This window comes from Klebsiella sp. K-3 (genome assembly GCF_051207495.1).
Lineage (GTDB): Bacteria > Pseudomonadota > Gammaproteobacteria > Enterobacterales > Enterobacteriaceae > Klebsiella > Klebsiella aerogenes.
On the sequence record NZ_JBPNXF010000008.1, the window covers coordinates 281,075 to 338,431 of the forward strand.

At 55.4% G+C, this 57,357-nt stretch carries 55 protein-coding genes and 1 tRNA gene (2 of these 56 only partly in view); 25 read left to right on the plus strand and 31 right to left on the minus strand.

Annotation, left to right across the window (positions count from 1 at the left end):
* Positions 1-888 carry the 3' portion of an acetylornithine deacetylase gene (argE, locus tag ACSEMK_RS15430; protein WP_430915079.1) on the plus strand. Its footprint begins 261 nt before the window's first position, so 888 of the gene's 1,149 nt are visible here — the last part of the coding sequence; the start codon falls outside the window, past its left edge; its stop codon occupies positions 886-888.
* 41 nt (positions 889-929) lie between these two features.
* Here argE and ACSEMK_RS15435 read toward each other — a convergent pair whose 3' ends face one another.
* Positions 930-2,333 (minus strand): purine-cytosine permease family protein, encoded by a 1,404-nt coding sequence (locus ACSEMK_RS15435; RefSeq protein WP_308957733.1) that lies wholly within the window; start codon positions 2,331-2,333, stop codon positions 930-932.
* 549 nt (positions 2,334-2,882) lie between these two features.
* Positions 2,883-3,485 (minus strand): short chain dehydrogenase, encoded by a 603-nt coding sequence (locus ACSEMK_RS15440; RefSeq protein ID WP_316424716.1) that lies wholly within the window; start codon positions 3,483-3,485, stop codon positions 2,883-2,885.
* 98 nt (positions 3,486-3,583) lie between these two features.
* Between ACSEMK_RS15440 and ACSEMK_RS15445 the strand changes: the two genes are divergently transcribed.
* The 4 genes from ACSEMK_RS15445 to ACSEMK_RS15460 all read left to right on the plus strand — a co-directional run bounded on the left by ACSEMK_RS15445 (position 3,584) and on the right by ACSEMK_RS15460 (position 7,178).
* Positions 3,584-4,480 (plus strand): LysR family transcriptional regulator, encoded by an 897-nt coding sequence (locus ACSEMK_RS15445; protein WP_316424717.1) that lies wholly within the window; start codon positions 3,584-3,586, stop codon positions 4,478-4,480.
* Positions 4,481-4,534: 54 nt separating this feature from the next.
* Positions 4,535-4,984: a peptidoglycan-binding protein LysM gene (gene lysM, locus ACSEMK_RS15450; RefSeq protein ID WP_015369692.1), complete on the plus strand. Its 450-nt coding sequence runs from the start codon at positions 4,535-4,537 to the stop codon at positions 4,982-4,984.
* A 14-nt stretch (positions 4,985-4,998) separates the two neighbouring features.
* Positions 4,999-5,424 (plus strand): YidB family protein, encoded by a 426-nt coding sequence (locus ACSEMK_RS15455; protein WP_071647658.1) that lies wholly within the window; start codon positions 4,999-5,001, stop codon positions 5,422-5,424.
* Positions 5,425-5,768: 344 nt separating this feature from the next.
* On the plus strand, positions 5,769-7,178 hold the full coding sequence (locus ACSEMK_RS15460) for a purine-cytosine permease family protein (protein WP_047055790.1): 1,410 nt from the start codon (positions 5,769-5,771) through the stop codon (positions 7,176-7,178).
* A gap of 1 nt (position 7,179) precedes the next feature.
* Here the strand turns inward: ACSEMK_RS15460 and ACSEMK_RS15465 are convergent, their stop codons facing one another.
* Entirely contained in the window at positions 7,180-8,034 is an 855-nt protein-coding gene (locus tag ACSEMK_RS15465; protein WP_015369696.1) for an AraC family transcriptional regulator, read from the minus strand.
* A gap of 229 nt (positions 8,035-8,263) precedes the next feature.
* On the opposite strand from ACSEMK_RS15465, the gene ACSEMK_RS15470 reads away from it, so the two are divergent.
* Genes ACSEMK_RS15470 through ACSEMK_RS15485 form a run of 4 tightly spaced genes read left to right on the plus strand, consistent with a single transcriptional unit; the run spans position 8,264 to position 13,163 of the window.
* Entirely contained in the window at positions 8,264-10,102 is a 1,839-nt protein-coding gene (locus ACSEMK_RS15470) for a DUF2264 domain-containing protein (RefSeq protein WP_435336604.1), read from the plus strand.
* Positions 10,099-11,379: an oligosaccharide MFS transporter gene (locus ACSEMK_RS15475; RefSeq protein WP_015369698.1), complete on the plus strand. Its 1,281-nt coding sequence runs from the start codon at positions 10,099-10,101 to the stop codon at positions 11,377-11,379. The genes ACSEMK_RS15470 and ACSEMK_RS15475 overlap by 4 nt, the downstream gene beginning before the upstream one ends.
* 13 nt (positions 11,380-11,392) lie before the next feature.
* A complete protein-coding gene (locus tag ACSEMK_RS15480; RefSeq protein ID WP_047058886.1) occupies positions 11,393-12,583 on the plus strand; it encodes a glycoside hydrolase family 88 protein in 1,191 nt (396 codons plus the stop codon).
* A 22-nt stretch (positions 12,584-12,605) separates the two neighbouring features.
* Entirely contained in the window at positions 12,606-13,163 is a 558-nt protein-coding gene (locus tag ACSEMK_RS15485; protein ID WP_015369700.1) for a DJ-1/PfpI family protein, read from the plus strand.
* 107 nt (positions 13,164-13,270) lie between these two features.
* On the opposite strand, the gene ACSEMK_RS15490 is transcribed toward ACSEMK_RS15485, so the two are convergent.
* The gene (locus ACSEMK_RS15490; RefSeq protein WP_213793586.1) at positions 13,271-14,053 is read right to left on the minus strand and encodes a hypothetical protein; all 783 of its coding nucleotides are present in this window, start codon (positions 14,051-14,053) and stop codon (positions 13,271-13,273) included.
* 30 nt (positions 14,054-14,083) lie between these two features.
* Entirely contained in the window at positions 14,084-14,395 is a 312-nt protein-coding gene (locus tag ACSEMK_RS15495) for a M15 family metallopeptidase (RefSeq protein WP_430915081.1), read from the minus strand.
* 715 nt (positions 14,396-15,110) lie between these two features.
* On the opposite strand from ACSEMK_RS15495, the gene iroN reads away from it, so the two are divergent.
* Complete coding sequence (iroN, locus tag ACSEMK_RS15500) at positions 15,111-17,285, plus strand: siderophore salmochelin receptor IroN (RefSeq protein WP_430915082.1); 2,175 nt, start codon at positions 15,111-15,113, stop codon at positions 17,283-17,285.
* Between the two features lie 54 nt (positions 17,286-17,339).
* On the opposite strand, the gene ACSEMK_RS15505 is transcribed toward iroN, so the two are convergent.
* The 4 genes from ACSEMK_RS15505 to iroB all read right to left on the minus strand — a co-directional run bounded on the left by ACSEMK_RS15505 (position 17,340) and on the right by iroB (position 24,528).
* Complete coding sequence (locus ACSEMK_RS15505) at positions 17,340-18,272, minus strand: alpha/beta hydrolase (protein ID WP_430915083.1); 933 nt, start codon at positions 18,270-18,272, stop codon at positions 17,340-17,342.
* An 83-nt stretch (positions 18,273-18,355) separates the two neighbouring features.
* Entirely contained in the window at positions 18,356-19,594 is a 1,239-nt protein-coding gene (locus tag ACSEMK_RS15510; protein WP_316424719.1) for an alpha/beta hydrolase-fold protein, read from the minus strand.
* Positions 19,595-19,697: 103 nt separating this feature from the next.
* Positions 19,698-23,366, minus strand: coding sequence for a salmochelin/enterobactin export ABC transporter IroC (gene iroC, locus ACSEMK_RS15515; RefSeq protein ID WP_430915084.1), 3,669 nt, complete (start codon positions 23,364-23,366; stop codon positions 19,698-19,700).
* Positions 23,367-23,412: 46 nt separating this feature from the next.
* Positions 23,413-24,528, minus strand: a complete 1,116-nt coding sequence (iroB, locus tag ACSEMK_RS15520) for a salmochelin biosynthesis C-glycosyltransferase IroB (RefSeq protein WP_325079903.1) — start codon at positions 24,526-24,528, stop codon at positions 23,413-23,415.
* Between the two features lie 53 nt (positions 24,529-24,581).
* Between iroB and ACSEMK_RS15525 the strand changes: the two genes are divergently transcribed.
* From ACSEMK_RS15525 to ACSEMK_RS15565, 9 genes are all read left to right on the plus strand, one after another.
* Complete coding sequence (locus ACSEMK_RS15525; protein ID WP_113373050.1) at positions 24,582-24,749, plus strand: hypothetical protein; 168 nt, start codon at positions 24,582-24,584, stop codon at positions 24,747-24,749.
* Positions 24,750-25,277: 528 nt separating this feature from the next.
* The gene (gene nanR, locus ACSEMK_RS15530; protein WP_042897796.1) at positions 25,278-26,060 is read left to right on the plus strand and encodes a transcriptional regulator NanR; all 783 of its coding nucleotides are present in this window, start codon (positions 25,278-25,280) and stop codon (positions 26,058-26,060) included.
* Positions 26,061-26,194: 134 nt separating this feature from the next.
* Positions 26,195-27,088, plus strand: a complete 894-nt coding sequence (gene nanA, locus ACSEMK_RS15535; protein WP_430915085.1) for an N-acetylneuraminate lyase — start codon at positions 26,195-26,197, stop codon at positions 27,086-27,088.
* 137 nt (positions 27,089-27,225) lie between these two features.
* A complete protein-coding gene (locus ACSEMK_RS15540) occupies positions 27,226-28,716 on the plus strand; it encodes an MFS transporter (RefSeq protein ID WP_435336605.1) in 1,491 nt (496 codons plus the stop codon).
* Positions 28,717-28,760: 44 nt separating this feature from the next.
* On the plus strand, positions 28,761-29,450 hold the full coding sequence (locus ACSEMK_RS15545; protein WP_430915087.1) for an N-acetylmannosamine-6-phosphate 2-epimerase: 690 nt from the start codon (positions 28,761-28,763) through the stop codon (positions 29,448-29,450).
* Entirely contained in the window at positions 29,447-30,322 is an 876-nt protein-coding gene (nanK, locus tag ACSEMK_RS15550; RefSeq protein ID WP_262854163.1) for an N-acetylmannosamine kinase, read from the plus strand. The genes ACSEMK_RS15545 and nanK overlap by 4 nt, the downstream gene beginning before the upstream one ends.
* Complete coding sequence (gene nanQ / locus ACSEMK_RS15555) at positions 30,319-30,792, plus strand: N-acetylneuraminate anomerase (RefSeq protein ID WP_015703464.1); 474 nt, start codon at positions 30,319-30,321, stop codon at positions 30,790-30,792. Before nanK ends, nanQ begins: the two co-directional genes overlap by 4 nt.
* Positions 30,793-30,907: 115 nt before the next feature.
* On the plus strand, positions 30,908-31,390 hold the full coding sequence (locus tag ACSEMK_RS15560) for an Hcp family type VI secretion system effector (RefSeq protein ID WP_015369713.1): 483 nt from the start codon (positions 30,908-30,910) through the stop codon (positions 31,388-31,390).
* Between the two features lie 20 nt (positions 31,391-31,410).
* On the plus strand, positions 31,411-32,355 hold the full coding sequence (locus ACSEMK_RS15565; RefSeq protein WP_113373046.1) for a transcriptional regulator: 945 nt from the start codon (positions 31,411-31,413) through the stop codon (positions 32,353-32,355).
* Positions 32,356-32,449: 94 nt separating this feature from the next.
* Here the strand turns inward: ACSEMK_RS15565 and ACSEMK_RS15570 are convergent.
* Positions 32,450-32,525: transfer RNA gene (locus tag ACSEMK_RS15570), tRNA-Phe, on the minus strand.
* Positions 32,526-32,630: 105 nt separating this feature from the next.
* A complete protein-coding gene (locus tag ACSEMK_RS15575; RefSeq protein WP_045379610.1) occupies positions 32,631-33,344 on the minus strand; it encodes a DUF554 domain-containing protein in 714 nt (237 codons plus the stop codon).
* Between the two features lie 419 nt (positions 33,345-33,763).
* Between ACSEMK_RS15575 and ACSEMK_RS15580 the strand changes: the two genes are divergently transcribed.
* Entirely contained in the window at positions 33,764-35,902 is a 2,139-nt protein-coding gene (locus tag ACSEMK_RS15580; RefSeq protein ID WP_087859786.1) for an ornithine decarboxylase, read from the plus strand.
* A gap of 44 nt (positions 35,903-35,946) precedes the next feature.
* Here ACSEMK_RS15580 and ACSEMK_RS15585 read toward each other — a convergent pair whose 3' ends face one another.
* From ACSEMK_RS15585 to mutY, 4 genes are all read right to left on the minus strand, one after another.
* Positions 35,947-37,200 (minus strand): nucleoside permease, encoded by a 1,254-nt coding sequence (locus ACSEMK_RS15585; protein ID WP_087859785.1) that lies wholly within the window; start codon positions 37,198-37,200, stop codon positions 35,947-35,949.
* A gap of 186 nt (positions 37,201-37,386) precedes the next feature.
* Positions 37,387-38,469 carry a membrane-bound lytic murein transglycosylase MltC gene (gene mltC, locus ACSEMK_RS15590; RefSeq protein ID WP_015369719.1) on the minus strand — a complete coding sequence of 361 codons (1,083 nt, stop codon included), beginning with the start codon at positions 38,467-38,469 and terminating at the stop codon, positions 37,387-37,389.
* A gap of 48 nt (positions 38,470-38,517) precedes the next feature.
* Positions 38,518-38,793: an oxidative damage protection protein gene (locus ACSEMK_RS15595; protein WP_045392090.1), complete on the minus strand. Its 276-nt coding sequence runs from the start codon at positions 38,791-38,793 to the stop codon at positions 38,518-38,520.
* Between the two features lie 28 nt (positions 38,794-38,821).
* On the minus strand, positions 38,822-39,880 hold the full coding sequence (gene mutY / locus ACSEMK_RS15600; protein WP_430915088.1) for an A/G-specific adenine glycosylase: 1,059 nt from the start codon (positions 39,878-39,880) through the stop codon (positions 38,822-38,824).
* 136 nt (positions 39,881-40,016) lie between these two features.
* On the opposite strand from mutY, the gene trmB reads away from it, so the two are divergent.
* The 3 genes from trmB to ACSEMK_RS15615 are packed head-to-tail and all read left to right on the plus strand — an operon-like array spanning position 40,017 to position 41,832.
* The gene (gene trmB, locus ACSEMK_RS15605; protein WP_045392086.1) at positions 40,017-40,736 is read left to right on the plus strand and encodes a tRNA (guanosine(46)-N7)-methyltransferase TrmB; all 720 of its coding nucleotides are present in this window, start codon (positions 40,017-40,019) and stop codon (positions 40,734-40,736) included.
* Complete coding sequence (locus ACSEMK_RS15610; protein ID WP_015369722.1) at positions 40,736-41,062, plus strand: YggL family protein; 327 nt, start codon at positions 40,736-40,738, stop codon at positions 41,060-41,062. Before trmB ends, ACSEMK_RS15610 begins: the two co-directional genes overlap by 1 nt.
* A gap of 53 nt (positions 41,063-41,115) precedes the next feature.
* Positions 41,116-41,832: a DUF2884 domain-containing protein gene (locus ACSEMK_RS15615; RefSeq protein ID WP_087859784.1), complete on the plus strand. Its 717-nt coding sequence runs from the start codon at positions 41,116-41,118 to the stop codon at positions 41,830-41,832.
* Between the two features lie 46 nt (positions 41,833-41,878).
* Here ACSEMK_RS15615 and ACSEMK_RS15620 read toward each other — a convergent pair whose 3' ends face one another.
* The 8 genes from ACSEMK_RS15620 to ACSEMK_RS15655 form a co-directional block, all read right to left on the minus strand.
* A complete protein-coding gene (locus ACSEMK_RS15620) occupies positions 41,879-43,126 on the minus strand; it encodes a sugar ABC transporter permease (RefSeq protein WP_213793576.1) in 1,248 nt (415 codons plus the stop codon).
* A gap of 4 nt (positions 43,127-43,130) precedes the next feature.
* The gene (locus tag ACSEMK_RS15625; protein ID WP_004181271.1) at positions 43,131-43,940 is read right to left on the minus strand and encodes an ATP-binding cassette domain-containing protein; all 810 of its coding nucleotides are present in this window, start codon (positions 43,938-43,940) and stop codon (positions 43,131-43,133) included.
* A gap of 59 nt (positions 43,941-43,999) precedes the next feature.
* On the minus strand, positions 44,000-45,046 hold the full coding sequence (locus tag ACSEMK_RS15630) for an ABC transporter substrate-binding protein (RefSeq protein ID WP_213793575.1): 1,047 nt from the start codon (positions 45,044-45,046) through the stop codon (positions 44,000-44,002).
* A gap of 291 nt (positions 45,047-45,337) precedes the next feature.
* Positions 45,338-46,477, minus strand: a complete 1,140-nt coding sequence (gene hemW / locus ACSEMK_RS15635; protein WP_087859782.1) for a radical SAM family heme chaperone HemW — start codon at positions 46,475-46,477, stop codon at positions 45,338-45,340.
* Entirely contained in the window at positions 46,470-47,063 is a 594-nt protein-coding gene (locus ACSEMK_RS15640; RefSeq protein WP_047044090.1) for an XTP/dITP diphosphatase, read from the minus strand. Before ACSEMK_RS15640 ends, hemW begins: the two co-directional genes overlap by 8 nt.
* Before the next feature lie 12 nt (positions 47,064-47,075).
* Positions 47,076-47,366 (minus strand): DUF167 family protein YggU, encoded by a 291-nt coding sequence (gene yggU / locus ACSEMK_RS15645; protein WP_087859781.1) that lies wholly within the window; start codon positions 47,364-47,366, stop codon positions 47,076-47,078.
* Positions 47,363-47,929, minus strand: coding sequence for a YggT family protein (locus tag ACSEMK_RS15650; protein ID WP_015369729.1), 567 nt, complete (start codon positions 47,927-47,929; stop codon positions 47,363-47,365). Before ACSEMK_RS15650 ends, yggU begins: the two co-directional genes overlap by 4 nt.
* Positions 47,930-47,946: 17 nt before the next feature.
* Entirely contained in the window at positions 47,947-48,651 is a 705-nt protein-coding gene (locus tag ACSEMK_RS15655; RefSeq protein ID WP_047043378.1) for a YggS family pyridoxal phosphate-dependent enzyme, read from the minus strand.
* A gap of 16 nt (positions 48,652-48,667) precedes the next feature.
* Here ACSEMK_RS15655 and ACSEMK_RS15660 point away from each other — a divergent pair, with 16 nt between their 5' ends.
* Both ACSEMK_RS15660 and ACSEMK_RS15665 read left to right on the plus strand, forming a co-directional pair.
* Positions 48,668-49,657, plus strand: a complete 990-nt coding sequence (locus tag ACSEMK_RS15660) for a type IV pilus twitching motility protein PilT (RefSeq protein WP_430915089.1) — start codon at positions 48,668-48,670, stop codon at positions 49,655-49,657.
* A gap of 341 nt (positions 49,658-49,998) precedes the next feature.
* Positions 49,999-50,652 carry a LuxR C-terminal-related transcriptional regulator gene (locus ACSEMK_RS15665; RefSeq protein WP_087859779.1) on the plus strand — a complete coding sequence of 218 codons (654 nt, stop codon included), beginning with the start codon at positions 49,999-50,001 and terminating at the stop codon, positions 50,650-50,652.
* A gap of 481 nt (positions 50,653-51,133) precedes the next feature.
* Here ACSEMK_RS15665 and ruvX read toward each other — a convergent pair whose 3' ends face one another.
* From ruvX to metK, 8 genes are all read right to left on the minus strand, one after another.
* Positions 51,134-51,550: a Holliday junction resolvase RuvX gene (ruvX, locus tag ACSEMK_RS15670; RefSeq protein ID WP_015369733.1), complete on the minus strand. Its 417-nt coding sequence runs from the start codon at positions 51,548-51,550 to the stop codon at positions 51,134-51,136.
* Positions 51,550-52,113, minus strand: coding sequence for a YqgE/AlgH family protein (locus ACSEMK_RS15675; RefSeq protein ID WP_045392076.1), 564 nt, complete (start codon positions 52,111-52,113; stop codon positions 51,550-51,552). The genes ruvX and ACSEMK_RS15675 overlap by 1 nt, the downstream gene beginning before the upstream one ends.
* Before the next feature lie 131 nt (positions 52,114-52,244).
* Complete coding sequence (gene gshB, locus ACSEMK_RS15680) at positions 52,245-53,195, minus strand: glutathione synthase (protein WP_045392071.1); 951 nt, start codon at positions 53,193-53,195, stop codon at positions 52,245-52,247.
* Between the two features lie 48 nt (positions 53,196-53,243).
* The gene (gene rsmE, locus ACSEMK_RS15685; protein WP_213793572.1) at positions 53,244-53,975 is read right to left on the minus strand and encodes a 16S rRNA (uracil(1498)-N(3))-methyltransferase; all 732 of its coding nucleotides are present in this window, start codon (positions 53,973-53,975) and stop codon (positions 53,244-53,246) included.
* A gap of 88 nt (positions 53,976-54,063) precedes the next feature.
* Positions 54,064-54,771 carry a deoxyribonuclease I gene (gene endA / locus ACSEMK_RS15690; protein ID WP_015369737.1) on the minus strand — a complete coding sequence of 236 codons (708 nt, stop codon included), beginning with the start codon at positions 54,769-54,771 and terminating at the stop codon, positions 54,064-54,066.
* A 94-nt stretch (positions 54,772-54,865) separates the two neighbouring features.
* Positions 54,866-55,366 (minus strand): SprT family zinc-dependent metalloprotease, encoded by a 501-nt coding sequence (locus ACSEMK_RS15695; protein WP_435336606.1) that lies wholly within the window; start codon positions 55,364-55,366, stop codon positions 54,866-54,868.
* A 77-nt stretch (positions 55,367-55,443) separates the two neighbouring features.
* Positions 55,444-56,838 carry a sugar porter family MFS transporter gene (locus ACSEMK_RS15700; protein WP_045379571.1) on the minus strand — a complete coding sequence of 465 codons (1,395 nt, stop codon included), beginning with the start codon at positions 56,836-56,838 and terminating at the stop codon, positions 55,444-55,446.
* 390 nt (positions 56,839-57,228) lie between these two features.
* A protein-coding gene (gene metK, locus ACSEMK_RS15705; protein WP_004149807.1) for a methionine adenosyltransferase crosses the window boundary here: on the minus strand, positions 57,229-57,357 show its end. 1,026 nt of this gene lie beyond the right edge of the window; only the last 129 of its 1,155 coding nucleotides appear in the window; its start codon lies beyond the right edge, outside the window — the gene reads right to left on this strand; it ends in the stop codon at positions 57,229-57,231.

Sequence of the window (57,357 nt, forward strand, 5' to 3'; positions counted from 1 at the left end):
GCCCTCACGCAACGCGATGGCCGCTGCTACGGCCGCGGTAGCGCCGATATGAAAGGCTTCCTCGCCTGTGTACTGGCCGCCATTCCTGATTTTCTCGCCCAACCGCTACGCATGCCGCTGCACCTGGCTTTTTCCTACGATGAAGAGGTGGGATGTCTTGGCGTACGCAGCCTGGTCGCCCATCTGCAGGCGTCGACAGAGAAACCGGCGATGTGCATTATCGGCGAGCCGACGGAGATGCGCCCGGTCTATGGTCACAAGGGGAAGCTGGCGATGCGCTGCGATGTTCACGGCCACGCTTGCCACTCCGCTTATGCGCCTGATGGCGTGAATGCGATTGCCTGGGCGGCAAAGCTGATTGGCCGCCTGGACGAGCTGGGCGAGCAGCTTGCGCTTCGCAAGGATTCGCGTTTCGATCCGCCTTTCAGCACCCTGCAGGTGGGGGTGATTAAGGGCGGCACGGCGTTGAATATTGTACCGCAGCACTGTCAGTTCGATTTTGAAATTCGCCATTTACCGGATGTGTCGGTCGATGATGCGCTGGCCTCGCTGCAGGCGTATGCCGAAGGCGAGTTGTTGCCAAAAATGCGCGCGACGGCGGCGGGATCGGCTATTAGCTTTCAACCGCTCAGCCAGTATCCCGGCCTGCTGAGCGACCCGCAGTCGGCGTTCGCCGGCTGGCTGGCGCAGTGGGCCGAATGCGAGGATTTTTCAACGGTTGCTTTTGGCACCGAAGGCGGATTGTTTGATGAGGCCGGCGTGGCCACGCTTGTTTGTGGTCCGGGGAGTATGGAGCAGGGGCATAAGGCGGATGAATTTGTTAGCGAGGCGCAGTTGGAAAAGTGCGCGCAGATGTTGAAAAACCTCTGCCGCTGGATGTCAGCTTAAACGCCGGCGCGCCGCAAAGGCGGCGCGCTTTCTTGTGGGCTTTAAATCTTCTCTTTAGCAAAAGCCATGCTTTTAACACTCTTCGCTTTCGAGAAATAATAATAGACCGGTGAGACCACCAATAAACCTATAATCCAGGAGAGATCTGCGCCGCCGAAGGAGAGGGCGATTGGCCCGGTATAAATTGAGGTCGACATAAACGGTACTTCGACCAGAATACCGAGGATATAGCAGGATATCGCCGTTGCATTAAAGTAACCGTAAATACCGCCATCGCGTTTAAAGAAAGACTCAACGTGATATTCGCCGTGGGCCACTAAATAATAATCGACCAGATTAATCGCCGTCCACGGCACCAGCACATACAGCAGCACGGTAATAAAGTTGGTGTAGATTAGCAGGAAATTTTCCTGGCCATAGATAGCGAGGAATATCTCCAGCAGCATGGTCAAAATAGCGGTGATAATGCGCGCCCGCGCCATCGGCGACCAGCCGTCGATAAAGGTCTGGCCGAGCGTCAGGGTACAGAGTACGCCGCAGTACAGCATCATCGAGTTGGTGGCGGCGATCCCCAGCGCCAGTACGATAATCACTATCGCCCCCATGCTGCCGGTAAGATCCATAATCCCTTGAATAATATCGTCATTACCGATACAAATCGCCACCAGTACCCCGAGCACCATCGGCAAATAGGAGCCGAGAATGCAGCCAAAATAGCTGGCGTAAAAGACGCTTTTATCGTTGGTGCTGTAGGGCATATAGCGGGAATAGTCAGAGACATACGGCGCATAGGCCAGCTGCCAGAGCGCGGCGATAGAGACGGCGCCGAGAAAGCCGACAATGTTGAAGCCGCCGCGGTCGACAAAATCGCCCGGCAGGCCATGGATGAAGACTATCCACACGAAGGTTGCCGCCAGTACGATGCCGGAAATCCACGACATGATCCGCGCGTAGGAGTGGATGATCTTATAGCCAAAGATGGTGGCGAACAGGCTTAGTGCGCCGACCACGATAATCCCGATGTCAGAGTTCATCGGCTGATAAATCGCGTGCATCGACTGCCCGCCGAGCACCAGACTGGAGGCGGTAAAGCCGATATACATCAGTACGACAATCGAGACCACCAGCACGGAGCCATAGGAGCCAAATTGCCCCTTGGTCTGGACCATTTGCGGCACCCCGAGTTTTGGCCCCTGCGCCGAATGCAGCGCCATAAAGAGCCCGCCGACCAGGCTGCCGATAAATAGCGCAATCACTGACCATAAAAAGGAAAGATGAAAAATCGTCACCGACATCGCGCCGGTGATGACCGTTAACAACATAATGTTGGAGCCAAACCAAATGGTAAAGAGATCGCCTGGTTTGCCGTGACGCATATTTAAGGGGATAGGTCTGATGGTATTACTTTCAAGATTCTCGACATTAACAGATTGATGTTTTGTCATGGTGCTCTCTCATTATTTTGGTCTTCATCAGCGTAAGAGTGATATTTCAATGAGGAGTACAGCTAATCTACTCATCACAACATTTCATTCACCATTTTTACAACTCTGTATCATTTGCGAAATGACAAAAAATATCGGTGCTGGATATAAAAAAACTGCTTTACCTGGCGCTGGAAAAACGCCGCATTTGTGCGTTGCGCGTTTTTTAGAGCTTTATGCTTCGTGCTTAATTTTTTACTGGCAAACCCGCTGATGGTTTTTTATCAGGCAGATAAAACTCTGCCATATTGCGAAGGGATTAGAATGATGAACCGTAGGGAGAAATAACAATTCCCTGTTTTTATTGCGGTCTAATGAGATACATTTTTGACCCCATAAAATAATGGGGAAATAAAATAATTAGCTGATACATCATGACATTAGAATTGTCGTATTGAGTAACCTAAAGTCACACAGATAATATGGATAAGGGCGTTATGCGAGGCGCTTCACAATAACCAACAGATAATCAATATAAGGGCAGGAATGCGACATCCTGCCCGAAAATAATTAATAACCGACTTTATAAACCCGCCCGCTTTGGATCCCTTCGACGCTGCGGCGGTAGGCCTGCGCCACCGCTGCGGCCGGTACGCTGGCGAAACCGGGGAAAAAGCCGTCATAGGCTTCGACGGATTCACTGAGCACGGTGGGGCTTATCAGGTTAATGCGGATCCCGCGCGGTAATTCACAGGCGGCGGCGCGAACGAAGCCGGCCAGTCCGGCGTTAACGGTGGTGGCATTCACCCCTTGAGCGATGGGTTCATCGGCGACGATGCCGCTGATAAGGGTGATGGAACCGCCATCGTTAAGATAATGCTGGCCGGTGAGGGCGAGGCGAATCTGCCCCAGCAGTTTATCCTGCAGCCCTTGGTCAAAATCGCGGTCGGTCATCGTGCTTAGCGGGCCAAAGTACAAACTACCGGTTGCTGAGACGATGGCATCGACCGGGCCAATTTTCTCGAACAGCGCCTGCACGCTGTGCTGCGAGGTGATATCAACCTGCTCGTCGCCGTGGGTCCGGCCAACGCGGATAACCTCATGCTGGCGGCTCAGTTCTTCCGCAACCGCGCGGCCAACGGTACCGCTGGCGCCAATAACGATAATTTTCATCGCAAACTCCTCAGTGAAGTGAGCCTCTATTCTTTAATTAATCGATTGTCGGATAAACTGGCTAAAAGTTAGATGATTACTAACCAGGAGTTTGTAATATGGACAAACTGCGTGGAATGGAGACATTTGTCGCGGTGGTGGAGTGCGGTAGCTTCACCGGCGCGGCGACTCGCCTTGAGATGTCGGCGGTGATGGTCGGCAAATATATCGCCTTACTTGAGGGCCAGCTCGGTACCCGCCTGCTGGAGCGAAATACCCGTCGGCAAAGCCTGACCGATGCCGGGCGAGTCTATTTTGACGAGGCCCGACGGGCACTAGAGCAGGTGGCGAATGCCGAGCGTTCGGTTGAAAGGTTACGGCTGGCCCCTGCCGGTACGCTACGGGTGAGCGCGCCGGTTTCTTTCGGCGCCAGCATTATCGCGCCGCTGACCGCCTCCTTTCTGCAGGCCTGGCCGGAGGTACGCGTCGAGCTTGATTTGACGAACCGCATGGTGGACCTGGTAGATGAGGGAATCGATCTGGCGATTCGCATCGGCGACATCCAGCGTACCGATCTGGTGGCGAAATATCTCGCTCCCTATCGTATGGCGATCTGCGCGGCGCCGGATTATCTGGCGCGCCACGGCACCCCGCAAACCCCCGCTGATTTAGCCGGGCATCAGTGTCTTTCGCATACGGTGTGGACCGCGCGCAACGAGTGGCGGCTGCCGGGCGCTGCGGAAGAGGTGCGCTGGAAGCGCGACGCGGTGCTGCGCTGCAACGATGGCTACGCGCTGCGTATGGCGGCGGTGGCCGGCGCCGGGCTGTTATTGCAGCCGGAAGTGCTGCTGGCGGAAGACTTAGCCAATGGCCGACTGGTGCGTATTTTGCAAAATTACACCCCGGAACCGAGGCCGATACACCTGCTGTGGCGCCAGGATCTGCGCCCGTTACCGAAACTTACCCGCTTCGTCGAACATTTGTTAAAGGAAGTGAACGGTATTTATAAGCTATGATTATCGTGTCTGATGAAAGCATTCATCGTGAAACAGTAATGGAGGTATGGATAGATGGGATTATTAAGTTTTGTGAAAGAAGCGGGCGAGAAGATCTGGGATGCCGTCTCCGGCTCCAGCAAGGAAGATCAGGCTGACAAGCTGAAAAAACATATTGATAGTCTTAACCTGCCTGGTGCCGAAAAGGTCAATATTGCCGTAGCGGACGATGGTACCGCGACGGTAACGGGCGACGTCGGTTCACAGGAAGATAAGGAAAAAATTCTGGTCGCGGTAGGTAACGTAACCGGGATTGGCCAGGTCAACGATAGCGTTACTGTGACGCAGAGCGGAGCGGAAAGTCGTTACTATACGGTTAAATCCGGTGATACCCTCAGCGCCATCTCGAAAGCGATGTATGGCTCCGCCAATGACTATCAGCGTATTTTTGAAGCCAATAAACCGATGCTGAAGCATCCCGATAAGATCTATCCGGGGCAGGTACTGATTATCCCGGCGAAGTAAGCCGTGAATCAGGGATCAATAGCAACGTTTTGATGGAGACTGTAATGGGATTATTAGATCAAATCGGCGGCGTGCTTGGCGGGCAGGCTGGCAAAGCTGAACAACTTCAGGCGATCATGACCTGGATTGAACAGCAGGGCGGTATCCAGGGAATCCTGGAAAAATTCCGCAACGGCGGCTTAGGTGAAATCGTCGAGTCCTGGCTTAGTCAGCAGAGTAATATGTCGGTGAACAGCGATCAGATTACCTCGGTGTTCGGCTCGCCTGCGCTGCAGGATCTCGGCGCCAAACTGGGCGTTGATTCGCAAACTGCCTCATCGCTGATTGCGGAATACCTGCCAAAAATCGTCGATGGCCTGTCGCCGCAGGGCGAAGCGCCGGCCCAGGGCGACCTGGTCTCCGCAGGGCTTAATCTACTGAAAGGTAAGTTATTTAGTTAAACGCTTGCCGTTTGAGTTTTAACTTATCACATAATACGGGCCTGAATAACGGCCCGTATTTTATTATCCGCCATAAATTCACCGCGTCGCGATTATTTATTCTGGATGACTAATTGACAACTTACCGCTGCGTTGAAAATATCATTATTTAATCTTACCGGAACGGTTATGATAAATTTTTATGATATTTATCGGCGTCCTGCCGGGCTAATTAGTTTTTTTATTTTCTGTAGCCATAAACAAAGTAATTTACCCTTTCGCTAAATAATGCGCATTATCTCCAAAACATAAAAACACCTGCACATCACAACCATTATTAATGGTTCCTGACTTTGGAGAATGCTATGCCGACCAAAGAATCATCGCCGCCGCTTATTGAGAAGCACACCATTGGCTATATTCCGCCAGAAGATCGCCACGGTAAAACCCGCGATCTCTTTACCCTGTGGTTTGGCGGCAACATCGCGCCGCTGCCGATCGTTACAGGCGCCCTGGGGGTACAGATCTTTCATCTGAATCTGCTGTGGGGGATCGCTGCGATTTTAGTCGGCCATCTGGTTGGCGGGGCGCTGATGGCGCTGCACTCGGCGCAGGGGCCGCAGATGGGGATCCCGCAGATGATCCAGAGCCGCGCGCAGTTTGGATCTTTTGGTTCGCTGCTGGTGGTGGCGATCGCCGGGGTGATGTACGTCGGTTTCTTTGCCTCGAACATCGTGCTGGCCGGGCAGTCGCTGCACGGTATCGCCCCTGCCGTCCCACTGCCGGTGGGGATCGTGATCGGCGCGGTGGGATCCTGCGTGATTGGCATTATCGGCTACCGATGTATTCACATTCTCAACCGAATCGGCACCTGGGTGCTGGGCATCGGCATTATGGTCGGCTTTGGCTACATCTTCACGCATCTGCATACCGCCGATTTCTTAACCCGCGGCGGCTTTTCCTTCTCGGGCTGGCTGGCTACCGTGTCGCTGGCGGCGTTGTGGCAGATCGCCTTCGCCCCGTATGTTTCTGATTATTCGCGATACCTGCCGGCGGATGTGCCCGTCGCCGCGACGTTCTGGACCACCTACCTTGGCTCGACGCTCGGTTCCAGCCTGTCGTTTATTTTCGGCGCGGTAGCGGTGCTGGCAACGCCGGTGGGGCTGGAAACCATGGATGCGGTAAAGCTGGCGACCGGTGCGATAGGCCCGTTGATGCTGGTGCTGTTCCTGCTGAGCGTCATCAGCCATAACGCGCTTAATCTGTATGGCGCGGTGATGTCGGTGATAACCCTGGTGCAAACCTTTCTGTGGCGCTGGATCCCCGGCAGCCGCAGCCGGGCGCTGCTGTCGGTTATCGTGCTTATTTGCTGCGTGGCGGCGGCGATCTTCGCCTCGGCTGACTTTATCAGCCACTTTATCGATCTGGTCCTGGCCCTGCTGGTGGTGCTGGTGCCGTGGACCGCGATTAACCTGATAGATTTCTACGCCATTCACAAGGGCAACTACGATATTAACTCGATATTTCAGGTGGATGGCGGTATCTATGGCCGTTACAACCCGCACGCGCTGCTGGCCTACGCCATCGGCATCCTGGTGCAGATCCCGTTTATGAATACCCCGCTGTACGTCGGCCCGGTCTCGGCGTGGTTTAACGGCGCCGATCTCTCCTGGCTGGTTGGCCTGCTGGTAACCTCGCCGCTGTACTATTGGCTGGCGAGCCGCGATAGCGCCTGGCGTCGCCGTCAGGTTGGCCTCAAGCAGGCGATGGATTAAGTTATAAAGCGGAGCGCCGCTGGCTGGCCTTACGGTACTGCAGCGGCGTCTGGCGCATCATCTTTTTAAAACAGGTAATGAAGTAGGTCACCTCGCCAAATCCCACCGCTAATGCGATGGCATCAATGCTCTCATCGCTATTACGTAGCAGATCGCAACTGCGTTTTATTCGCCGGGTGAGCAAATATTCATGGATATTGCCGCCGGTCTGCTGACGAAAAACCCGCGAGGTGTAGCTGCGCGAAAGTCCGAGGTCGCAAGCCAGCTGGTCAAGAGAAAACTTGCTGGCATAGTGGGCTTCGATCCAGTTCATAATCCGCGAGGCGACGGTCTGCTGGCGCGGCGGGTAGCGTTGCGGCTGCTCGGGTAGAAACGTCATCAGCTGCATCATCAAAAACGCCACCTCGCAGGCGGTGGTCTGCTCGTTATCCTCCAGACGCTGAAACTGTTCAAGGATCCTTTCGATAAATGCCGCGTGCTCGCTGAGGTCGTAAATTTGCGCCGGCAGATTGCTGGCGGCCAGCGCTGCGAACTGGGCCTGATGGCGCGGGAAAGCGCTGAGCGCGCTCTCAACGACCGACTGCTCAATGTGCATGGTGGTGCGGTGATAAGGATTTTTATCGCTATGATCGACCTGCACTTTGTGCAAACGGAAGGGCGGGAAGATAAATAATCGCCCAGGACGGGCGGTGTAGTGCTGGTTATCCACCACCACGATGCCGTAGCCGCTGGAAATATAAAGCAATTCAACGCATTGATGCCAGTGGTAGTAAAGCACGCTGGTGGTATACATGCGATTAAACGAAATGGCCTGCCGATCGAGCGTAATACGTTCCAGCAGTTGCGCTTCGCCCATTTTGCCTCCAGGACAACAGATTTAAATTTTTACGCCATCATTTGCAATTTATCCTCCGCGCGGTCGACAAAATCCAGCAAAAATGAAATGGCGGTTTAATTTTGTGAGTCCGCTCACTCAGCGCCGGGAATAAAAGCGGTTACTCTTCATCCAGACGTCGCACACGTGGCTTGATAAAAGCCTAATAACAATAACTTACCTCTATCCTCGTGTTATACGGGAGGACCCTGTGCAACCTGAAAACATTCATCTGGATAACCCACTGACAAGCCGGGAAGAGGTGCTACGGCTGGTCAATGAAATGCTGAACGCGGTGGCGCCTTATTTTAAAAACGACGCCAGCCGCATTGATTTAGCGAACTTCACCGCTCACTACGGCCAGCAGGTCGCGAGCATGGAAACCTTTTCCCGCCTGCTGTGGGGCGTGACGCCGCTGTTGGCTGGCGGCAGCGAGCCGCAGCATTTATCCTTCTATTTACAGGCGATAAAAAACGGCACCAATCCGCAGCATGCCGATTACTGGGGCGAAGTCGCGCCTTACGATCAACGCATTGTCGAGATGGCGGCTTACGGATTATTGCTGGCGCTGGCGGGCGAAACCGTACTGGCGCACTTCACTGCTGCGGAAAAAGAGAACTTATGGCGCTGGTTAAAGCAGTGCGAGACCCAGGATATCCCGGATAATAACTGGCACTTCTTTCCGATTCTGGTGCAGGTTGGCTTTCATTATTGCGGTATGCCGACCAATCCGCAGGCGCGGGAAGATCATTTTGCCGCCATGGAACGTTATTACCTCGGCGATGGCTGGTACTCGGATGGTCCGGGCCGCCCGCGCGACTATTACATCTCGATGGGCTTCCATTTCTATGGCCTGATTTACGCGAAGCTGATGGCCGATGTCGATCCGCGACGTTGTGCGGAACTGCGTCAGCGGGCCGCGCGTTTCTCCGCTGACTTCATCCATTTCTTTGCCGATGACGGCGCGGCGATCCCGTTCGGCCGTAGTCTGACCTATCGCTTTGCTGAAGCGGCGTTCTGGAGCGCGGCGGCCTTCGCCGGGCTGGAGGTATTTTCGCCGGGGGTGATGAAAGGCATCGTGTTGCGCCACCTGCGCTGGTGGCTGAAACAGCCGATGTTCGATCGCGACGGCGTACTGAGCGTCGGCTACAGCTACCCGAACCTGGCGATGGCGGAAGATTACAACGCGCCGGGTTCACCGTACTGGGGGCTGAAAACCATGCTGGTGCTGGCGTTAGGCGAGGGCGACGCCTTCTGGCAGGCGGCTGAGTTGCCGCTGCCGCCGCTGCCCGCGCAGCACACAATAGCCCATGCGGATCAGGTGCTGGTACATCAGGCCGATCACCTGTGGATGCTGACTTCCGGCCAGTTGGAGCTGAACAACTTCGTTAATACCGAGGCGAAATACTGCAAATTTGCCTACTCCACCCGCTTTGGTTTCACCATTGAGCGGGGGCGCTACGGGTTGAACCATGCCGCTCCCGATTCGATGCTGCTGCTGGCCGAAAAGGATAACTACTGGCGCGGCCGCCGCGAATGCCAGCAGGTGGTCACCGCTGATGGCGTCATTTACAGCCGCTGGCTGCCGTGGCGCGACGTGGTGATTGATAGCTGGCTACTGGCGCTGGGCGACTGGCAGCTGCGCGTCCATCGCATAACTACCCAGCGCGCGCTGGATTGCGCGGAAGGCGGCTTTAGCCTGGCGAATCGTCCGCTGCCGCAGGCGCAAGAGAGTGACGGCGCCTGCTGCTTACGCAACGCCCGCGATATCTCGGCAATTTTCTGTTTACATCCGCACACCCGCCGTGGCGAGACGGTACTGACGCCGCCGAACAGCAATCTGTTGTTCGCCGAACGCGCGGCGGTGCCGGTGCTGCGCGGCGAGCTTGATGCGGGGACGCATTGCCTGGTAAGCGCGGTATGGGCGGGGAATGCCGCCGACTTCGAACCGCAACACTGCCCACAGGCCTTCATTAGCGATGACGCGGTACGCTTCGTGACGGCACGACAAGAAACGACGCTCGTTCTGGCCCCGGAGGCATCGCTATGAGCACATCATCGTCCGTACGCGCCGCGCAGTACAAAATGAGTACCTTTATTTTTCTCTATTTTTTCACCTGGTCATCCAGCTTTGGCCTGTACGCGCTGTGGCTGAGCCAGAAGGTAGGTCTCGATAGCATTACCATCGGCAGCGTGTTCGCCATTAATGGCGTTTTCGCGGTGGTCCTGAAACCGGTGTACGGCTACATCATGGACAAAATCGGCATGAGTAAGTGGCTGCTCTATTTTGTCTGCGCCATTTCCGCGCTGATGGCGCCGTTCTTCGCGCTGGTGTACCAGCCGCTACTGCAAAGCCACGCGACGCTGGGGATTATCATCGGCGCGCTGTATTTGAGCCTTGGCTGGTACGCCGGGGTGGCGGCTTCCGAATCTTATGCCGACCGCTTTAGCCGTCTGTACGGGCTGGAGTTTGGCCGTATCAGAATGTGGGGTTCGCTGGGCTGGGCGATGGCGGCTTCGGTCTCCGGACTGCTGTTTAACTTCACGCCGCTGGCTAACTTTTTGCTCAGCAGCGGCACCTCGGTACTGATGCTGCTGGTGCTGATTAGCCTCAAAATTGGTGATGAACAGCTGCGCAATAACAACGTCATTTCCGCGAATAAGATCGTCTTTGCCGATGTGTTGATGCTGCTGAAAAATCGCAAATTCTGGATGTTCAGCCTCTACGTCGCCGGAGTGGCGTGGATGATGTTCATCGCCGAGCAGCAGTTCCCGCGCTATTTCGTCTCGTTCTTCGCCACCAAAGAGCAAGGGAACGCCTGGTACGGCTATCTGAGTACCGTCCAGTCGGGGATGGAATTCGTGATGATGATGTTTATCCCGTGGCTGGTGAACCATTATGGCGCCAAGCGCGGCCTGCTGTTCTGCGGCTGCGTGGTGGGGGCGCGGCTGATTGCCTCCGGCCTGACCAATGACCCGATTGTCATCTCCATCATCAAACCGTTTTACGGCGTCGAGATCGCGCTGCTGCTGATTTCGGTCTTCAAATACATCGCCGAACACTTCCATCGTCGGGTTAACGCCACGATGTACCTGCTGGGTTACCAGGCGATGATTTATGTCGGATCGATTGTGGTCGCGCCGCCGGCGGGTTACCTGTACGACAAAATCGGCTTTGAGCATACCTATCTGTTGATGGGCTGCTGCGCCCTGACGTTTACGCTGATTTCCGCTTTTACGCTATCGCGCTGCCAGTCGAAGCGCGATGCCTCACGACCCTTTACTCCGGCTTTAGATACCGCCTCGGTTGAACCGGCCAAACATTAATTCAGGAGTTGTTATGACCAAATCTGTTATCACCGAAGCGCTGCGGCCGATAGAACTGCATCAGGTTGACCGCCTGGCGTTGAGCCAGAAGCTGGAAGACGCGCTGGACCGCGTGACGCGCAAGCTCGACAAAAATATCGTCGCCTTCGGCGATAAGTTCCCCGGCGAAGCCTGTGAAAACGGCATCTGGCCGCGTACCGATAACGTAGAGTGGACCACCAGTTTTTGGCCGGGCCAGCTGTGGCTGGCGTGGGAGATGACCGGCAAAGCGCACTACCGTGAAGCCGCCGAGCGCTATTTACCGTCGTTCGCCCGGCGTATTGAGCAGCGTATCGACACCGCGACCCACGACCTCGGCTTCCTTTATTCGCTCTCCTGCATCAGCGCCTGGCGGCTCACCGGCAATGAAGCCGCTCGCCAGTCGGCGCTGCTGGCTGCCGAGCGCCTGATGGAACGTTTTAACCCGACGGCCAAAATTATCCAGGCGTGGGGCGATTTAAACGATCCGGAGCAGCAGGGGCGAATGATCATCGACTGCAATATGAACCTGCCGCTGCTGTACTGGGCCAGCGAGCAGACCGGCGACCCGCGCTACGCGCAGGCGGCAACGGCCCACGCCGGGCAGGCGGCGAATTATATCGTGCGTGAAGACGCTTCGACTTATCACACCTACTATATGGATGTGCAGACCGGCGAGCCGCGCTTTGGTAACACCCATCAGGGCTACAGCGATACCTCATGCTGGTCGCGCGGCCAGGCGTGGGGCATTTACGGTTTCCTGCTGAGCTATCAGCACACAGGCGATAAGCAGATGGTTGAGCTGTCGCGCAGCCTGGCGCATTACTTCCTCAACCGCCTGCCGGAAGATGATGTCTGCCATTGGGATCTGGCGTTGCTCGGCACCGATGCCGTGCGCGACAGTTCGGCCGCGGCGATTGCCGCCTGCGGCCTGCTGGAGCTGGTCAAGGCGTTGCCAACGCTCGACGCCAACCGCGCGTATTACGAAGAGATGGCGCTGCGCATTGCGCTGTCGCTGACCGACAACTACCTGGCCCACGACGATGACCCTACCGAAGGGTTGCTGCAGCACTCGGTATATCACATGGGCAGCGGCAAGGGCGTCGATCAATGCTGTAGCTGGGGTGACTATTTCTATCTTGAGCTGCTGGCGCGGCTGCGACAGATTTGGTACCCGTACTGGTAACCCTCAAGGAATGGAGAGCGAGATGAAAAGCGTAGCCGTGTTATTAGCCCCCGGATTTGAAGAGGGGGAAGCGATAGTCACTATCGATATCCTGCGCCGTCTGAATATTGCGGTGCAGACAATTGCCTGCGGCGAGAGTCGCGAAGTGGTGAGCTACCACGCTATCCCGATGATAGCGGATAGCACCCTGAAGGCCAGCTTCGATCAAACCTTTGATGCCGTGGTGTTGCCGGGAGGCCCGGAAGGCAGTGTTAATCTGGCGAAAAGCGCGGAGGTCATTGCCTTCGTTCGCCGCCACGATGAAGCGGGTAAATATATCTGCCCGATTTGCTCCGCCGCCGCCCGCGTGCTGGGCGGCAATGGGCTGCTGAAGGGGCGTCGCTATGTCTGTTCCGGCGATCTTTGGCAGCAGGTGAGCGATGGCGTGTACGTGGATGCCGACGTCGTGGAAGACGGCAATCTGCTCAGCGGCCGGGGGTTGGGCAAGGTATTTGATTTTGCTTTCACCCTGGCGGCGCGGTTACAGGGCGATGAAGCGCCGGCGCGCGAACAGGCGGAACATATTTATTATCCGTGGTAGAACAAGATCTGCAGGCTTCCAAAATAATAATGGCGGCCTGCAGATTTTTTTAAATGTAAAAGAGGAAGTTACGATGTGTTCGCTTTTTCCTGGATTTGGTGCCAACATCACTTGATGTCAATTTTAAGTTCAGGGTAAATATTTTTTAATTCACTCACTTCTTTGGCATTTAGAGCGCCGATAAGATCCGGACTAGGCTTCATTGAAGAAAGCATTTCCAGCTCATCAGGGCTGATATCCGCTAGCTCAAATAAAATAAAACCAGTAATAAATCTATTCGCGGAGTCTGATTGATAATATGAGCCATCGATACGAAAGGCCGCTTCATTTCCGCCTCCGGTATCCGATGAGACTTCTTTCAACACTTCAATAAATGCAGTTCCTTTATAGAGGGTGTTTAGATAAGCGAAATTACAATTTGAATGTTTGGTTATATAGTCCCCAGCCGGCTTGTTAAATTTTAATGTTGATGTTTGTAATGATATTACTTGGTTGACTTCAGCATTATAACGGTATGCACTATTATAGTTTACACCACCATCAAATATGCCAGTGAGAACCGCTTTGGCTTTTGCTCCGGATTTTTCAATCGCAGTATAAGAGTCCTTTTTAACTGGTCCTGTGTCGATTTTATTTACCCCAGTTATACCGGTTGGAAATAAAATGAGACTTGTGGCACTCCAGTTCGTTAAGTACTCTTTACCGTTTTTGTCTATGCCTTTACATTGTTTATATAACCTCCCGAGATCATCCTCTATCCTGTTGTTTTTTGATATAAATTGCATTTCATTAAGGTCGGAATGTGCATTGAGATTTTGCGGTGTGTATTGTGTACAACCGGAAAGTATCAAAATCGCATTGATCAAAACAAGACTAGTATTTTTTTTCATTTTTATGTGTGCCACCCTTGCAGGCTGTGTTTAATTTTGAAAAATGAATTCATTTATTTCATAGTGCATAGGATCTTTTGCCGTAAAAGTGTTACCCCAAGTAAATCCGTGTTTTATAAAAATGTTTGACAACGGTGAGCTACTTATTCCATTTCCTTCATCATTAGGATTAATATCGAGCGCAATACCAAAAGCATGATTAGACGGTTTGCTACTATAGATGCCGCTCGTTGGTTTGCGAAGCCTTGCATAATATGGGGCTCCTAACTCTTTTATAATATGAATAAGACCTGCGCTGTGTATCTCTGAAAATGCTAATTTTAACTGTTCATGGCCTTTCACATGAAAAAGAAAAGTACTGCTTACATTTTTAATGTTTTTTAATTCTGGAATAGTAACGTACTGAATATCCTTTTCGTTTAATCATTTAGTGAAAATTATACGATCGCCAAATACTTTTTCCTCATGGGCTGTTTTATACGTTACCTTGCCAAACAAGGGGTGGTGATAAGTAAATATTGGCATAGCGCGCTCCAGGTGCAAATGATATGAGCAGGTAGATATAATTAAAATAGAGTAAATCCTTTCATTATCCACTAGATTTGGTAGGGTGTTTGAAATATTTGTTTTAAATCTAATGTAAGTGATGTTTTTTTATTTTTTCATCTCGGTTTTCTAATTATGTTAGTCTATTCATCTATTAGTAAGTAGGTATCCAGTTTAATTGATTGATTAATCTTTTTTGTTAAACAATCTATCAAAGGCCTTTTATAGCAATGCCCTGATTTAATAGATGATTTGTGGTTCGTACTGAGAGGGAGAGGTACCAGGTACCTCTCCCTACATCGACTTTAAGTCGATGTGTACCTACCAGCTTCTACTAACCATGCTCGTACCAAACCCCATCACTTTACCAATTCAAGGATTGCCTTAATCTCACTTAAATGATATTAATTATCATTCTCATAATAAAAACATAATAACAATATTAATACCTAGCAAGGATGTGAGCTTAACGAACAACCACTTTAAGTTAGGCATGAATTAGGGAATAGGTATGAGAATTAACAAGATCCTCTGGCCGCTCACCGCGCTAGTGGTAGGGTTGAATAGCCCGCTATCCGCCGCCAAATCTTCCGACGATAGCGATGAAACGCTGGTCGTTGAAGCCACCGCAGAACAAGTACTTAAGCAGCAGCCGGGCGTTTCAATTATTACCAGCGAAGATATTAAAAAGGACCCTCCGGTCAACGACCTCTCCGATATTATTCGCAAAATGCCGGGGGTGAACCTCACCGGCAACAGCGCGTCAGGCACCCGCGGTAATAACCGCCAAATCGATATTCGCGGTATGGGGCCGGAAAACACCTTAATCCTCATTGATGGCGTCCCGGTGACCTCGCGTAACTCCGTACGCTATAGCTGGCGCGGCGAGCGTGATACCCGCGGAGATACTAACTGGGTACCGCCGGAACAGGTTGAACGTATCGAAGTCATTCGCGGCCCGGCGGCGGCGCGCTATGGCTCCGGCGCGGCGGGCGGGGTGGTGAATATCATTACTAAACGCCCAACCAATGACTGGCATGGCTCGCTCTCGTTATACACCAACCAACCGGAAAGCAGCGATGAAGGGGCCACCCGACGCGCCAACTTTAGCCTGAGCGGGCCGCTGGCCGGCGATGCGTTGACGATGCGTTTGTACGGCAACCTGAATAAAACCGATGCCGACAGCTGGGATATTAACTCTTCCGCGGGGACGAAAAACGCCGCCGGCCACGAAGGGGTACGCAACAAAGATATTAACGGCGTCGTTTCCTGGAAAGTGAATCCGCAGCAAATTCTCGATTTTGAAGCCGGATATAGCCGTCAGGGTAATATCTACGCCGGCGATACGCAAAATAGCTCTTCCAGCGCGGTGACCGAAAGCCTGGCGAAATCTGGCGCAGAGACTAACCGCCTGTATCGGCAGAATTACGGTATTACCCATAATGGGGTCTGGGATTGGGGGCAAAGCCGCTTTGGAGTCTATTACGAAAAAACCAATAACACCCGTATGGATGAAGGTTTATCCGGCGGCGGCGAAGGGCGTATTTCGGCGGATGAGAAATTCACCACTAACCGCCTGACCTCCTGGCGCACCAGCGGCGAACTCAATATTCCGCTGGATCTATGGGTCGATCAGACTCTGACCGTTGGCGTGGAGTGGAACCGCGATGAGCTTGACGATCCCTCTTCTACTGGTTTATCGGTGAATGATAATAACATTGGCGGTATTCCCGGTTCAGCGGCGGATCGCAGCAGTAAAAATCATTCACAAATTAGCGCCATCTATTTTGAAGATAATATTGAACCGACGCCCGGAACCAATATTATTCCCGGCCTGCGTTTTGATTATCTTAATGAGTCCGGCGGCAACTTTAGCCCCAGCTTGAACCTGTCGCAGGAATTAGGTGATTACTTCAAAATTAAAGCCGGGATTGCCAGAACCTTTAAAGCGCCAAACCTCTATCAATCCAGCGAAGGCTATCTGCTCTATTCGAAAGGCAACGGTTGCCCTAAAGATATTACTTCAGGCGGCTGCTACCTGATTGGTAACAAAGATCTCGATCCGGAAATCAGCGTGAATAAAGAGATCGGCCTGGAGTTCGCCCTCGACGATTATCATGCCAGCGTGACTTATTTCCGTAACGATTATCAGAATAAGATTGTGGCCGGCGATGATATTATCGGGCAAACCGCTTCCGGCGCTTATATCCTCCAGTGGCAGAACGGCGGTAAAGCGTTAGTGGACGGCATTGAAGCCAGTATGGCGTTCCCGCTGGTGAAGGATCGTCTGAAATGGAATACCAACGCCACTTACATGATTACCTCGGAACAAAAAGATACCGGCAACCCGCTCTCGGTTATTCCGAAATACACCATCAACAACTCCCTGGACTGGACGATTACCCAGGCATTTTCCGCCAGCGTCAACTGGACGCTGTATGGTAGACAAAAACCGCGTACCCATGCGGAGTCGCGCAGCGAAGATACCGGCGGCCTGTCGGGTAAAGAGCTGGGGGCTTATTCGCTGGTTGGTACCAACTTTAATTACGATATTAATAAAAATCTGCGTCTGAACGTGGGGGTCAGCAATATCTTCGATAAACAGATCTATCGTTCATCCGAAGGGGCGAATACCTATAACGAACCCGGTCGGGCCTATTATGCCGGAGTGACGGCGACATTCTGATCGCATCGTCATCAGTATACTGCCCGCAACCGCGCGGGCAGTATCAACGCTGGGTTAAGGACAGCTATGCTGGTTGGACGCTTTTTCGCGGCTCATATCCAGCAGCGCGCTGTGGAATGAGGCGTTAAACATCGACCCGTGCCCCAGGCCAGGGAAATCCCAAAAGGCGGCATTAACCCCTTTCTCTTTCAGCGTGGCGAGGGTGGCATGTACTTTAGTTAGCACTTCAGCGGCGTGCGTTGCCCGGTTATCACCCGGCGTCGCTGACCCCTCCATAATGGCCAGGCTTTTGGCGCAATATGATGCGGGCTCGACCGCCGTGATTCGGTTCAGCAGGGCAAAGTTGTCCCGGCCAAGCGAAGGACTGGCGCTGTAATATGAATGGAAGAACGAGGACGAAAGCCAGGAGTCGAGCGCGAACAGGCCGCCGTATGAGTGGCCCCACAGGCCGCGGCGCTGTAGGTTGATTTTCAGCCCTTGCTCCGCCTTAGCGGCTATACGCGTTTCCAGTAATTGACGGAAGTCTTCACTGCCGCCGCTTTTGCGGCCAACATATGTTTCATTATTCTTTCTGACTGCCGGCGTATAGTCGTAGGCCCGGCCGTTAAGATCGAATGGCAGGTTGGTCTGATAACCGACCGCGACGATCACCGGCGGCGATTGCGCCGCCAGCTGCTTGAGTAGTTCGTCAGACAGGCGATCCATTACCGCATTACCATCAAGCATATATAGCACGGGATAGCCCGTTGGTGGCGCGGCTTTATTCGGTATGGCCGTCCATACCCGATAGTGGCGAGCGCCGTCGGCGGAATCGAACTGATTGACGCTGAAGTGGTAAAACGCTGAACCCTTATCGGCGATATTGGGCCCCAACGGCTGCATATCCGGTTTTGCTAAGCCTGAAGCGCTATAGCTGAGGGTGAGGCAAGAAAGAACGGCAAAAAGCGCCTTGCGCGGGCGCGTAGAGCGAGACTCGCGGGCATACATCTGATGATTATTCCTTTTCCGCAGGTGAAGTTTTCGTTATTCAGAAAGCACATACAGTTGCCTGAAAGCGCTTGCTGGTCAAGTCAACCCTGCAGTAAGCCGAGCCCATCAAGCAAGGCGCCGCGCCACCAGGCGTAGTCGTGCCCGCCGGTGTAAATGGCGCAATGACTATCAACGCCGGACGCCTGTAGCTGCTGATGAAGCCGCTGGACGTGAGGCACCGTCGAACCTTCCAGTGAGCCCACACACAGGCGGATACGGACAGTACGCGGCGGCGCAGACAACACATGTTCGCTGACCCAAGAAGTATCGGTTGCGCTAAATAAATGGGGGCGACTGCCGCCATCTGGCGTCCACCACATGGAAGGCGAATGGCTGAGCACCAGACCGAAAGTTTCCGGCGCATGGCGGGCGGCCATCAGCGCGCTGACGCCGCCGAGGCTCTGCCCGGCCAGGACGGTGCGTGAGCGATCCGCCCATTTTTGTCGCGGCTGTTCGCGGCGAATGGTCGGCAGGAGATGTTCCGCGACGTCCCGTATCAGTTCGCTGCGCCCGCCGAGTATCGTGGTGCGCTCGCGCTCATCGATATTGTCGATGCCCAGCAGCGCCACGGGAACAATGCGGCGGCTATCGATCGCGGCGTCGATGGCTGCGCACACCCCAAGATGATCGAACCAGGTTTCGCCATCGGGTAGCACCACCAGCCCCAACGGCTGCGACTTATCAACCACAGGCAGGTACAGGCGCACCTGCCGTGATTGCCCGGCAACGATCCGTTCTGAGGTCAGCAAGGTGCCGGCGTGGAGGCCTCCGCGCCATTCGGATTGAGCGGGGGCGTTATCAAGCGCCAGCACCGACTCCCGCACGCCGTCGCGAATAGCGATCTCCGGCGTCTTATTGAGCGGATCGGCCTGTCCGGCGAGTGCGGCAAAGCGGCTCCCAAGCTGATTAACAACCTCTTCCGGCGTGCCTGGCGGGATCTCCACCAGTGAATAAGAGCCGCAATAGCTGGCCGGCAGGCGCAGCGTCAGGGTCCAGATATCCGTTGCGGGAACCGGCGTCATCAATCCCTGTGACACCTTTTCTTTGTCGGTTACCCGGTTTAATCGCAGATAAACGCCTCTGAGCGGATGGCGGGCGCGCCACAAAAAAGTGACTTCACGTTCATCGGCTGCGCCGTCCACCGTTGTTACTAGCGGTACCGGCAGCGATGCGGCCTGCTGCCAGAAATGAGAAAGATCGGTAATGTTGCCGGTAGCCAACTGGCGGCGCAGGCCGGCGATAGCCGCTGAAAACGGCGGATGTGGATTGATATTGAACATTCTATCTCTTTGAAAAATCATGCTACCAGTAAAAATAGCTAAAGCGGCTGTTCTGCGAACAGCCGCTTTAGACGTGTTGATTAAGGTCTAACTCTTACCATCACTATCCCACGATTTCTCCCGTTATGTCGTGTTGGTTGCGTGCATCTGCCGGGCCGACGCTATCGCGCCATAAGCGGGCATAGAGGCCGTTCACCGCAAGTAATTGCTCGTGGGTACCGTATTCTGCGAGCCGCCCTTTATCGACAACGGCGATCAGATCGCAGCGCTGGGCGGTGGTCAGGCGGTGCGCCACGATTAGCGCCAGGCGCTTTCTGGCACGGGCGACTTCGGTTAACGAAGACATGAGGCGCTCTTCCGCGCGGCGATCCAGGCGCGATGTGGCTTCATCGAGCAGCAGGACGTGGGCATTCGCCAACTGGGCGCGAGCTAACGCAATCAACTGACGTTGTCCGGCGGATAAATCCGCGCCGCCATTATTGACTGGTGTGCGGAAACCTTGCGGGAGCTGACGTACCAGCTCAAACAAGCCTGCCTGCCGTGAAGCGATCTCCACTTCGGCATTGCTGCTGGATGGCCGCGAATAACGTATATTCTCCGCAATATCGCCGCTAAAGAGCGCAACATCTTGATCGACCAGACCGATCTGACGGCGGTAATCGGCAAGGGTTGTCGCCGTCATCTGTCGTTCCCCAATGCCGATCGTCCCGCTGGTGGGCGAATAGAGTCCGGCGATAAGTTTAATCAATGTCGACTTCCCGGCGCCGCTGCGGCCAACGACCGCCACGACACTGCCCGCGGGGATGGTCAGGGTGAGCTTGTCCAGCGCTGGCTCAGCGCTGCCGGGATAACGGTACGTAACTTCATCAAGCTGTAATGCACCCGTGGCCGGCGGGGTGGAAGAAGGGGTGACGTTTTCTGTCTCTTCGGTCGCTAACAGTTCATCAATATGTTTACCGCTGGCCGTCGCCTGCTGGAAAGAATCCACAATCCCGGATAATTGCTGTACCGGGCCATAAAACTGCCCCAACAACAGGAAGAACGCCGCCAGCACCCCGGCGGTCATTTCGCCTTCGGCCACCCTCGATGCGCCAACCAGAAGCACGGCGGCATAGGAAGCCTCGGTACAGAAGGTCAGGAATGGGAAGTAGACCGCAAGATATTTCTGCGCGCGTACGCGGGTGGCGCGGAAGCGATCCGATAATGCGCGCAGCCGGGCGGCCTCTTGCTCCTGTTGGCCATGGGATTGCACGACGCGCAGGCCGGAGACTTTCTCCTGCAGAGTGCTATTCACTTTGCCGATTTCAAGGCGCGCCTGGGCATAGGCTGGAGAGCTCAGGCGACGATAAACCCAGGTCGCCAGCGCGACTACCGGCACCGCGCTTAAGGCCGTCAGCGCCATAATGGGGTCGAGCCAGAACATGGCCGCGGCGATGGCGAACATCGTGACCAGGCTGGTGGCCGCGCCGGCAAGGCCGTTTTGCAGAAAGCGGGCGAGGGAGTCAACATCGACGGTCATCCGGGTCAGGCGTGAATCAACGTGCTTTTCATGCCAGGGGAGGGCAAGACGCAGCATATGGCCGAAGCTGCGCAAGCGTACCGTATGTTGAACCGACTCCGCCGCTCTGGCGGCGAAGATAGTCTGTAGTGAATAACAACACCAGCTTATAACCACCAGGCACAGGGCGAGCAGGGCGCAGACGCCGATAGTCGCCATATCGCCTGCGGCAACCCCCGAGTCAATACCGCACTGCAGCAGTATTAACACGCCGACGCCAGCGGCAGAATCCAGCGCGATCAGCAGGGCGGCGATGATGAACATCCACGCCACCGGCCGCAGCAGCGAGGTAAATCTACGCCCCTCTCCGGCCAGCGCCTGTTGAACCGCCTGTTCCGGCACGCGGGTCATGCGGGCGACAAAACCGTTGCCGTCAGCTTCCGGCAACGCTTGCGGCTCCTCGTTCTGCATCTCTGGCGTTGTTGGCCACAGATCGCGGCAGCCGCCGGCGCCAGGTTCGAGGAAATCCCCGTCGCCGGTCATCAGCGCGCGGAACGCCGGGCAGCGAGACTCAAGCTCAGCCTGGCTGCCGATGTCCACCACTTGCCCTTTATCCAACACCACAATTCGACTGGCCAACCGCAGCGTCGCCCGGCGGCGGGCAATCACCAACAGCATGTGCTGGTCATCGGCGTAACGACCCAGCGCGGCATTGATCTCCGCTTCGGTACCGGCATCTACCGCCGATGTGGTGTCATCGAGAATTAACAGTTCCGGTGCGGTAATCAGCGCCCGCGCCAGCGCGATGCGTTGCCGCTGTCCACCGGAGAGGTTAGTGCCGCGCTCGGTTAGGCGGGTATCGAAGCCTTTTGGTAAGGCATTGATAAACTCGCTGGCGCCTGCCGCCGCCGCCGCGCGGCGAATATCTTCCATCGTCGCCTGCGGATGGCCGTAGGCGATATTTTCCGCGACCGTCCCGGCAAACAGAAAGGCGTCTTCAAAAACCACCCCCACCTGACGGCGCAACGCCTCAAGCTTGAGATCGCGAAGGTTCTGCCGACCGGCGCTGGTGTGTAGCCAAATATCGCCAGCGCTGGGATCGTAAAAGCGCGCCAGCAGCATTAGCAGCGTCGATTTACCGGATCCTGACGCGCCGACTACCGCCAGCGTTTCACCCGCCTGTAGGGAGAAGGAAACATCGCTCAGGATACGGCTGCTGCCGCCATAACCGAAGTTCACTCTTTCTAGCTGCAGGCCAATAACACGACCATTGAGCGCTTCGCTACCGTCAACCATTTGCGAACGGGTGTCGATCAGGGCGAATACCCGTTCTACGGATGCCTGGGTACGTTGGGCGATCACCAGGAACGACGCCAGCACACGGGTAGGTCCGGTTAACATGGCGAGGAAACCGGCAAAGGCCACGAAGGTCCCGAGGTCAATTCGCCCGTGTATCACTGACCAGCCGCCGTAGCACAGTAGAACGATTTGCCCGAGCACCGGCAGCGCCAGCATGGTAGCGCCAGGCATCGCCTGCGAGATGGCCGCGCCGATGCGCACGCGTACCATCTGCCGCGATTGACGATCCAGCCAGCGCGTTTCGCGCAGTTCCGCCACGCAGGATTTTACCACCGAGATCTGCGCCAGAACTTCGCGCATGTGCTCGGTCAGATTCGCCAGCCGGTCTGAAGCCAGCCCCGTCTGAGCGAATACCCGACGACGGGCGCGCAGCGCGGTAATGGCAAGACACGCCAGCACGCAGACCACGATTAGTGTCATGGCCGGCGACATCCACAGCATCACGGCAATACCGGCGATGTAGTAGGTGAATACCGCCAGCGGTACCGGAGCCATCTGCAATAGGGTATGCATCTGCTGCAGATCGCTATTGGTCCGTGAAATCACCTGTCCGGTACGCAGCGCGTCCTGTCCTGCGCCATCGAGCTTTTGAATACTGTCGAACGCTCGTCCTCGCAGGGTGTGCTGCACCCACAGCGATAGCTCGCCAGCATAGCCGCGTCGTACATAGTTACCGATGAAATCAAAAAAGGCGATCAGTAGCAGCCCGCAGGCCAGCCACGGCAGGCGGGTAGGATTTCCCGCCAGCGCATCATTTACCGCCTGTCGTGTCAATAGCGGCGTCAGCGCGGCCAGCAGAATGGTCGACACCGACGCCACCACCACGATAGCGCTAAGTTTCTTACGTTCCCAGCACACGCGCGCAAGGCGGATTATCCAGGACCGCGCGGGTGTGGGAGAGTGAGTCGCAGGCATTAAGCCTCCTCCGTCAATTTAAAGATGAAATCCGCCACGGCGGCCATTACCCTTTTTGCGCCATGGCGGCCAGTTCTTTCGCCACCTCGGTTGGGCAGGCCTGCGCCGCCATTTCCGCCGCCACCTCTTCAGAGGCCGTACGTAATGCGCGATCGTCGAGGAAAGCATTGATCATGCTGCTCGACAGACCTCCGTCGCCGGGGATGATCCCGCAGCCGCGATCGACTACCGCGCGGGCGTTTACTGGGCGATCGGCTCCCTGGCCGAAAACGATCTGTGGAATACCCGCGTGCAGTGCCGTCAGGGTGTTGCCAGCGCCGCCGTGATGGATAAAACCATCGGCGCCGTTGAGGAAGGCGCCCATCGGGATCCAGTCAACCAGGCGAACGTTCGACGGCAACGAGCGTAGATCGGAGCGCGCATTAGCTGAGAGATGCAGAATGATCTCGGCATCGACTTCACTGGCGGAATCCATCACCCAGGAGATCAGATCGAGGCCGTCGACCATCGGTTTGACGGTGCCCAGGCTGACCAGTAGCCGTTTGCGATCGGGCGTGCGTTCCCACCATTCCTCCCAAACCGCACCGCCGTTATACGGCACGTATTGCATGGGAATGATCGGTTCGCCATCGTTTTGCAGGATACTCATACTCGGCGGCGTCACGTCGATCCACGCCATATCCTGCGGCGGAGCTTCGACGCCGTGGCGGCGGTAGGCGTCAGCGAGCGAGCGCGTTACACCTTTGATATGCCAGGGGGTGTGGCCGAAGCCGACGGTTTGCATGACTACCGGGATATCGTATTTGGCGGCGATCAGCGGCCCGACGACCCCGAGGGGAGGATAGACGATAAGGTCGGGCCGCCAGTGTCCGGCAAACTCCACCAGTTGGTCGGCCATCTCTTCGCTGAAGAACGAGAAGTTGCCCATTTTAGTGCCGATGTTACTTTCCTTTCGCTGCGCCTCGCGACGGCGATAATCGGCCTCAGAATCGAAGCCGGGCGCGGCATCGAACACCACCAGTCCTGCCTCGGCCGCCTTTTGGGCGAATTTACCGCTACTGGCGATAAGCACTTCATGACCGTTAACGCGAAATGCCTGCGCCAAAGACAGCACCGGATACAGCAGCCCATAGAGTGGCGGGCCAACAAACAGAATACGCATGAGAAAATCCCTCTCCGCTTGACGAACTAATTCAGGAAGTCGACGCAGTCAATATGCCGGCCAGCGCGAAGTTAACTATCGTTAACCCGGCTGTGCCTGGCGCTGCGCCATTTTTTAGTTTCGCCAGCGCGGCGCACGGCAACGCCGGCGACCCTATCGCAGGCGGTGAATCCGTAGCGCGCGCTGACGAATCGGGAATTCCCTGTCCCGACTTCCATTAACGCTTGCGCGTCATTGTCCTGATGAACGGTCTGACGCCCCGCCGCACTGCCACGGCGGCTTGTAAGGCCGCATTTGCCGGATGAGAGGCCGGTCAACGCGCTGGGCGATGTCCGTAATTCCTGAAGACACCGTGTCGCATCATCCTGATAGCGTCGCCTTCGCGGGTCGGTAAGGGACAAAGCGCCGTTGTTCAGACGATGCTCGTTCCCTTACGGCCTCGGTATACCTTGCCAAAGAAATCACCAATGCAAATGCTAATGAGAATAATTACCAATATCATTTGCAAATTGCAATGATAAGTAAAAACTTAATGGAACGGGTAAACGTTTATAGGACAAATCGCAGGTGAGCTTTTCAGGAGGGGCGATGGGTTCCAGTAAGTGATGTCGTTCTGCAGGAACAAAGGCCAATCGGTTGTTTTTTTATTCCGGAAAGCGGCTGCTTACCGCTCTTCATTACCCGTGTAGGATTTGTGATATGATGAAAAAGCGAAACTTTTTCTCTTTTTTCCAGGTTAAACGATACTTATGAGCGCGTTCGATCACTCGTCAGATGACACCCAGGAAACTATCGGCAACAGCCTGCGCCGACGCCCACTGGCGCGCAAAAAGTTGTCTGAAATGGTGGAAGAAGAGTTGGAGCAGATGATTCGTCGCGGCGAGTTTGGCGAAGGTGGACAGCTTCCTTCGGAACGTGAGCTGATGGCGTTTTTTAACGTCGGGCGCCCGTCGGTACGTGAAGCGCTGGCTGCGCTCAAGCGTAAGGGCCTGGTGCAAATCAACAATGGCGAACGTGCGCGAGTCTCGAGACCGTCGGCGGACACCATCATTTCCGAGCTTTCCGGGCTGGCGAAGGATTTTCTCTCCGCGCCTGGCGGTATCGCGCATTTCGAGCAGTTACGTCTTTTTTTCGAATCAAGCCTGGTGCGCTATGCGGCTGAGAACGCCACGGATGAGCAGATTTCCCTGTTAAGCAAGGCGCTGGAGATTAACGGCCAGTCGCTGGATGATAACGCGCAATTTATTCGCTCAGACGTCGATTTCCACCGCGTGCTGGCGGAGATCCCCGGCAACCCTATCTTTATGGCGACGCATGTTGCTTTGCTTGACTGGCTAATCGCCGCGCGGCCGAAAGTGTCGGAGCAAGAGCTTCATCATCACAATAACGTCAGTTTTCAAGAGCATATTGCCATATTTAACGCCATACGCGATCGCGATCCGGACGAAGCCGATCGTGCGTTGCAAACCCACCTCAAAAGTGTTTCCGCCACCTGGCGTGCCTTAGGTAAAACCAAAAAATCCGCTAAATGATCCCTGCTTCGCGATCGGTTTAGTGAACTCGATCGCACAATAAGCTTTCCCTATTGTACTGCTTTAAAAATGATCTGGTATAACAGGTATAAAGGTACATAGTTAATTCAGTCAAACATCATTACGAGGTATATATGGTTAGCCATTTACGTGGCGTGATGCCCGCGCTTCTGACCCCATTCGACGCACAGCAGAACATCGATCGGGCGAGCCTGCGTCGGTTAGTGCGTTTCAATATTGAGCAGGGTGTTGATGGGGTTTACGTCGGCGGATCGACCGGGGAGGCCTTCGTTCAGAGCCTGTCCGAGCGCGAAGAAGTTCTTGAAATCGTAGCGGAAGAGGCGAAAGGGAAAATTACCTTAATTGCGCATGTTGGTTGCGTTAGTACGGCGGAAAGCCAGCAACTGGCGGCAGCGGCTAAGCGCTATGGTTTTGATGCGGTTTCTGCGGTAACGCCGTTCTACTATCCGTTCAGCTTTGAAGAGCACTGCGATCATTATCGCGCAATTATTGATTCTGCTGATGGGATACCGATGGTGGTCTACAACATTCCGGCGCTGAGTGGGGTAAAACTGACCTTAGAGCAGATTAACCAACTGGTGACATTACCGGGGGTGGGCGCGTTAAAACAAACGTCTGGCGATCTCTATCAAATGGAGCAAATCCGTCGCGCGCATCCGGAACTGGTGCTCTACAACGGCTATGACGAAATTTTCGCTTCCGGCTTGCTGGCGGGCGCTGACGGCGGGATCGGTAGTACCTATAACATTATGGCCTGGCGCTACCTGGGGATCGTGCAGGCGCTGAAAGAGGGCGACACCGCGAAGGCGCAGCAGCTGCAGCATGAGTGTAATAAGGTCATCGATCTGTTAGTCAAAGTGGGCGTATTTCGTGGACTGAAAACGGTGTTGCACTATATGGATGTGCTCTCCGTACCACTCTGCCGTAAACCGTTTGCGTCGGTAGAGGATAAATTCCAGGCCGAATTGAAAGCGCTGGCGCAGCAGTTAATGCAGGAGCGCGGCTGATTTCTCGCCGGAGACGCTCATAAACTGCGCTTTCGATGAGAGATTCAATCAGACATCTGAAGCGGGCGTCATCCGGCAACAACGATATTCAATTCATACCAAAGCGAGTGGGCGCAGCCCATCGCGGGAGACTCACCATGAGTACAACAACCCAGAATATCCCGTGGTATCGTCATCTTAACCGGGCGCAGTGGCGGGCATTTTCCGCTGCCTGGTTAGGGTATTTGCTTGATGGTTTTGATTTTGTCTTAATCGCCCTGGTGCTCACTGAGGTTCAGGGGGAATTTGGTTTATCGACGGTGCAGGCGGCAAGCCTGATTTCCGCCGCTTTTATCTCTCGCTGGTTTGGCGGCTTGATGCTCGGGGCAATGGGGGATCGCTACGGTCGCCGCCTGGCGATGGTGACCAGCATTGTTCTTTTTTCGTTGGGTACGCTGGCCTGCGGTTTTGCCCCTGGCTACACCTCTCTTTTTATTGCCCGGCTGGTTATTGGGATGGGCATGGCGGGAGAATATGGCTCCAGCGCCACCTATGTTATTGAAAGTTGGCCGAAACACTTGCGGAACAAGGCGAGTGGATTTCTGATCTCTGGCTTCTCGGTTGGCGCCGTCGTCGCCGCGCAGGTTTATAGTCTGGTGGTGCCCGTTTGGGGCTGGCGTGCGCTCTTTTTCATCGGCATTGTCCCCATCGTTTTTGCCCTCTGGCTGCGTAAAAACATTCCGGAAGCGGAAGACTGGAAAGATAAGCACGAAGGTAAAGCGCCGGTACGTACGATGGTCGATATTCTCTATCGCGGCCAGCATCGGGTGCTAAACATCATCATGACCTTTGTGGCAGGCGCGTCGTTATGGTACTGCTTTGCCGGCGAGGCGCGTATTGCCGGGTTGGTTGCGCTGCTGGGCCTGGTATGCGCCATTATCTTCATCAGTTTCATGGTGCAAAGCAGCGGTAAACGCTGGCCGACCGGCGTGATGCTGATGGTTGTGGTGCTCTTCGCTTTCCTCTACTCCTGGCCGATTCAGGCGCTGCTGCCTACTTATCTGAAAACTGAACTGGCCTATGATCCACATACTGTTGCTAACGTATTGTTCTTTAGCGGCTTTGGTGCAGCCGTCGGCTGCTGCGTCGGCGGTTTCCTCGGCGACTGGCTGGGGACCCGTAAAGCTTACGTTTGCAGTTTACTGGCTTCACAACTGCTGATCATTCCGGTATTTGCGATAGGCGGAACAAATGTCTGGATCCTCGGTTTGTTACTTTTCTTCCAGCAAATGCTGGGTCAAGGAATTTCAGGGATCTTACCGAAGCTGATCGGCGGTTATTTCGAAACCGATCAGCGTGCTGCGGGTCTGGGGTTTACCTACAACGTTGGTGCTTTGGGCGGCGCGTTAGCGCCGATTCTCGGGGCGTTAATTGCTCAACGCCTGGATTTAGGCACCGCGCTGGGTTCGCTCTCCTTTAGCCTGACCTTCGTGGTGATCCTACTTATCGGGCTTGATATGCCAACCCGCGTCCAGCGGTGGATCCGCCCGGAAGCCATGCGTACCCATGATGCGATCGATGGCAAACCGTTTAGCGGCGCAGTGCCGTTTGGTAGCGGTAAAAGCATATTAGCGAAAAGTAAAAATTAATCGTGGCGCCGGTCAATCACGAATGTTTGCCTAAGGATATGATGATGTCACTACTTGAACAGCTTAATAAAAACATTGCGCAATCTGGTGGGTTGATTGTTTCCTGCCAGCCTGTACCAAATAGCCCGCTGGATAAGCCTGAGATTGTCGCCGCGATGGCCCTGGCGGCGGAGCAGGCAGGGGCGGTCGCGCTGCGTATTGAAGGTATTGATAATTTACGCGCCACCCGCGCCGTCGTTTCTATTCCTATCATCGGGATTATGAAACGCGATCTCGACGATTCGCCAGTCCGGATCACCCCGTTCCTTGAAGATGTTGATGCGCTCGCGCAAGGCGGGGCGGATATTATCGCCGTGGATGGTACCGATCGCCTGCGCCCGGTTACCGTTGCGGCACTGCTGGCGCGAATTCATCAGCATGCTTTACTGGCGATGGCCGACTGTTCAACTTTTGAAGATGGGATGGCTTGCCAGCAGCAGGGGGCCGACATTATCGGGACGACGCTTTCTGGCTACACGACGGTGAAAACGCCGGAAGAACCCGATTTCGCTCTGGTGAAAACACTCAGCGAGGCCGGATGCCGGGTGATTGCGGAGGGGCGCTACAATACCCCGGCGCAGGCGGCAACTGCGATGCGCCAGGGGGCATGGGCCGTGACCGTTGGCTCTGCCATCACTCGTCTTGAGCATATCTGCCAGTGGTATAACTCGGCGTTAAAAAAGGCGGTGTCATGACTACGCTTGCTATTGATATCGGCGGAACCAAACTCGCCGCCGCGCTGGTGGATGATGACCTGAACCTCCTTAAACGCCGTGAGTTGCCGACACCCGCCAGCAAAATGCCGGAAGCGCTATGTTCGGCGCTGCAAGAGCTGATCGTGCCGTTGTTTGCTCGCGCCCAGCGAGTGGCAATTGCGTCTACCGGAATAATTAGCGGCGGCGTGCTGTCGGCCATCAATCCCCACAATCTGGGCGGTTTGCAGCATTTTCCGCTGACGCAGACCCTGGAGAAAATCACCGGCCTACCCACACTGGCGGTTAACGATGCGCAAGCTGCGGCATGGGCGGAATACCATGCTCTGGGGGATGAATGTCGCGACATGGTTTTCATCACGGTATCCACAGGTGTGGGGGGCGGTGTAGTGAGTAATGGTCGGCTAATCACCGGGAATGGCGGTCTCGCCGGCCATCTGGGCCATACGTTAGCGGACCCGAATGGACCGCTATGCGGTTGTGGTCGGCGCGGCTGCGTAGAGGCTGTTGCTTCCGGACGTGGAATGGCGGCCGCAGCCCAGGGAGAACTCAGCGGATGTGATGCGAAAACGATTTTCATCCGTGCCGGGCAGGATGATGAGCAGGCTATTGGGCTTATTCACCGTTCGGCACAGACCTTAGCGAGATTGATCGCTGATGTAAAAGCGACAACGGATTGCCAGCGCGTGGTGGTCGGTGGCAGCATCGGCCTGGCGGAAGGTTATCTGGAGATGGTGAGAGCTTACCTTGCGCAGGAACCGTCGGTATATCACGTAATGTTACAACCCGCGCATTACCGACATGACGCGGGATTGCTGGGAGCGGTGTTACTGGCTCGGGAGAATAACTCATGATAGCAGGTGATATTGGAACGCTAACCGCCTCCGGGATACATCCCGTTTTAGCCGAAGCGTTGATGCTGGCGGTAGCCGCTTGTCCACAGGAGAAATCTCCTGGACGTTTCAATCTACGCGGTGACGATATTTTTATGAACGTCATGGTATTTACTACCCAGCCAGCGGAAAGTAAAAAATCGGAACAGCATGCGCAATATATCGATATTCAACTGTTGCTAAGCGGTGAAGAACGTATTCTGTGGGGAATGGTAAATTGTGCACAGCAGTGCGAAGCGATACACGTTGAAGAGGATTATCAGTTGTGTAATGCGATTGAAAATCAGCAGGCCATTACGCTACGGCCTGGTAATTTCGTGATATTTATGCCTGGTGAGCCGCATAAACCTGGATGTATTACGACATTGCCGCAGGAGATTAAAAAGGTAGTCGTTAAGGTTAATGTTAGCCTCTTGCAAAACGAATACTGATGCTGAGATTATTCCTGGTTTTGTTTGTGTAATGTGTTCTTCATTTAAATCTGCAAAATTTAAACTAGCTTATTAGGGGGCTCCTTTTCTTAAAACATGCAATATAGGGACTGTTATGGCTATTGATATGTATCTGAAGGTTGACGGGGTAACCGGTGAATCTAACGACTCAAATCATAAAAATTGGATAGATGTTTTGTCATTTAGCTGGGCGGCTGAGCAGCCTGGGAATATGAGCGTTGGTGGCGGTGGTGGAGCGGGTAAAGTTAATTTTCAGGACCTTTCGGTACAAGCATTGATAGATAAAGCAACGCCGGCAGTTCTCAAGTTTTGCGCTAGCGGTAAACATGTCGCTAAAGTCGAACTATCAATTTGCAAAGCCGGCGGCTCGCAAATTGAGTATTCGCGTGTTGTTCTTGAAGATGTTCTGGTGACGAAAACCAGTTTTAGCGGTGTGGGTCATACCGACACTATTATGGTGAATTACCTGTTTCAGGCATCTAAAGTTAATCTGCATTATTGGGAGCAGTCTTCTCAAGGGACCAAAGGCGCAGAAACTAAATCGGGTTGGGATATCAAACAGAATAAAGAAATTTAATCGACGCTGGAGCGCCTGCAATGCCAGATATTACCTCCGAGATAAATGCGGTTCTCTCCGATCATTCCCGGTTTGACGCGGAGCAGCTGGATATTATTATTTCATTCGTCAATGAACTGGATAAAGGAACATTGAGTCAGTTTGAGAACGCTCCGGATCGCACGATTATGGATACCTATGAGCGGTTGCTTTCTGCCAGTAAAGAGCCTGCCAGAAGACAACGCGACGAAGAATACGAACTGGAATCTCTGACGGGGGCCAGTCGTCGTACTGCTACCATGAGCAATCATGCCGCGTTTTTTGATCGCTTCAGAACAACGCCTGCGCATATGTATGGTTACGGCGGTAACGTCTACCGGGATCAGACTAAAAGCTATTATGATGTAGCCGGTAAAATACTGGCAGGCATTGGCGGGCTCGCTTCTTTTGGCGCAGGTACAGCCGCCATCGCCGCCTCGCAGGCGGGTTCGTCGCTTTCGGGTATAGCAGCGCGTTATGCGTTATCTTCTGTCGGCGCGACCGGCCTGGCCGCTGGTGCGATGGCGTTGCTCCGTAATAATTTTTCCGATGTTCAGGTTGCGACGAATAAAGATTTCCTCGAAACCATCAAGTCTATCGCCAAGCTAAGAAACAAGCTGAATGATTTCTTCCAGGGCCTCAACAACAAAGTCTATTCGGATAAGACAAAAGCAGAAACGGCGCTCAACAATGAAATGAGGTCACATCCGTTACGTTTTGGTGTCGGTTCAGGAAGTCAGGTAGTACATGCAAACCTGGCCCCTATTCAACGTTTGGTCACTCAGGACTTTGTTACCGTAAACCACGAAATCAGAGCCAAAATTCTGCCGAAGGGTACAAATTCAGCCTGGAGTGTTGCGGTTTCGAGCTCAGAAATGGGTTGGGATGAACGGGTATTGGACCAGTCTAACATGGGCATTCTGCAGCAGGTCGTTCATCAGCTTTAACGCGGTTATGTTGGCGGCGAAGGGGACGACGTTCGATGGAGAGTCCGGCCGCAGAAAAGCAAAAACCCGCCTTTTGGGCGGGTTCTTTAAATAGTGGTGCCCGGACTCGGAATCGAACCAAGGACACGGGGATTTTCAATCCCCTGCTCTACCGACTGAGCTATCCGGGCAACGGGGCGCATTAAACCTGATTCACCGCGCCTCGTCAACGAAATTTATAAATTTCGCAGCAGACTGCACAATCTATCACCACTTTGCCGTAAAAGCACGCGTCGTCAGGCAAAAAAGGCCGTCCACGCGACCGAAATCGGCATTGCCAGTAGCAGGGCGGGGAGCATATTGACCACCGCGAACATCTTAATCCCGCAGATACGCAGGCCGGTCGCCACCAGCAGCATACCGCCGACGGCGCTGAAGTCGGCCATCATCATCGGCGTGGTCAGCGGCATGATAAGCGATGCGCAGGCCGCCAGACTCAGCTGAATCAGCAGCATCGGCACCGAGATTGCCGACACCGCCAGCCCCAGGGTGCAGGCGAAAATAGTAGCGGTGAAAAAATCGAGAAACGCTTTGGCGATAAGGATGCTGGCGTCGCCGGTCATTCCTTCGCGCATGGCGCCAAAAACGCCCGTACCGCTGGCGCAAAATAGCACGATGATCGCCACGTAGCTCTGAATATAAGACTCGTGGGCCGAGGCCTTTTTCCTGCCCTTTGGCGACAATAGTTGCTGGAGTTTGCTCACCAGGGTATTGATGCCTTTCTCCATATTACACACTTCGCCGAGCAGCGCGCCGACCAGCGTCGCCAGCACCATCACCGGCAGGTTGGCGCACTTGATGACCAGTAAAATACCAATCCCCAGTGATGCCAGCCCAAAAATCGAGGTCATCGAGGTGCGGATCCGTTCCGGCAATCGTTGGCTCAGCAGCGCGCCCAGTACGCCGCCGACAAGCACCGCGCTGGCGTTAATAAATGGCCCTATAACCAAAGTAAACTCCTGTTAATTATTCCTGATGTCCGCATTATTATGACGTTGTTTCGCCGCTAAGGCTTGCGGATACGTGGGGAGAATGCATATGGATTTCATCTTGCGCCACTTTCGGAAAGGTGCCATGATTGCGCGGATTTTCACCTCTTTACCCTGAGGCCGCCGGGATGACGACATCGCCATTACATCGCCGTTGCCGCTGCGTACTGCTGCGCGGTTTGCCTCATTCCTTACTCCCCCTGTTCACCATGCGGTGAAGGCCACGTATGCTCACTGTAGGACAACAGTAAGATCGGACGCGTCTGCTTTTACTGATGTCCGGCGGTCGGAGCTGAATTCCGTCAGACCCGGACACATCGTTGGGCAAGGCTCCACCTTTGCCTGAGATTTTTACACTCCCGATACGGGCATTTGCGCTTATGAAATCTATGCACATTGCCGCCAGCTGCGAGCTGGTCTCCCGTCTGTCCACCCATCGCCAGGTTGTGGCGCTGGACAGCACTGATTTTACCGATGCGGCAGCGGTCGTCATCACCGCGGCGGATAGCCGCAGCGGTATCCTGGCCTTGCTCAAGCGCAGCGGATTCAATCTGCCGGTCTATCTGTTTAGCGAAACGCAAACGGATAAGCCGGAAGGGGTCGTCGCGGTGATTAGCGGCAAAGAGCAGGAGTGGCTGGAGCTGGAAGCGGCCGCCTGCGGCTATGAAGAGAAACTGCTGCCGCCGTTTTTTAATACGCTTAGCCAGTACGTTGAGATGGACAACAGTACTTTCGCCTGTCCCGGCCATCAGCATGGCGCGTTCTTTAAAAAGCATCCGGCGGGCCGCCAGTTCTACGAGTTTTTCGGCGAGAACGTTTTTCGCGCCGACATGTGCAACGCCGACGTCAAGCTCGGCGATCTGCTGATCCATGAAGGTTCGGCGAAGCACGCGCAGAAATTTGCGGCAAAAGTCTTCAATGCCGATAAAACCTACTTCGTGCTTAACGGCACTTCCGCGGCGAACAAGGTCGTGACCAATGCGCTGCTGACCCGCGGCGATCTGGTACTGTTCGATCGCAATAACCATAAATCAAACCACCATGGCGCGCTGATCCAGGCCGGGGCGACGCCGGTCTATCTGGAAGCCGCGCGTAACCCGTTCGGCTTTATCGGCGGCATCGACGACCACTGCTTTGATGAAACCTACCTGCGCGAGCTGATCCGCGAAGCGGCGCCGGAAAAAGCCGACGCGCGGCGCCCGTTCCGTCTGGCGGTGATCCAACTGGGCACCTATGACGGCACGGTGTATAACGCGCGTCAGGTGGTCGATAAAATCGGCCATCTCTGCGATTACATTCTGTTTGACTCGGCGTGGGTCGGTTACGAGCAGTTTATCCCGATGATGGCTGACTGCTCGCCGCTGCTGTTGGATCTCAATGAAAACGATCCGGGCATTTTTGTGACGCAATCGGTGCATAAGCAGCAGGCCGGTTTTTCGCAGACCTCACAAATCCACAAGAAAGATAACCATCTGCGCGGCCAGGCGCGTTTCTGCCCGCATAAGCGGCTGAATAACGCCTTTATGTTGCATGCTTCCACCAGTCCGTTTTATCCGTTGTTCGCCTCGCTCGATGTGAATGCCAAAATCCACGAAGGAGAGAGCGGTCGGCGGCTGTGGGCGGAGTGCGTTGAGCTGGGTATCGAAGCGCGTAAAGCGATACTAGCGCAGTGTAAATTGTTGCGGCCGTTTGTACCGCCGCTGGTCGGCGGGAAACCGTGGCAGGAGCATTCGACGGCGACTATCGCCAGCGAACGACGCTTCTTTAGCTTCGAACCGGGCGCGAGCTGGCACGGCTTTAGCGGTTATGCTGACAATCAATACTTTGTCGATCCGTGTAAGCTGCTGCTGACCACGCCGGGCATCGATGCCGATAGCGGCGACTATACCGAGTTTGGCATCCCGGCGACCATCCTGGCGCACTACCTGCGCGAAAACGGCATCGTGCCGGAGAAGTGCGATCTCAACTCGATTTTGTTCCTGCTGACGCCGGCGGAAAGCGCGGAGAAACTGGCGCGGCTGGTGGCGATGCTGGCCCAGTTCGAACAGCATATCGAAGCGGATTCGCCGCTCGCCGAGGTACTGCCGACTATTTACCACAAATACCCGGTTCGCTACCGCGATTACACCATTCGCCAGCTGTGTCAGGAAATGCACGATCTGTACGTCAGTTTTGATGTTAAGGACCTGCAAAAGGCGATGTTCCGCAAGCAGAGTTTCCCGCCGGTGGTGATGAACCCGCAGGACGCCAACCGTGAATTTATCCGCGGTAACGTTGAGTTGGTGCGCCTGAGCGAGGCCGAAGGCCGCATCGCGGCGGAAGGGGCGCTACCGTATCCGCCGGGCGTGCTGTGCGTGGTGCCGGGCGAAATCTGGGGCGGCGCGGTGCAGCGCTACTTCCTCGCGCTGGAAGAGGGAGTCAATATGCTGCCAGGCTTTTCGCCGGAGCTGCAGGGGGTTTATAGCGAAACGGATACCGATGGTATTAAGCGGTTGTATGGGTATGTGCTGAAGAAATAAAAAAAACGCCCCGCCGAACAGGCGGGGCGTTTTGCTTTTGCCAATCAGGCGTGATGGCGCGCGGCGGCAGGTTGTCTGACGTGTTGATACTTAAACAGCGCCACGAAAGCGAAGGCCAGCACCAGCGAGTAGGCGGCGAAAATCAGCCACACGCTTTGCCAGTTAGTGATCCCCTCAACGGTAAAGTGCTCGACAACTTTGCCACTCACCATCCCACCAAGGATACAGCCGAAGCCGTTGGTCATCATCAGGAACATTCCCTGGGCGCTGGCGCGGATTTCCGGACGTACCTCTTTCTCAACGAACACTGAACCAGAGATGTTGAAGAAATCGAAGGCGCAGCCGTAGACGATCATCGACAGTACCAGCAGCACGGTACCGAACGGCGTCGGGTCGCCGAAGGCGAACAGGCCGAAGCGCAGCATCCACGCCACGATACTAATCAGCATCACGTTCTTAATGCCGTAGCGGCTAAGGAAGAACGGGATGGTCAGGATAAACAGCGTTTCGGAGATCTGCGAAATCGACATCAATACCGACGCGTGCTCGACGATAAAGCTACCGGAGAACAGCGGGTCTTTATCGAAGCTGTGCAGGAAGGTGTTGCCAAACATATTAGTGATTTGCAGTTCGGCGCCGAGCATCATGGAAAAGATAAAGAAGATTGCCATACGCTTGTTTTTAAACAGCGCAAAAGCGTTCAGGCCGAGCATCTCGGTCCAGCTCTGGTTACGTTGGGCGTTGGCGACCGGAATATGCGGCAGCGTCAGGGTGAACAGCGCCAGCAAGACCGACAGCGTCGCGCCGATATAAAGCTGCATATGGCTAAGCTCGAAGCCCGAGAAGCTAACGCCCCACATGGCGAGGATAAAGCCGATGGTGCCCCAGATACGAATTGGCGGGAAATCGGTCACGATATCCAGCCCCGCCGACTGCAGGCGGTAGTAGGAGATGGTGTTGATCAAGCCAAGCGTCGGCATATAGGCCAGCGAGTTAAGCAAGATCACGAGGAACATCTCGCCTGGCGTGGTGACCTGCGCCGCGAGGTACAGCGTTAATGCGCCGACCAGGTGGCAGATGGCATACACCCATTTGGCGCTGATCCATTTATCGGCGACGATCCCGAGCAACGTTGGCATCAGGACGGCGGCGATACCGAGCGAGCTATACACCGCACCGATGGCCGCGCCGTCAAACTTCAGCGTAACAAACATGTACGAGCCGAGCGTGGTCAGCCAACTCCCCCAAAGGCAGAACTGCAGGAACGACAGTATTTTTAACTGCAGCTTAAGATTCATGTATTTATCCTCACGAATGTGGGCTGGTTATGTTTTTTAAATAACATAACCACCGTTATTTTGATGCGATTCTATCATTCAGCGATTGCAAGCTTCTGTTAACTGCCGCAGAAAATCGAAAGATATTACGAAGTATGTCGTAAAAAAGAGAGGCCCGGTGCGATGTCCGGGCCTGCGGGAGAGGGGCTACTTACGGCGATAGCTTTTCTGCGCGGTGTTAACTTTATACAGATAACGGCGCGATTCCGCCGACGGATGGCGGGTGGTGAGCGTCTGGTAGACGTCGCCTGGGGCCATGCTGTTAATGATGTTCGCCGCTTGGACTTTATCGCTGGAGAAGACGCGCAGTACGCTGCCGGCGCCGCCGTTATAGGCGGTGATCACCGCGTAGCGACGCGAGGTGGGGTTATCGATGCCGGCGAGATAAACGTTGTTCAGCATCGCCAGATAGGCGGTACCGGTATCGATGTTATTCGCCGGGTCAAACAGATAGCTGCGGCTCGGCAGGCCGGATTTGCCCTGCGAGCGGAAGACGTCTTTCCCCGCGCTGTGCTGGACGACCTGCATCAGCCCCATGGCATCCGCGTGGCTTACCGCATAGGGGTTAAACGACGACTCTGTCTGCATTATCGCAAGGATCAGCGACTCATCTACGCCGTATTTACGCGAGGCCTGGCGCACCATACCGAGATATTTATGCGCACGTTTATCGAGGTGGTTCGGCACCAGGTTGATGGTGATGCTATAGACCACGCGCAGGCCATTGCTGCGGCTCTTCAGGCGGGTTTGCAGCAGATAATCGGCATAGCGCGCGGCGCGCCACTCCCAGCGGATGGATTCACCGGTGTTATCAACGACCTGGCCGTAGAGGAACGGTTCTTTGGAAATCTGAATATCATCGACATCGGAATAGAGGTCGATAGAGTTGGGGTCATCGCCCATCAACAGGGTTTTGATAATCGCCTGGCGTAACCGTCCTTGCGGATCGGTCCCGGCGATGGTCTCGACGGTAATCGTACCGGCATCAAAGTTGATGTGGCTGCGGGTTTGATACTGGTCGGTATATTTTACGTAGTCCTTCGGCCCGGCGAGCAGAACTTCGTTATACCCCCAAATGTTCTCGATGTTATGGGCAAACTGGCCCATCAGGATATCGAATCCGTTAGTGTCCTTGACCCAGGCCTCGTTATATTCGGCGCCTTTTTTATTGGAACTGGAACAGGACACGAGCAGTGGCGCAATCAGCGCGAGCGCTAAGTATTTTTTCATCATTCCGGGAGTGCGTGTTGTGTTTGTTTGGTAAAGGCCGTGAGGCCCTTACTGTTGTTCCGGCGGCGTGTAGCCTTCGATGTGAACGTCTTTCCCTTCAAACAGGAACTGCACCATCTCCTGTTCCAGCAGCTTGCGGTGCTCCGGGTTCATCATGCTGAGTTTTTTCTCGTTGATCAGCATGGTCTGCTTATGCTGCCACTGCGCCCAGGCCTCTTTGGAGATTTCGTTGTAAATGCGCTTACCGAGCTCGCCCGGATAGAGCTGGAAATCCTGGCCATCCGCTTCACGCTGCAAGAAAGTACAAAAAATCGTTCTGCTCATAATCAATCCTCTTTTATAGCCGAAAAAACTAGACCGGCGTTCCGGCTTTCAACTGTTGCAACAAGCGCTCCACGGGGGCCGCCAGTCCGACCGATGGCGGCTGCGCTAAGTTATACCAGAGTGCGTTACCTTCATCCATGCATGCGCCAGATGAGTGCACTGTAAGCCACATCGGCACAATATCCAGGTGGAAATGGCTGAAAGTGTGGCGGAAGGCGGTTAATTGCGTCAGATTATCGGCCTTTATCTGACGTTGCGCCAGCCACTCACGCAGCCCGGCTTCATCCTCAAACTGCGGAAAACAGAACAATCCGCCCCATAAACCCACCGGCGGACGTTGGGAAAGAAACACCTCGTCGCCGTGCTGCATCAGCAGGAAGTAGCCGGTGCGCTCCGGGATGGTCTGCTTCGGTTTTTTCCCCGGATATTCCGCCCATGAATGGTTAGCGTAGGCCACGCAGCCGTTACTCAGCGGGCACAGTTCGCACTTCGGCTTCGAGCGGGTACAAACCATGGCGCCGAGATCCATCATCGCCTGGTTGAAGCGTTCTACGCCCTGCGCCGGCGTCACCTCTTCGCTTATTTCCCACAGCCGTTTTTCCACCTCTTTTTTCCCCGGCCAGCCGGTCACAGCATAGCAGCGGGCGAGTACCCGCTTCACGTTGCCGTCGAGAATCGGATAATGCTGACCGAGCGAAAGGGATAAAATCGCCCCCGCCGTCGAGCGCCCGACGCCGGGAAGCGCGGCCACCTCTTCAAAGGTTTGCGGGAACTCGCCGCCGTGTTGCGTGGCGACCTGCTGCGCGGCTTTATGTAAATTGCGCGCCCGCGCGTAGTAGCCAAGGCCGGTCCACAGATGCAGCACTTCATCCAGCGGCGCGTTGGCTAAATCAACAACCGTTGGGAAACGCGCCATAAAGCGTTCAAAATAGGGAATAACCGTGGTGACCTGGGTTTGTTGCAACATCACTTCGGAGAGCCATACTTTGTAGGGCGTCTTGGCGATTTGCCAGGGCAGGGTTTTACGGCCGTATTTGTCGTACCAGTCCAGGACCTGGGCTGAAAATTGCGCGGCGAGAAAAGTCAAAGCTACGGCTCCGGAATCGCGATTACAGGGTGGCAGATTGCAGCACAAGGGCGAGTGGCTGTAAACCCTTGCATCCGCCGGGTAACTTTGGATAATGCCCGTTTTCCGAACACATTCACAAGCAGACTTAACTTTTATGAAAAACGACGTCATTTCTCCGGAATTCGATGAAAACGGTCGCCCGCTGCGCCGTATTCGTAGCTTCGTCCGTCGCCAGGGCCGCCTGACGAAAGGGCAGCAGCATGCGCTGGATAACATTTGGCCGGTGATGGGCGTTGAATTCAACGATGCGCCGCTCGATTTCGCCGCCCTGTTTGGCCGCGAAGCGCCGGTCACCTTAGAAATTGGTTTCGGCATGGGCGCCTCGCTGGTGGCGATGGCGAAAGCTAAACCGGAGCAAAACTTCCTCGGTATTGAAGTGCACTCGCCGGGCGTCGGCGCATGCCTGGCGTCCGCGGAAGAAGAAGGCGTACAAAATCTGCGCGTAATGTGTCACGATGCGGTCGAAGTGCTGCACACTATGATCCCGGATAACTCGCTGAATATGGTGCAGCTGTTTTTCCCTGACCCGTGGCATAAAGCGCGTCATAATAAACGTCGTATCGTGCAGCCGCCTTTCGCCGAGCTGGTGAAAAGTAAGCTGAAGCTGGGCGGCGTCTTCCATATGGCGACCGACTGGGAAGCCTATGCCGAGCATATGCTGGAAGTGATGTCTTCGCTGGAAGGCTATCGTAACCTGTCGGAAAGTAACGATTACGTACCGCGCCCGGAATCGCGCCCGGTAACCAAATTTGAACAACGTGGTCATCGTCTTGGCCACGGCGTATGGGACTTAATGTTCGAGAGGGTGAAATAATGGCCAAGAATCGTAGCCGTCGTCTGCGTAAAAAAATGCATATCGACGAGTTTCAGGAGTTAGGTTTCTCCGTAGCCTGGCGTTTCCCGGAAGGGACCAGCGAAGAGCAGATCGACCAGACGGTCAACGATCTGATTGAAGAGGTCATTGAGCCGAACAAACTGGCCTTTGACGGCAGCGGTTATCTCTCGTGGGAAGGGCTCATCTGCATGCAGGAAATCGGTAAATGTACCGAAGAGCATCAGGCCATCGTTCGCAAGTGGCTGGAAGATCGTAAATTAGCGGATGTGCGCACCAGCGAACTTTTTGACGTCTGGTGGGACTAAGTTTGACAAGGGTCGGCAATTGCCGGCCCGATTTGTCTTAAGGGAGTAAAAAGATGCGCAAAACGCTGCTGGCGGTGGCGCTTTCCGTCACCGCTTTGTCTGCCCACGCGGACTACCAGTGTAGCGTCACGCCGCGTGACGATGTGATCCTCAGCCCGCAGCAGGTGCAGGTGAAGGGTGAAAACGGCGATCTGGTGATTAAGCCGGACGGCAATCTGACCTTTAACGGTAAAGCCTATGCCCTTAGCGCCGCCCAGCGCGAACAGGCGCAAGATTATCAGGCCGGTCTGCGCAGCAGCCTGCCGTGGATTGACGACGGCGCGCGCTCGCGCGTCGAAAAGGGCCGCAAGGCGCTGGATAAAATCATCACCGAGCAGGTCGGCGCCAGCAGCAGTATGCATAGCCGCCTGACCAAGCTGGACGCGCAGCTGAAAGAACAGATGAACCGCATTATCGAACGTCGCAGCGATGGCCTGACTTTCCACTATAAAGCTATCGATCAGGTTCGCGCCGATGGCCAACAGTTGGTGAATCAGGCGATGGGCGGCATTCTGCAGGACAGCATTAACGAGATGGGCGCGAAAGCGGTGCTCAAAGGCGGCGGCAATCCGCTGCAGGGCATTCTCGGCAGTCTTGGCGGCCTGCAAACCGCAATTCAGGATGAGTGGAAAAACCAGGAAGCGGATTTTCAGCAGTTCGGCAAAGATGTCTGCGGCCGGGTGGTCTCGCTGGAAGAGAGCCGCAAAGCGCTGGTTGGCTCGTTAAAATAATCAAGATTTCGCGGCCCGCTTTCCTTTGGGCCGCGCTCTTCTCCACTCAGGCCCGGCCGTGCGACACGCGTGAACGGCGAGCCAGAGAATCAATGATGACCGCAATCGCCAATACCGCGCCGGTAATGATATAGCGCAGCGATGACGGCAGGTTCAACAGCGTCAGCCCATTTGAAATCGACTGAATCACGATGATCCCCAATAGCGCGGACCAGGCGCTGCCGCGTCCGCCGAACAGGCTGGTGCCGCCGATCACCGCCGCGGCGATGGCGTTGAGGTTGACGTCGCCGGTGCCGGCCTGCTGGCTGGCGGAAGCCAGTCGCGACGCCGCGAGAATGCCGCCGAAGGTCGCAAGCGTGGTACACAGTACAAAAGCGCTCACATAAATCACCCGCACGTTAATCCCCGAACGGCGCGCCGCTTCACGGTTGCCGCCAACCGCGAACATCGAGCGACCCCATTTTGTCCGTTTCAGCGCGTAGTTGAGGATCATCACGCAGGCGACAAAGAGACCGAAAATCCACGGAATACCGCGCCCCTGATTGAGGTAAAGCACCGCGGCCTCGAAGATAATCGTCAGCGCGATCGCGCGCGCCAGTAGCGAGCTGACTCCCTCGGCGGAAAGATTGGCCGCCAGGCGCCGCGAGCGTTTTTTCAGACCAAAGACAATAATCGCCAGCCCTGGCAGCAATGCCATCAGGTGTGAGAACCAGCCGGGCATCACCAGCAGTTGGCCAAAGCGTACCAGCGGCGATGTGTAGGGCAGGTTAATGCTGCCGCTCGGCCCGAGGATATACAGCTGCATGCCCAGCAGCGCCAGCAGGCCGGCGAGGGTGGCGACGAAACTCGGCATTCCGACGCGGTTATACAGCAGCGCGTAGACCAGCCCGACGGCCACGCCGCAGGCCAGCGCCACGGCGATGGCTCCCGCCAGCGGCCATCCTGCGTTTACCCACAGCACGCCGACGATAGCCGATGCCAGGCCGCTCATGGAGCCAACCGACAGGTCTATCTCGCCAAGCATCAGCACGCAGACGACGCCGAGCGAGATAAACCCGACCGTCGCGCAGTCAAACAGCAGGTTCACCAGGTTATTCGGCGCGATATAGACCGGATTGAGAAAGGTGAATACCAGGGAAATCACAATCAGCCCGGCTATCACCGGCGCGGTGCCGAGGTCGCCGGTTTTGATGCGGGTTATCTGCGCGCGCAGGGCGCCAAACAGCCCCTCGTCGTGACGAACGCGCTCATCGCTGCGGTCCAGCGCGGTGTGGGATGCGGTCTTACTGTTCATAAAATTACATCGCTCCGGAAGTCGTGGGCTGTGATTTACGTTCAACCCGGCGTGAGACGGCGTTTTCCGTCGCGCCGGTGATCGCGGCGACCAGATCCTGATTAGAAGCATCGGGCGTGAAGATCCCTTTGTTGCGCCCGAGACGCAGCACCACGATACGGTCGGCGACGGCGCGAACGTCTTCCATGTTGTGACTGATGATGATGACGCCAAGCCCGCGCTCGCGAACGCGCTCAATCAGGTTGAGTACTTCCGCGGTCTGCGCGACCCCCAGCGCCGCGGTGGGCTCATCGAGCATAATGATTTTAGGGTTCAGCAGCAGCGAACGGGCGATGGCGACGGTCTGCCGCTGGCCGCCGGAAAGCGATGCCACCGGTTCGCGTACCGACGGAATACGTGCCGCCAGCTCCTGCAGCAGCGTCCAGGCCTTCACTTCCATCGCTACTTCATCGAGCTGGAACGGCGAAATTTCATGGCCCAGAAACAGGTTTGCCACTACATCAAGGTTTTCGCACAGCGCCAGATCCTGAAACACCGTAGCAATACCGTATTCCAGCGCTTTGCCGGGGCTATCGAGGGTGACGGGGTTGCCGTCAAACTCAATGGTGCCGGAGGTCGGCTGGTGGACGCCGGCGAGGATCTTCACCAGCGTGGATTTGCCCGCGCCGTTGTCTCCGACTAGCGCGACCACCTCGCCGGCGTGGACTTCTAATTCGATATCCGTCAGCGCGGACACCGCGCCAAAATGCTTAGAGACGTTGCGCAGTTGCAGTATTGGCCGCCCGGCGGCGGAGTTGTGTTGTTGTTGCGGCATACAAAACGACCTCAATAATGGCGAAATCACGCCCGCCGTGGCGGGCGCAGGGGCACAGCTTACTTGCTGATGCCTAACTTCTGGCAGGCGGCGGCGTACTCGCCGCTACACACCTGATCCCAGGTCTGGATTTTTTTATCGAAGATTTCCGCTTTGATGTTTTTGGCCGTCACCACTTCCGGGGTAAATAGCTGGGAAGGGGTGTTGTACAGGGTGGTGCTGGCCTGCGGTTTTTTGCCCTGAATAAAATCAACCGCCACTTTGGCCGCCGCCGCGGCGACGATCTCCGATGGCTTGGAGATGGTGTTGTACTGGTCGCCGGCGATGATCAGCTGCAGCGCGGCGATAGTGGCGTCATTGCCGGTGACCGGCGGCAGCGGCTGGACGCCGGCAGCCTTAAAGGCGGCAATCGCGCCGCCGCCGGTACCGTCGTTCGCCGCGACCACGCCCTTAATTTTGTCGCCAAAGCGGGTAACCTGCCCGGCGGTCCACTCCTGGGCTTTCGGCGGCGCCCACTCCGGGGTGTCAAATTCGGCCAGCGTTTTGTAACCGGACTCTTTCAATCCGCGATGGATACCGTCGCGGATCAGCCCTGCGGCGGCATCGGTTGGCGAACCGTTAATTTGCAGCACACCGGCATCCTGCGGCACGCCGCTCGCTTTCAAATGGTCGGTGAGAGATTTCGCGATGGCGTAGCCAATGCCCTCGTTATCAAACGAAACATAAAAATCGGCCGGTTTGTTTGGCACCGGGCGGTCATAGGCGATGACCTTAACCCCTTGAGCCTGGGCGTTTTCGACCAGCGCGGCGGCGGCGGAAGAGTCAACCGGATCCAGGACGATCACTTTCGCCCCTTGGGCGATAACCGAGTTGAACTGCTGCTGCTGAAGCGACGCGTTGGCGTTGGCATTCTGATAAATGACCTTACAATCCGCGCAAAGCTTGCTCATTTCCGCCTTAAAACCGGGGAAGTCGTGCTGCTCATAGCGGGTAGAGGCCTGATCGGGCATTAAAAAGGCCACGGTGGCGGACTCTGCAGACCAGGCTGAAGCCGTGATGGTGCCGGATAGTGCGGCGAGTGTGATAAAAATATTACGGTAATTCATTGTGTTACCCTCTTTTTTATAGGCTTAAGCCCGCCGGGTTGCGCCGACGTTACAGAGACTTTTTTAATCAGAGTTACCAATAATTCACATGCAGGATACTTCGGTTTTACATTTGCTCAACCGATGAAGCAGGATTACCACTGTGCAAAAAATGAGTCAAGAAAAGGAAAAAAGTCGATCTGATTTTGTGATTCGCTGCAAATAAGCGAACAAAAAAACGCCAGTCAATTTGACCGTAGCGGGAGAGGATATAGGGGGAAGATACGGGCGACGATGCGCCGCCCGCAGGGATTACTCTTCGCTGAGGAACAGCTCCAGCAGCGAATTTAAAAACAGCTTACCGTGCTCGGTAATCTGCCAGTTTTGCGCATCTTCCAGCAGATAGCCTTCGGCGATGGCGGCATCGATTTGCGGACGGATAACCTGCTCATCAAGGCCGGTATACAAGCTGAACTCCGCGCGCGGCGCGGCCTCCAGCAGGCGGAAGCGGTTCATAAAGAACTCGAACGGTTTATCCGCCGCCTCCACGTCGTGCTGGCGCTCCAGGTAACGGCCTTCCATGTAGCCGCGCGGGTGACGGGTTTTTGCCGTACGCAGAATGCGGCCATCAGGGAAGGTCACTTTGCCGTGTGCGCCGCAGCCGATACCGAGGTAGTCGCCAAAGCGCCAGTAGTTGAGATTGTGCTGGCACTGATAGCCTGGTTTGGCGTAAGCGGAGGTCTCGTACTGCTGATAACCTGCGGCGCTTAGCAATTGATGCCCCTGCTCGAAAATATCCCACAGCGCGTCGTCATCCGGTAACACCGGCGGGCGCGAACCAAACAGCGTGTTCGGCTCAATAGTCAACTGATACCACGACAGATGCGGCGGATTCAGCGCGATCGCCTGGCGTAAGTCATCCAGCGCTTCTTCCAGCGACTGGTCCGGCAGGCCATGCATTAAATCGAGGTTAAAGCTACGCAGCCCCAGGCCGCTCGCCAGCCGCGCCGCGCGCTTTGCCTCTTCCGGACCGTGAATACGCCCCAGACGCTGCAATTTGGGCTCGCTAAAGCTCTGCACGCCAATGGAGATACGGTTGACCCCGGCACGCTGATACTCAACGAAGCGATCGGCCTCCACGGTCCCCGGATTGGCTTCCATGGTGATCTCCGCATCCGCCGCCAGCGGCAGGCAGGCGCGCACGCCATCAAGCAGGGTTTGCATCGCCGGGCCGGAAAGCAGGCTTGGCGTACCGCCGCCGATAAAAATAGTCTTAATTTCACGTCCCTGTGCGTATGGCGCATCGTGGCGCAGATCGGCAAGCAGGTGCTGGACGTAGTCGTCGTGCGGCACTTCGCCCTTTAACGCATGCGAATTGAAATCGCAGTACGGGCATTTCTGCACGCACCACGGGATATGAATATAAAGACTCAGAGGCGGCAAATTAGCCATTACGTAATGCTTCCAGTAACAGTTTCAGCGCCTGCCCGCGGTGGGAAATGGCGCTTTTCTCTTCACGGCTCAGCTCCGCTGCGGTTTTACCCTCGGACGGAACAAAGAAAATCGGGTCATAGCCAAAGCCGCCGTTACCCGCCGCCTGACGAGTAATCACGCCCGGCCAGCTGCCATGGCATACCAGCGGCGTCGGGTCTTCGGCATGACGCAGATACACCAGCACGCAGTGGAACTGGGCCTGGCGTTGCTCATCGGGCACATCCTGTAGAGCATCCAGCAGCTTTTCCAGATTCTGCTGGTCGCTGGCGTTTTCACCCGAGTAGCGAGCGGAGTAAATTCCCGGCGCGCCGCCCAGCGCATCCACCGCCAGACCCGAATCGTCGGCAATGGCCGGCAGGCCGGTGACCTGCGCGGCGTGACGCGCTTTGAGGATCGCGTTTTCGATAAAGGTCAGGCCGGTTTCTTCGGCGGAATCGACCCCAAGCTCAGTCTGGGCGACGACGTCGAGGCCAAAATCTTCCAGCAGCGAGGCCAGCTCGCGAACTTTACCGGCGTTGCCGGTAGCGAGTACAACTTTTTGCATATTCAATCCTGTTTAGTCAGCCAGCGCCGCGACGGCGGGCGGGATCTGCTGCGGGTGAATGATTTTTATCTGTTTATGACGGCCCAGTTCGCCTTTTTCGATAAGCACCTGGCTTTTCGCGACGCGGAACTGTTTAGCGAGATATTTTACCAGATGGGCATTTGCCTGGCCGTCGACGGGTGGGGCGGTGATGGCGACTTTGAGCTCGTCGCCATGCAGACCAACAAGGCTGTCGCGGCTGGCCTTTGGCTGAATATACAGCCTGAGCACCAGCCCATCAGCACAGACTTCAACGGCACTCATAGCGCCATCCACAGCCCCGGAAGCAGGACATTGCCGGTAGCTTGCAGCAGCTCGGCGATACCCATGTTAATCACGTACAGCAGCAGCACCAGCACCATCGGCGAAAAGTCGATGCCGCCCATGGATGGCAGCAGGTTGCGGATTGGGCGCAGCAGCGGGTCGGCCAACTGCATCAGCACGTATTCTACCGGGCTGCGGCCCTGGCTTACCCAGCTCATAATAGCCATCAGCAGCAGCACCCAGAAAATCAGCGAACCGATGGTTTTCAGTAGGATCAGCACCGCGGCAATCCAGATAATCGGCTGGAAGGTGACCACCATAAACAGTACGATCGCCTTGATAACGCAGAGCACGAAGGCGACCAGCAGGGAGGCGCTATCCAGCGGCCCCATTGCCGGGATAATCCGGCGCAGCGGCCCGACGATAGGCTGGGTCGCTTTCACGACGAATTGCGAAAACGGATTGTAAAAGTCGCAGCGCGCCCACTGCATCCAGACGCGTAACAACATGACCATTGTGTAGAGCTCAATGACCGTTGAGAGCAGGAAGGTCAACGTCTTCATGGCGTTCCTCAGATTCCTTATTTTTTGCTGTAGTCGCGCGCGCCGAAGATTGCGGTCCCGATGCGCACCATAGTGCTTCCCGCCGCGATAGCGGCTTCCATGTCATCCGACATGCCCAGAGAGAGCGTATCAACCGAAGGGTAGAGCGTTTTCAGTTGCGCGAATGCTACCGCCATTTGTTGGGCGACGGCAAACTGCCTTTCATACTCTGACTCTGGCGCCGGAATGGCCATTAACCCGCGAAGCTGGAGGTTCGGTAAGGCGGCGACACCGGCGGCTAAAGCGTCAAGCTCCGCCAGCGGGATCCCGGATTTACTCTGTTCATCGCTGATGTTGATTTGAATCAGCACGTTCAGCGGTGGTAAATCCGCTGGACGTTGCTCGCTCAGGCGGGTGGCGATTTTCAACCGGTCGACGGTGTGGCACCAGTCAAAATGTTCGGCCACCAGCCGGCTTTTGTTGGACTGCAGCGGGCCGATGAAGTGCCACTGCAGACCGCTAGCGCCCGCCTGCTGGAAATAGCGGATTTTATCCACCCCTTCCTGGACGTAGTTTTCGCCGAATGCCCGCTGTCCTGCGGCCATTGCTTCTTCGATAGCGCTCGCAGGTTTGGTTTTACTCACTGCAAGCAACGTAACTTCTTCTGGAGCGCGGCCGCAGCGGGCGGCAGCGCCTGAGATTTTATCCCGGACCTGTGCCAGGTTATGCGCAATATCGTTCATATTCCGAGGATCAGTTATGGAGCTGGAAGAAATCGTGGCCCTTAGTGTAAAGCATAACGTCTCCGATCTACACCTGTGCAGCGCGTATCCGCCGCGCTGGCGTCGTTTGGGAAAGCTTGAGCCTGCGCCGTTTACTGCGCCGGATGTTGAGAAAATCCTCACTCGCTGGCTTAACGACCCACAGCTGGCGCAGTGGTGTGCCGATGGTCAGGTTGACTTCGCTTTGGCTCTCCCGAACGGGCCTCGGCTGCGCGCCAGCGCTTTTGCCCACACGCGTGGCCTGTCGCTGGCTTTGCGTCTGTTGCCGCAGCAATGTCCACAGTTGGTTGATTTGGGCGCGCCCGCCGCGCTTAGCGAATTGCTAAATGAAGAGAGTGGTTTGATCCTGGTTACCGGCGCTACCGGTAGCGGCAAGTCGACCACCCTGGCGGCGATGGTGGACTACCTCAATCAACATCGCCATGGTCATATTTTAACCCTTGAGGATCCCGTGGAGTTTATTCACGCCAGCAGGAACTGCCTGATCCAGCAGCGCGAAATCGGCCGCCATTGCTCCTCCTTCGCGGCGGCGCTACGCGTAGCGCTGCGTCAGGACCCGGACGTCATCTTATTAGGTGAGCTGCGCGATAGCGAAACTATCCGCCTGGCGCTGACCGCAGCCGAAACCGGGCACCTGGTGCTGGCGACGCTGCATACCCGCAGCGCGGCGCAGGCCATCGAGCGGCTGGTGGATGTGTTTCCGGCGGAAGAAAAAGAGCCGGTTCGCAGCCAGCTGGCAGGGAGCTTATGCGCTGTGGCGGCGCAAAAATTGTTGCCAAATGCTTCCGGCAGTCGGGTTGCGCTATACGAACTTTTAGTGAACACGCCAGCGGTGGCAAATTTGATCCGCGAAGGGAAAACGCATCAGCTACCCGGCGTGATGCAAACCGGTCAGCAGGCAGGAATGCAAACCTTTGCGCAGAGTTTTCAACAACGTGCAGCGGCAGGTGAGTTATTGCCCTCGTAGAGATGAAACCAAGTTGGTATTCATTAAATTGTTAATTCAGTGTTCAATTAATGTTTTGATAAATGTTTTTATAATACAAATAAGTGGTACGACCTAAGCCTAAATAATGAATGTTATGACAGCAGGCTTACATTTACCTCGCTTCACCAGGAAAAAAGTAGGATTACCTTTTGACACTTTTGCGGGGTTCGATTTATGCTGTTTACGGGAATAGGAAGATTCTCATGAAATGATGTTTCAATAACCAAACTGTATTTGAAAATATAAATACATTATTGAACGTTTAATTTTCAGTTAATTTAACCGCTAAGATGGCGGGGTACTGCTAAGGAGAGTTTCAAGTGATTAATTTATCGGAGAATTTACTGCATTCGCGTCAGGTGACTTTCATTACTCATCCATCCATTCAGAGTAATGCATTTGCGGCGTGGTTGACTGAGAAGCTATCCGTAAACGTAACTCTGCATAATATCAACAAACCGCTAACTCAACGCCTGGCAAAAGATTCCGTAATATTGTTTGATATTGCTGTTTCCAATAAGAAATTGAATAGCGTGTGGCGAGATATTATTCGCGTACAGGCAGATAATCCGCGTTTGTTGATTATCAATAGCGCGCAAAAGTATGAGTTGTACGAAATGGCGCAATGGCCTGCGTTATATGGCGTATTCCGTCATGACGACGACCAATCGCGCTTAATTGAGGGCGTCAAAGCCGTATTGAATGGTGAACAGACGGCTGAATTGAGCGTGATGCACCCGGCGCTGTATTCTGCAGATCAGGTCACGGCGCCGACGGAGAACTCACCGTTGACCGAGCGTGAATGTGAGATCCTCAACGAGCTGCGCTGCGGCGCAACAAATATGGATATCGCACGCGCGTTATTCATCAGCGAAAACACCGTACGTACCCATCTGTACAATGTGTTCCGCAAGCTGAGCGTGAAGAACCGAACCCAGGCGGTAAGCTGGGCGAATGAACATCTGCGTCACTGATTGCCCGGCGGCGCTACGCTTGCGCGGGCCTACGGGTTATGCCAGCGGGGGTTTTGTAGGCCGGGTAAGGCGAAGCCGCCACCCGGCGCAAAAGCGGCTCCGCGTCCGCTGCCATGATTGCCCGGCGGCGCTACGCTTGCGCGGGCCTACGGGTTACTCCAGCGGGGGTTTTGTAGGCCGGGTAAGGCGAAGCCGCCACCCGGCGCGAAAGCGGTTCCGCGTCCGCTGCCATGATTGCCCGGCGGCGCTACGCTTGCGCGGGCCTACGGGTGATGCCAGCGGGGGTTTTGTAGGCCGGGTAAGGCGAAGCCGCCACCCGGCGCAAAAGCGGCTCCGCGTCCGCTGCCATGATTGCCCGGCGGCGCTACGCTTGCGCGGGCCTACGGGTTACTCCAGCGGGGGTTTTGTAGGCCGGGTAAGGCGAAGCCGCCACCCGGCGCAAAAGCGAATCCATGCTTCGCTTTCATCCCAGAGCTACCGATCAGTATCCCTGTTCGAAATAGCTTTCGAGGATAACCACGGCAGAGGCGGAATCAACGCTGCCTTTATTGAGCGCGCGAAAACCACCGTGTTCAAACAGGCCGGCGCGAGCTTCGACGGTGCTTAAACGCTCGTCGTGGAGGGTGATTTTCACGCCGAAGCGGCCATGAATTTTATTGGCGAAATTACGTGCGCGCGCGGTTAGCGGCTGTTCGGTGCCGTCCATGTTCAGCGGCAGACCGACAATCACCGCTTCCGGCTGCCACTCTTTCAACAGCTTTTCGATGATGTTCCAGTCCGGCTTGCCGTCCTGCGCCTTCAGCGCCGGGAGCGGACGCGCCGTGCCGGTAATGCGCTGCCCAACGGCGACGCCAATGCTTTTGGTGCCAAAATCAAAACTCAAAAAGGTACCGCTCATTATGCATGCCCCGCGTCGGCAGGCATCGTCACGATATCGATACCGATAAGTTTGGCCGCTTCGCGCCAGCGATCGGCAATCGGCGTTTTAAACAAAATATTCTGATCGGCCGGTGCGGTAAGCCAGGCGTTATCGAGAATTTCCTGCTCCAGTTGCCCTTTTTCCCACGACGCGTAGCCCAACGCCACCAGCACGTTGCTCGGTTGTTTATCGGTACCGAGGGTTTCCAGCACGTCGCGTGAGGTGGTGATCACCGTGTTGTCGGAGATACGGATGCTGGAGGAAAAATCAGACGGCGGCGTGTGCAGGATAAAACCGCGATCCTCCGCCAGCGGGCCGCCGACCATCACCGGTTTATCCAGGCGAATTTCCGGGTTGCGCGCCACCGGCGCGATTTTCAGTTTTTCCAGGATCCCTTCCACCTGCAAATTTTCCAGCGGCTTATTGATGATAATGCCCATGGCGCCATCGTCGTTGTACTCGCAGATATAGACGACGGAGCGACGGAAAAGAGGGTCCTGTAGCGCAGGCATGGCAATCAGAAAGTGATGCTGTAAATTCATTGTCAGAGGTTCTGTTCCTGGTTTAAAAAAACAACACCCAGTATGCGGGTAAAGTAGAAACGTGTCGATGCACTTTGTTTTACAGGCGCCAGAGAGGCGCCTGACGGGCGGGCGTTTGCCCTTCCCAGTGCTTATTTGTTGATACGTTTTTCGATAGCGTCCATCAGCATGCCGGTAATCGACACGTCCGGGAAAGCGGCTTCGATTTCGCGCACGCAGGTCGGGCTGGTGACGTTAATTTCGGTCAGGCGATCGCCGATGATATCCAGGCCGACGAAAATAAGGCCTTTGGCTTTTAGCGTCGGGCCGACGCGGCGGGCGATTTCCCAGTCGCTTTCGGTCAGCGGACGCGCTTCGCCACGGCCGCCAGCGGCCAGGTTGCCGCGCGTTTCACCGCCCTGCGGGATGCGTGCGAGGCAGTATGGCACCGGCTCGCCGTCTACCACCAGCACACGTTTGTCGCCGTCTTTGATGGCCGGCAGATAATTCTGCGCCATGCAGTAGCGGCTACCCAGTTCGGTCAGGGTTTCGGAAATGACGCCGAGGTTCGGATCGCCTGCTTTCACGCGGAATATTGAAGCGCCGCCCATGCCGTCCAGCGGTTTGAGAATGATATCGCCGTGTTTTTCCCAGAACGCTTTCAACTGGGCTTTATTACGGGTGACCAGCGTTTCCGGAGTTAGCTCGGAGAACCAGGCGGTGAACAGCTTTTCGTTACAGTCGCGCAGGCTCTGCGGCTTGTTGACGATAAGCGTGCCTTTCTCTTCCGCGCGTTCGAGAATGTAGGTGGCGTAGATAAACTCGGTATCGAACGGCGGGTCTTTACGCATCAGGATGACGTCGAGATCCGCCAGCGGCAGATCCTGTTCGCCGGTGAACGCGTACCATTTGTCGTAATTCTGCTCGACGCTCAGCGTGCGCGTACGGGCGCGGGATTCGCCGTTGATGAGGTACAGGTCGTTCATCTCCATATAATGCAGTTCATAGCCGCGACGCTGCGCTTCCAGCAACATCGCGAAGCTGGTGTCTTTTTTAATGTTGATGGATGCGATAGGGTCCATCACGATGCCGAGCTTGATCATTGTTCTCTCCATTAGCGCTGTCGTGTTTGCGGATTGTTGCGCCAGATTTTAGCCCAGATCGCCAAAACGCACCTGCAGCGCGGTGATGGCGGTGAGCGCGGTAGTCTCAGTACGCAGAACGCGCGGTCCCAACAGGATATCAGTAAACTGGTAGCGAGCGGTCATCGCTATCTCTTCCGCCGACAGGCCGCCTTCCGGGCCAATCAGCAGGCGAACACGTTCAACCGGCAGCGGCAGCGTATTGATACTGGCGCTGGCGCGCGGGTGCAGGTTGAGCTTGAGGCCGTTTTCTTCCTCGGCGCACCAGGCTTCCAGCTGCATCGCCGGGCGTATTTCCGGCACGACGTTACGGCCGCTCTGTTCGCAGGCGGCAATGGCGATTTTCTGCCACTGCTGAATCTTCTTCTGCAAGCGTTCGGCATCCAGTTTAACGCCGCAGCGCTCGGAAAACAGTGGCGTTATGAGGCTTACGCCAAGTTCGATCGATTTCTGGATGGTGAATTCCATTTTTTCGCCGCGTGACATCACCTGGCCGAGATGGATGTGCAGCGGAGATTCACGATCGTCGAGCTGGCCGCGGATAACCTCGACCATGACGTTTTTCTTACCCGCTTCGGTGATGACCGCATCGAAAACCTGATTGCTGCCGTCAAACAGCTGTATTTCCTGGCCTTTGCTCATGCGCAGGACGCGGCCAACGTGGTTTGCCGCGTCGTCGCTCAGGGCGATGTGGCTGCCGGGGGTAATGCGTTCCGGGTGGTGGATGCGAGGAATGCGCATGCTTGATATTCCGTTCTTCGCGCAGATAGCGTCTTCCCCATAGCGGGGAAGACGGCGGCTGCAAATTAACAATTGCCGCTAGTGTAGGTTAGCTCTTTTGCGCCTGGCAAGCCTGCTGGACGTAAGGATTATGGTTGCCCTGAACTTTGGCGATTCGCTCATCGCGTTCGCACTCCCAGGAGGTCACCGGATACTGCTTATCCCAGGCGGTAAACAGCTGGGTTTGCTGGCGGGAAAGAGTCAGCTGATAGCGGTCGCGCATATAGAAGTAGGTGCGGGCGATCGAGCCGCGGGCGCGTACCGGCGGTTCGGCGACTTTATCTTTGAAATCCACCTTCATGGCGCATTGACCATACTGTCCATCGCCGCCGTTCCACTGGCTGTACATAAAGTTGCCGCGATCGCCATTGACCTCGCCGACCGCAGGCTGCAGGTTATGCATATCGCTTTCCATCTTGCGATATTCCGGATCTTTGGCGCAGTTTTTACGTCCACCATCCTGCCAGCACTGGCGCTGGTGGCCGAACTGCCACGCCGGAACCACGTGTTCCCATTCGACCCGGCTGGCGCGGTTCTCGTTTTTACGCACTTTGTAGCCGCAAGATTCCAGATCGATAACGCCTTTTTTACCCTGCCAGTCGATTTTACAACCGCAATAAAAGTCGCCGGGGACGTCGGCATTCACTTTTACGCCTGCGGCTTTCGCCTGGGAAAAACTATGAATACCAGCTGCCGCAAGCGGGCCGCTGGCTGCCACGCTGAACAACGCGACGGCAAAAACATACATACGGGACATCGTAAACTCCGTGTCAAAACGAGCCCGCAACGTAGCGAATGAGGGTGTCAGATGCAATCAGTCAGATCAGAAAGTTTCTAATTAATTCCGGTGGTTACTTTTTCGCCACCAGCAGATCGCCGCAGCGAACGCAGCGGTAAGTGGCTTCACCGCGCACCACGCGGTTATGGCGACGGACGGTTAGCTGATGCTGCTGGCACTGGCAGCGATAGGGGAAGGTGTTCTGGCGTACTGAATCGAGCTCAAAGCGGTGGGTGCGGCGGGCGGGGACGCCCAGCACGGCCTCCATCATCCATTTCCACTCTTTACCGTGCGGCGCGACGCGGCCAAAGTGTTTCCACACCAGCAGATGCGCCAGTTCGTGCGGCACCACTTCATCGATAAACGCCTGCTGATTTTCCAGCAATAGCACTGGATTGAGGCGGATCTCGTTTTTCTCCAGCCACGCGGTGCCTGCGGAGGTGCCGCGCTGCTGATAAACCAGCGTCGGTTCCGCATAGCGGCGTTCCAGCTTGAGATTGGCGGTGGCGAGATGCTCCCGCAGGCTACGCATGACGGCCTGCTGGATAGCGATGGGAATTCGGGGTGTTTTCATAGCGCCAGAGGATAGTGCGCCGCGCGGGGGAGAGCAAGAAGAAGCTTCCTCCCGGAGGGGAGGAAGCACAGAGGGGATTAATCGCGAGCGCCGATTTCGCGCAGCGGGCGTCCCTGCATCAGGTTGCGTTCAATATGTTCCAGCGAGACGTTTTTGGTTTCTGGAATCAGCCAGATAGTCAGCAGGATAAACAGCACGTTCAGACCGCCGTAGACCCAGAAGGTGTTGGCGCTGCCGAGAGAGTTCAGCATGGTCAGGAAGGTGGCGCCGACGATCATATTGGCAATCCAGTTGGTCGCGGTGGAGCAGGTGATACCGAAATCGCGGCCTTTCAGCGGCTGTATTTCAGAACACAGTACCCAAATCAGCGGGCCGGCGCTCATCGCGAAGCCGACGATAAACATCAGCAGCATCAGTACTGCAAAGTACTGCGCGGTAGCAGAGTGAATACCGATATGCATCATGCTGCCCAGTACGCCCATACCGGCGGCCATCACGATAAAGCCGAGGATCAGCGTCGGTTTACGGCCCCAGCGGTCGACCAGGCCGATAGCGATAAAGGTGGCCAGTACGTTGGTCAGGCCGACGATCACTGTGCCCCACATTTGCTCAGTGGTATTGGCATAGCCCGCCAGTTCAAAAATCTTCGGCGCATAGTACATGATGACGTTCATCCCGGTGAACTGTTGCATGATCTGCAGCAGGACGCCAAGGAACACCGCGCGGCGGAAGTTGCTGTTCTCTTTGAACAGCGCCCAGCCGGACTGTTTGACTTTCAAGCTTTCGCGGATTTCATCGAGCTCGCGTTTGGCTTCGGCGCTGGTATCGCGCAGGCGCAGCAGGACGCGTTCGGCATCGACGAAACGGCGTTTAGCGGCAAACCAGCGCGGGCTATCCGGCAGGAAGATTACGCCGATCAGCAGCAGGATTGCCGGGATGATAATCACGCCGAGCATCCAGCGCCACGCGCCGCTGTAGCTGAAGGCGGTGTCAGAGAGGTAGGCGCCGAGAATACCGATGGTAATCATCAACTGGTACATCGAAATCATACTGCCGCGGATTTTCTCCGGCGCGATTTCCGACAAGTACAGCGGCGCGGTGTAAGAGGCGACGCCAACCGCCAGCCCCAGCAGGACGCGAGAGATCAGCAGGATTTCGACGTTCGGCGCGGCGGCGGAAAATAGCGAACCGGCCACGAACAGGATCGCGCCGATCATCAGGCTTTTTTTACGCCCAAGTTTGAAAGAGAGCCAGCCGCTGCCCACTGCGCCGACGGCGGCGCCGAACATCATGGAGCTGACCACCCACTCCTGGGTATGCGCGCTGATTTGGAATTCATTGGCAATGAACGGTAAGGCGCCGGCAATAACGCCGATATCAAGGCCGAACAGTAAGCCGGCCAGCGCGGCGAGGAAACAGACAAAGAACGTCATCGTCTTGTTTGAACGCCCTTGTTTTTTGTTGTCAGGCATAACGCCCTCCAGTTGAGTTATTGATTCTGTCGATGCTTAGAGTAGGGGAGTGCAGGACAAAAAAACGTGATTACAATCACGACTGTGTAATCGGTTACACTAAGGTAAAGATATGTAATCAGTAAAAACATATTCAAATCATAGATATAAAAGGCAAATATCGCCAATAAGAATGGGCTGAAACGGCGATTTTTGACATGTTATGTAACATTGTGAAAAGAGTTCGCGCCTGCGGGTAGCTAGAACGATCCCGCCCTTGCGGCAGATATGTAATCGCTTTCATCAAGTGGGGAAAGGAAATGGATCAAAGACGGTCAAACGTCGGGGGAGAGATTCAGGGCAACAAAAAGGCCAGCGCGGGGCTGGCCTTAAGCAGTCAAGCGGGGTGGCTTATTTCAGGCCAGCCGCTTCGCGCAGCAGGGCTGCTTTGTCGGTTTTTTCCCATGGGAAATGTTCGCGACCAAAGTGACCGTAAGCGGCGGTCTCTTTGTAGATCGGGTGCAGCAGATCCAGCATCTG

Coding starts and splice junctions, on each gene's coding strand:
- ACSEMK_RS15435 (WP_308957733.1), bottom strand. CDS start 2,333: ATGACAAAACATCAATCTGTTAATGTCGAGAATCTTGAAAGTAATACC.
- ACSEMK_RS15440 (WP_316424716.1), bottom strand. CDS start 3,485: ATGAAAATTATCGTTATTGGCGCCAGCGGTACCGTTGGCCGCGCGGTT.
- ACSEMK_RS15445 (WP_316424717.1), top strand. CDS start 3,584: ATGGACAAACTGCGTGGAATGGAGACATTTGTCGCGGTGGTGGAGTGC.
- lysM (WP_015369692.1), top strand. CDS start 4,535: ATGGGATTATTAAGTTTTGTGAAAGAAGCGGGCGAGAAGATCTGGGAT.
- ACSEMK_RS15460 (WP_047055790.1), top strand. CDS start 5,769: ATGCCGACCAAAGAATCATCGCCGCCGCTTATTGAGAAGCACACCATT.
- ACSEMK_RS15465 (WP_015369696.1), bottom strand. CDS start 8,034: ATGGGCGAAGCGCAACTGCTGGAACGTATTACGCTCGATCGGCAGGCC.
- ACSEMK_RS15475 (WP_015369698.1), top strand. CDS start 10,099: ATGAGCACATCATCGTCCGTACGCGCCGCGCAGTACAAAATGAGTACC.
- ACSEMK_RS15480 (WP_047058886.1), top strand. CDS start 11,393: ATGACCAAATCTGTTATCACCGAAGCGCTGCGGCCGATAGAACTGCAT.
- ACSEMK_RS15485 (WP_015369700.1), top strand. CDS start 12,606: ATGAAAAGCGTAGCCGTGTTATTAGCCCCCGGATTTGAAGAGGGGGAA.
- ACSEMK_RS15490 (WP_213793586.1), bottom strand. CDS start 14,053: ATGAAAAAAAATACTAGTCTTGTTTTGATCAATGCGATTTTGATACTT.
- iroN (WP_430915082.1), top strand. CDS start 15,111: ATGAGAATTAACAAGATCCTCTGGCCGCTCACCGCGCTAGTGGTAGGG.
- ACSEMK_RS15505 (WP_430915083.1), bottom strand. CDS start 18,272: ATGTATGCCCGCGAGTCTCGCTCTACGCGCCCGCGCAAGGCGCTTTTT.
- ACSEMK_RS15510 (WP_316424719.1), bottom strand. CDS start 19,594: ATGTTCAATATCAATCCACATCCGCCGTTTTCAGCGGCTATCGCCGGC.
- iroC (WP_430915084.1), bottom strand. CDS start 23,366: ATGCCTGCGACTCACTCTCCCACACCCGCGCGGTCCTGGATAATCCGC.
- iroB (WP_325079903.1), bottom strand. CDS start 24,528: ATGCGTATTCTGTTTGTTGGCCCGCCACTCTATGGGCTGCTGTATCCG.
- ACSEMK_RS15525 (WP_113373050.1), top strand. CDS start 24,582: ATGCCGGCCAGCGCGAAGTTAACTATCGTTAACCCGGCTGTGCCTGGC.
- nanR (WP_042897796.1), top strand. CDS start 25,278: ATGAGCGCGTTCGATCACTCGTCAGATGACACCCAGGAAACTATCGGC.
- nanA (WP_430915085.1), top strand. CDS start 26,195: ATGGTTAGCCATTTACGTGGCGTGATGCCCGCGCTTCTGACCCCATTC.
- ACSEMK_RS15540 (WP_435336605.1), top strand. CDS start 27,226: ATGAGTACAACAACCCAGAATATCCCGTGGTATCGTCATCTTAACCGG.
- ACSEMK_RS15545 (WP_430915087.1), top strand. CDS start 28,761: ATGTCACTACTTGAACAGCTTAATAAAAACATTGCGCAATCTGGTGGG.
- nanK (WP_262854163.1), top strand. CDS start 29,447: ATGACTACGCTTGCTATTGATATCGGCGGAACCAAACTCGCCGCCGCG.
- nanQ (WP_015703464.1), top strand. CDS start 30,319: ATGATAGCAGGTGATATTGGAACGCTAACCGCCTCCGGGATACATCCC.
- ACSEMK_RS15560 (WP_015369713.1), top strand. CDS start 30,908: ATGGCTATTGATATGTATCTGAAGGTTGACGGGGTAACCGGTGAATCT.
- ACSEMK_RS15565 (WP_113373046.1), top strand. CDS start 31,411: ATGCCAGATATTACCTCCGAGATAAATGCGGTTCTCTCCGATCATTCC.
- ACSEMK_RS15580 (WP_087859786.1), top strand. CDS start 33,764: ATGAAATCTATGCACATTGCCGCCAGCTGCGAGCTGGTCTCCCGTCTG.
- ACSEMK_RS15585 (WP_087859785.1), bottom strand. CDS start 37,200: ATGAATCTTAAGCTGCAGTTAAAAATACTGTCGTTCCTGCAGTTCTGC.
- mltC (WP_015369719.1), bottom strand. CDS start 38,469: ATGAAAAAATACTTAGCGCTCGCGCTGATTGCGCCACTGCTCGTGTCC.
- ACSEMK_RS15595 (WP_045392090.1), bottom strand. CDS start 38,793: ATGAGCAGAACGATTTTTTGTACTTTCTTGCAGCGTGAAGCGGATGGC.
- trmB (WP_045392086.1), top strand. CDS start 40,017: ATGAAAAACGACGTCATTTCTCCGGAATTCGATGAAAACGGTCGCCCG.
- ACSEMK_RS15610 (WP_015369722.1), top strand. CDS start 40,736: ATGGCCAAGAATCGTAGCCGTCGTCTGCGTAAAAAAATGCATATCGAC.
- ACSEMK_RS15615 (WP_087859784.1), top strand. CDS start 41,116: ATGCGCAAAACGCTGCTGGCGGTGGCGCTTTCCGTCACCGCTTTGTCT.
- ACSEMK_RS15620 (WP_213793576.1), bottom strand. CDS start 43,126: ATGAACAGTAAGACCGCATCCCACACCGCGCTGGACCGCAGCGATGAG.
- ACSEMK_RS15625 (WP_004181271.1), bottom strand. CDS start 43,940: ATGCCGCAACAACAACACAACTCCGCCGCCGGGCGGCCAATACTGCAA.
- ACSEMK_RS15630 (WP_213793575.1), bottom strand. CDS start 45,046: ATGAATTACCGTAATATTTTTATCACACTCGCCGCACTATCCGGCACC.
- hemW (WP_087859782.1), bottom strand. CDS start 46,477: ATGGCTAATTTGCCGCCTCTGAGTCTTTATATTCATATCCCGTGGTGC.
- ACSEMK_RS15640 (WP_047044090.1), bottom strand. CDS start 47,063: ATGCAAAAAGTTGTACTCGCTACCGGCAACGCCGGTAAAGTTCGCGAG.
- yggU (WP_087859781.1), bottom strand. CDS start 47,366: ATGAGTGCCGTTGAAGTCTGTGCTGATGGGCTGGTGCTCAGGCTGTAT.
- ACSEMK_RS15650 (WP_015369729.1), bottom strand. CDS start 47,929: ATGAAGACGTTGACCTTCCTGCTCTCAACGGTCATTGAGCTCTACACA.
- ACSEMK_RS15655 (WP_047043378.1), bottom strand. CDS start 48,651: ATGAACGATATTGCGCATAACCTGGCACAGGTCCGGGATAAAATCTCA.
- ACSEMK_RS15660 (WP_430915089.1), top strand. CDS start 48,668: ATGGAGCTGGAAGAAATCGTGGCCCTTAGTGTAAAGCATAACGTCTCC.
- ruvX (WP_015369733.1), bottom strand. CDS start 51,550: ATGAGCGGTACCTTTTTGAGTTTTGATTTTGGCACCAAAAGCATTGGC.
- ACSEMK_RS15675 (WP_045392076.1), bottom strand. CDS start 52,113: ATGAATTTACAGCATCACTTTCTGATTGCCATGCCTGCGCTACAGGAC.
- gshB (WP_045392071.1), bottom strand. CDS start 53,195: ATGATCAAGCTCGGCATCGTGATGGACCCTATCGCATCCATCAACATT.
- rsmE (WP_213793572.1), bottom strand. CDS start 53,975: ATGCGCATTCCTCGCATCCACCACCCGGAACGCATTACCCCCGGCAGC.
- endA (WP_015369737.1), bottom strand. CDS start 54,771: ATGTCCCGTATGTATGTTTTTGCCGTCGCGTTGTTCAGCGTGGCAGCC.
- ACSEMK_RS15695 (WP_435336606.1), bottom strand. CDS start 55,366: ATGAAAACACCCCGAATTCCCATCGCTATCCAGCAGGCCGTCATGCGT.
- ACSEMK_RS15700 (WP_045379571.1), bottom strand. CDS start 56,838: ATGCCTGACAACAAAAAACAAGGGCGTTCAAACAAGACGATGACGTTC.